53 protein-coding genes and 4 tRNA genes (2 of these 57 running past the window's edge) are annotated in these 55,999 nt (G+C 61.8%); 20 read left to right on the forward strand and 37 right to left on the reverse strand.

The features are described from left to right. Positions 1–1,636, forward strand: partial view of a M16 family metallopeptidase gene (locus MRBLMA1_RS01660; RefSeq protein ID WP_363734653.1) — the 3' portion only. 1,256 nt of this gene lie to the left of the window's left edge; the window shows 1,636 of its 2,892 coding nt (coding positions 1,257–2,892); the start codon falls outside the window, past its left edge; its stop codon occupies positions 1,634–1,636. 4 nt (positions 1,637–1,640) lie between these two features. On the opposite strand, the gene MRBLMA1_RS01665 is transcribed toward MRBLMA1_RS01660, so the two are convergent. Beyond that, positions 1,641–1,805, reverse strand: coding sequence for a hypothetical protein (locus tag MRBLMA1_RS01665; protein WP_166666307.1), 165 nt, complete (start codon positions 1,803–1,805; stop codon positions 1,641–1,643). A 230-nt stretch (positions 1,806–2,035) separates the two neighbouring features. Beyond that, positions 2,036–2,623 carry a TetR/AcrR family transcriptional regulator gene (locus tag MRBLMA1_RS01670; RefSeq protein WP_133652149.1) on the reverse strand — a complete coding sequence of 196 codons (588 nt, stop codon included), beginning with the start codon at positions 2,621–2,623 and terminating at the stop codon, positions 2,036–2,038. A gap of 118 nt (positions 2,624–2,741) precedes the next feature. On the opposite strand from MRBLMA1_RS01670, the gene MRBLMA1_RS01675 reads away from it, so the two are divergent. The 4 genes from MRBLMA1_RS01675 (at position 2,742) to MRBLMA1_RS01690 (ending at position 9,057) form a co-directional block, all read left to right on the forward strand. Further along, entirely contained in the window at positions 2,742–3,905 is a 1,164-nt protein-coding gene (locus MRBLMA1_RS01675; RefSeq protein WP_363734654.1) for an efflux RND transporter periplasmic adaptor subunit, read from the forward strand. Positions 3,906–3,908: 3 nt separating this feature from the next. Then, entirely contained in the window at positions 3,909–7,088 is a 3,180-nt protein-coding gene (locus MRBLMA1_RS01680) for an efflux RND transporter permease subunit (protein WP_363734655.1), read from the forward strand. A 2-nt stretch (positions 7,089–7,090) separates the two neighbouring features. Then, positions 7,091–8,491 (forward strand): efflux transporter outer membrane subunit, encoded by a 1,401-nt coding sequence (locus MRBLMA1_RS01685; protein ID WP_363735369.1) that lies wholly within the window; start codon positions 7,091–7,093, stop codon positions 8,489–8,491. Positions 8,492–8,571: 80 nt separating this feature from the next. Then, positions 8,572–9,057: a methylated-DNA--[protein]-cysteine S-methyltransferase gene (locus MRBLMA1_RS01690; protein ID WP_363734656.1), complete on the forward strand. Its 486-nt coding sequence runs from the start codon at positions 8,572–8,574 to the stop codon at positions 9,055–9,057. 14 nt (positions 9,058–9,071) lie between these two features. On the opposite strand, the gene MRBLMA1_RS01695 is transcribed toward MRBLMA1_RS01690, so the two are convergent. The 4 genes from MRBLMA1_RS01695 to dapB all read right to left on the reverse strand — a co-directional run bounded on the left by MRBLMA1_RS01695 (position 9,072) and on the right by dapB (position 11,123). After that, positions 9,072–9,148, reverse strand: a tRNA-Arg gene (locus tag MRBLMA1_RS01695). A 74-nt stretch (positions 9,149–9,222) separates the two neighbouring features. Then, entirely contained in the window at positions 9,223–9,606 is a 384-nt protein-coding gene (locus MRBLMA1_RS01700) for a hypothetical protein (protein WP_414714711.1), read from the reverse strand. Between the two features lie 95 nt (positions 9,607–9,701). Next, positions 9,702–10,352, reverse strand: a complete 651-nt coding sequence (gene nth / locus MRBLMA1_RS01705; protein WP_363734658.1) for an endonuclease III — start codon at positions 10,350–10,352, stop codon at positions 9,702–9,704. A gap of 6 nt (positions 10,353–10,358) precedes the next feature. Further along, the gene (gene dapB, locus MRBLMA1_RS01710) at positions 10,359–11,123 is read right to left on the reverse strand and encodes a 4-hydroxy-tetrahydrodipicolinate reductase (protein ID WP_363734659.1); all 765 of its coding nucleotides are present in this window, start codon (positions 11,121–11,123) and stop codon (positions 10,359–10,361) included. Between the two features lie 194 nt (positions 11,124–11,317). Between dapB and MRBLMA1_RS01715 the strand changes: the two genes are divergently transcribed. Continuing rightward, positions 11,318–12,016, forward strand: a complete 699-nt coding sequence (locus tag MRBLMA1_RS01715; RefSeq protein WP_363734660.1) for an NAD-dependent deacylase — start codon at positions 11,318–11,320, stop codon at positions 12,014–12,016. A 45-nt stretch (positions 12,017–12,061) separates the two neighbouring features. On the opposite strand, the gene MRBLMA1_RS01720 is transcribed toward MRBLMA1_RS01715, so the two are convergent. From MRBLMA1_RS01720 to MRBLMA1_RS01730, 3 genes are all read right to left on the reverse strand, one after another. Beyond that, positions 12,062–13,087, reverse strand: a complete 1,026-nt coding sequence (locus tag MRBLMA1_RS01720; protein WP_363734661.1) for a FecR family protein — start codon at positions 13,085–13,087, stop codon at positions 12,062–12,064. Beyond that, on the reverse strand, positions 13,005–13,610 hold the full coding sequence (locus MRBLMA1_RS01725; protein ID WP_133652140.1) for an RNA polymerase sigma factor: 606 nt from the start codon (positions 13,608–13,610) through the stop codon (positions 13,005–13,007). The genes MRBLMA1_RS01720 and MRBLMA1_RS01725 overlap by 83 nt, the downstream gene beginning before the upstream one ends. 146 nt (positions 13,611–13,756) lie before the next feature. Further along, a complete protein-coding gene (locus tag MRBLMA1_RS01730) occupies positions 13,757–13,948 on the reverse strand; it encodes a hypothetical protein (RefSeq protein ID WP_363734662.1) in 192 nt (63 codons plus the stop codon). Between the two features lie 140 nt (positions 13,949–14,088). On the opposite strand from MRBLMA1_RS01730, the gene MRBLMA1_RS01735 reads away from it, so the two are divergent. The 6 genes from MRBLMA1_RS01735 (at position 14,089) to MRBLMA1_RS01760 (ending at position 22,033) form a co-directional block, all read left to right on the forward strand. Further along, positions 14,089–14,173, forward strand: a tRNA-Leu gene (locus MRBLMA1_RS01735). 67 nt (positions 14,174–14,240) lie between these two features. Next, a complete protein-coding gene (gene tig, locus MRBLMA1_RS01740) occupies positions 14,241–15,848 on the forward strand; it encodes a trigger factor (protein ID WP_363734663.1) in 1,608 nt (535 codons plus the stop codon). A 187-nt stretch (positions 15,849–16,035) separates the two neighbouring features. After that, positions 16,036–17,013, forward strand: a complete 978-nt coding sequence (locus MRBLMA1_RS01745) for a glycosyltransferase family 2 protein (RefSeq protein ID WP_133652137.1) — start codon at positions 16,036–16,038, stop codon at positions 17,011–17,013. Positions 17,014–17,126: 113 nt separating this feature from the next. Then, positions 17,127–17,762 (forward strand): ATP-dependent Clp endopeptidase proteolytic subunit ClpP, encoded by a 636-nt coding sequence (gene clpP, locus MRBLMA1_RS01750; RefSeq protein ID WP_363734664.1) that lies wholly within the window; start codon positions 17,127–17,129, stop codon positions 17,760–17,762. A 132-nt stretch (positions 17,763–17,894) separates the two neighbouring features. After that, a complete protein-coding gene (gene clpX, locus MRBLMA1_RS01755) occupies positions 17,895–19,163 on the forward strand; it encodes an ATP-dependent Clp protease ATP-binding subunit ClpX (protein ID WP_176590957.1) in 1,269 nt (422 codons plus the stop codon). Positions 19,164–19,525: 362 nt separating this feature from the next. Beyond that, entirely contained in the window at positions 19,526–22,033 is a 2,508-nt protein-coding gene (locus MRBLMA1_RS01760; RefSeq protein ID WP_363734665.1) for a TonB-dependent receptor, read from the forward strand. A 51-nt stretch (positions 22,034–22,084) separates the two neighbouring features. Here the strand turns inward: MRBLMA1_RS01760 and mtgA are convergent, their stop codons facing one another. From mtgA to MRBLMA1_RS01775, 3 genes are all read right to left on the reverse strand, one after another. Next, positions 22,085–22,780 carry a monofunctional biosynthetic peptidoglycan transglycosylase gene (mtgA, locus tag MRBLMA1_RS01765; protein WP_363734666.1) on the reverse strand — a complete coding sequence of 232 codons (696 nt, stop codon included), beginning with the start codon at positions 22,778–22,780 and terminating at the stop codon, positions 22,085–22,087. Positions 22,781–22,971: 191 nt separating this feature from the next. Further along, positions 22,972–23,886: an RNA polymerase sigma factor RpoH gene (gene rpoH / locus MRBLMA1_RS01770; RefSeq protein ID WP_133652132.1), complete on the reverse strand. Its 915-nt coding sequence runs from the start codon at positions 23,884–23,886 to the stop codon at positions 22,972–22,974. Between the two features lie 75 nt (positions 23,887–23,961). Then, positions 23,962–24,957: an RluA family pseudouridine synthase gene (locus MRBLMA1_RS01775; protein ID WP_363734667.1), complete on the reverse strand. Its 996-nt coding sequence runs from the start codon at positions 24,955–24,957 to the stop codon at positions 23,962–23,964. Between the two features lie 17 nt (positions 24,958–24,974). On the opposite strand from MRBLMA1_RS01775, the gene MRBLMA1_RS01780 reads away from it, so the two are divergent. Both MRBLMA1_RS01780 and MRBLMA1_RS01785 read left to right on the forward strand, forming a co-directional pair. Then, the gene (locus MRBLMA1_RS01780) at positions 24,975–25,376 is read left to right on the forward strand and encodes a M67 family metallopeptidase (protein ID WP_363734668.1); all 402 of its coding nucleotides are present in this window, start codon (positions 24,975–24,977) and stop codon (positions 25,374–25,376) included. A gap of 81 nt (positions 25,377–25,457) precedes the next feature. Next, positions 25,458–26,111, forward strand: coding sequence for a histidine phosphotransferase family protein (locus MRBLMA1_RS01785; RefSeq protein ID WP_133652129.1), 654 nt, complete (start codon positions 25,458–25,460; stop codon positions 26,109–26,111). Here the strand turns inward: MRBLMA1_RS01785 and MRBLMA1_RS01790 are convergent. The 4 genes from MRBLMA1_RS01790 to map form a co-directional block, all read right to left on the reverse strand. Further along, on the reverse strand, positions 26,108–27,160 hold the full coding sequence (locus tag MRBLMA1_RS01790; protein WP_363734669.1) for an NAD(P)H-dependent flavin oxidoreductase: 1,053 nt from the start codon (positions 27,158–27,160) through the stop codon (positions 26,108–26,110). The two genes, MRBLMA1_RS01785 and MRBLMA1_RS01790, sit on opposite strands and share 4 nt — an antisense overlap. A gap of 337 nt (positions 27,161–27,497) precedes the next feature. Further along, positions 27,498–28,910, reverse strand: coding sequence for a type I glutamate--ammonia ligase (glnA, locus tag MRBLMA1_RS01795; protein WP_363734670.1), 1,413 nt, complete (start codon positions 28,908–28,910; stop codon positions 27,498–27,500). A gap of 95 nt (positions 28,911–29,005) precedes the next feature. Beyond that, complete coding sequence (locus MRBLMA1_RS01800) at positions 29,006–29,344, reverse strand: P-II family nitrogen regulator (protein ID WP_007685085.1); 339 nt, start codon at positions 29,342–29,344, stop codon at positions 29,006–29,008. Between the two features lie 240 nt (positions 29,345–29,584). Beyond that, positions 29,585–30,415, reverse strand: coding sequence for a type I methionyl aminopeptidase (gene map / locus MRBLMA1_RS01805; RefSeq protein WP_363735370.1), 831 nt, complete (start codon positions 30,413–30,415; stop codon positions 29,585–29,587). A 79-nt stretch (positions 30,416–30,494) separates the two neighbouring features. Between map and MRBLMA1_RS01810 the strand changes: the two genes are divergently transcribed. Next, positions 30,495–31,256, forward strand: coding sequence for a competence/damage-inducible protein A (locus MRBLMA1_RS01810; protein ID WP_363735371.1), 762 nt, complete (start codon positions 30,495–30,497; stop codon positions 31,254–31,256). Here MRBLMA1_RS01810 and MRBLMA1_RS01815 read toward each other — a convergent pair. Beyond that, positions 31,253–31,678: a beta-ketoacyl synthase N-terminal-like domain-containing protein gene (locus MRBLMA1_RS01815; RefSeq protein WP_363734671.1), complete on the reverse strand. Its 426-nt coding sequence runs from the start codon at positions 31,676–31,678 to the stop codon at positions 31,253–31,255. The genes MRBLMA1_RS01810 and MRBLMA1_RS01815 overlap by 4 nt on opposite strands. Before the next feature lie 341 nt (positions 31,679–32,019). Between MRBLMA1_RS01815 and MRBLMA1_RS01820 the strand changes: the two genes are divergently transcribed. From MRBLMA1_RS01820 to MRBLMA1_RS01830, 3 genes are all read left to right on the forward strand, one after another. Continuing rightward, entirely contained in the window at positions 32,020–33,363 is a 1,344-nt protein-coding gene (locus MRBLMA1_RS01820; RefSeq protein ID WP_363734672.1) for a UDP-glucose dehydrogenase family protein, read from the forward strand. A gap of 35 nt (positions 33,364–33,398) precedes the next feature. Next, on the forward strand, positions 33,399–33,812 hold the full coding sequence (locus MRBLMA1_RS01825; RefSeq protein ID WP_363734673.1) for a hypothetical protein: 414 nt from the start codon (positions 33,399–33,401) through the stop codon (positions 33,810–33,812). A gap of 61 nt (positions 33,813–33,873) precedes the next feature. Next, on the forward strand, positions 33,874–35,019 hold the full coding sequence (locus tag MRBLMA1_RS01830) for a glycoside hydrolase family 16 protein (RefSeq protein WP_363734674.1): 1,146 nt from the start codon (positions 33,874–33,876) through the stop codon (positions 35,017–35,019). Here the strand turns inward: MRBLMA1_RS01830 and MRBLMA1_RS01835 are convergent. Genes MRBLMA1_RS01835 through MRBLMA1_RS01900 form a run of 14 tightly spaced genes read right to left on the reverse strand, consistent with a single transcriptional unit; the run spans position 35,004 to position 50,154 of the window. Further along, positions 35,004–35,939: a glycosyltransferase family 2 protein gene (locus MRBLMA1_RS01835; RefSeq protein ID WP_363734675.1), complete on the reverse strand. Its 936-nt coding sequence runs from the start codon at positions 35,937–35,939 to the stop codon at positions 35,004–35,006. The genes MRBLMA1_RS01830 and MRBLMA1_RS01835 overlap by 16 nt on opposite strands. After that, complete coding sequence (locus tag MRBLMA1_RS01840; protein WP_363734676.1) at positions 35,939–37,024, reverse strand: acyltransferase family protein; 1,086 nt, start codon at positions 37,022–37,024, stop codon at positions 35,939–35,941. Before MRBLMA1_RS01840 ends, MRBLMA1_RS01835 begins: the two co-directional genes overlap by 1 nt. Next, the gene (locus MRBLMA1_RS01845) at positions 37,021–38,148 is read right to left on the reverse strand and encodes an endo-1,4-beta-xylanase (protein ID WP_133652120.1); all 1,128 of its coding nucleotides are present in this window, start codon (positions 38,146–38,148) and stop codon (positions 37,021–37,023) included. Before MRBLMA1_RS01845 ends, MRBLMA1_RS01840 begins: the two co-directional genes overlap by 4 nt. Then, positions 38,145–39,113 (reverse strand): glycosyltransferase family 2 protein, encoded by a 969-nt coding sequence (locus tag MRBLMA1_RS01850; RefSeq protein ID WP_363734677.1) that lies wholly within the window; start codon positions 39,111–39,113, stop codon positions 38,145–38,147. Before MRBLMA1_RS01850 ends, MRBLMA1_RS01845 begins: the two co-directional genes overlap by 4 nt. Further along, positions 39,113–40,069, reverse strand: coding sequence for a glycosyltransferase family 2 protein (locus MRBLMA1_RS01855; RefSeq protein ID WP_363734678.1), 957 nt, complete (start codon positions 40,067–40,069; stop codon positions 39,113–39,115). Before MRBLMA1_RS01855 ends, MRBLMA1_RS01850 begins: the two co-directional genes overlap by 1 nt. Then, positions 40,066–40,995 carry a glycosyltransferase family 2 protein gene (locus MRBLMA1_RS01860; RefSeq protein WP_363734679.1) on the reverse strand — a complete coding sequence of 310 codons (930 nt, stop codon included), beginning with the start codon at positions 40,993–40,995 and terminating at the stop codon, positions 40,066–40,068. The genes MRBLMA1_RS01855 and MRBLMA1_RS01860 overlap by 4 nt, the downstream gene beginning before the upstream one ends. Further along, positions 40,988–42,352: an O-antigen ligase family protein gene (locus MRBLMA1_RS01865; RefSeq protein WP_363734680.1), complete on the reverse strand. Its 1,365-nt coding sequence runs from the start codon at positions 42,350–42,352 to the stop codon at positions 40,988–40,990. Before MRBLMA1_RS01865 ends, MRBLMA1_RS01860 begins: the two co-directional genes overlap by 8 nt. Before the next feature lie 2 nt (positions 42,353–42,354). Then, complete coding sequence (locus MRBLMA1_RS01870; RefSeq protein ID WP_363734681.1) at positions 42,355–43,644, reverse strand: polysaccharide biosynthesis protein; 1,290 nt, start codon at positions 43,642–43,644, stop codon at positions 42,355–42,357. Then, entirely contained in the window at positions 43,637–44,461 is an 825-nt protein-coding gene (locus tag MRBLMA1_RS01875) for a WecB/TagA/CpsF family glycosyltransferase (RefSeq protein WP_363734682.1), read from the reverse strand. Before MRBLMA1_RS01875 ends, MRBLMA1_RS01870 begins: the two co-directional genes overlap by 8 nt. Continuing rightward, complete coding sequence (locus tag MRBLMA1_RS01880; protein ID WP_363734684.1) at positions 44,458–45,375, reverse strand: capsular biosynthesis protein; 918 nt, start codon at positions 45,373–45,375, stop codon at positions 44,458–44,460. The genes MRBLMA1_RS01875 and MRBLMA1_RS01880 overlap by 4 nt, the downstream gene beginning before the upstream one ends. Next, positions 45,372–46,724: a GNVR domain-containing protein gene (locus tag MRBLMA1_RS01885; RefSeq protein ID WP_363734686.1), complete on the reverse strand. Its 1,353-nt coding sequence runs from the start codon at positions 46,722–46,724 to the stop codon at positions 45,372–45,374. Before MRBLMA1_RS01885 ends, MRBLMA1_RS01880 begins: the two co-directional genes overlap by 4 nt. Before the next feature lie 2 nt (positions 46,725–46,726). After that, a complete protein-coding gene (locus MRBLMA1_RS01890; RefSeq protein ID WP_363734688.1) occupies positions 46,727–48,154 on the reverse strand; it encodes an ATP-binding protein in 1,428 nt (475 codons plus the stop codon). Continuing rightward, a complete protein-coding gene (locus MRBLMA1_RS01895) occupies positions 48,151–48,951 on the reverse strand; it encodes a polysaccharide biosynthesis/export family protein (RefSeq protein ID WP_363734690.1) in 801 nt (266 codons plus the stop codon). The genes MRBLMA1_RS01890 and MRBLMA1_RS01895 overlap by 4 nt, the downstream gene beginning before the upstream one ends. A gap of 27 nt (positions 48,952–48,978) precedes the next feature. Further along, on the reverse strand, positions 48,979–50,154 hold the full coding sequence (locus tag MRBLMA1_RS01900; protein ID WP_414714710.1) for a hypothetical protein: 1,176 nt from the start codon (positions 50,152–50,154) through the stop codon (positions 48,979–48,981). Here MRBLMA1_RS01900 and MRBLMA1_RS01905 point away from each other — a divergent pair. Continuing rightward, on the forward strand, positions 50,147–50,440 hold the full coding sequence (locus MRBLMA1_RS01905; protein ID WP_363734693.1) for a hypothetical protein: 294 nt from the start codon (positions 50,147–50,149) through the stop codon (positions 50,438–50,440). The two genes, MRBLMA1_RS01900 and MRBLMA1_RS01905, sit on opposite strands and share 8 nt — an antisense overlap. Before the next feature lie 15 nt (positions 50,441–50,455). Here the strand turns inward: MRBLMA1_RS01905 and MRBLMA1_RS01910 are convergent, their stop codons facing one another. Both MRBLMA1_RS01910 and MRBLMA1_RS01915 read right to left on the reverse strand, forming a co-directional pair. Beyond that, entirely contained in the window at positions 50,456–50,653 is a 198-nt protein-coding gene (locus MRBLMA1_RS01910; protein ID WP_363734695.1) for a hypothetical protein, read from the reverse strand. 273 nt (positions 50,654–50,926) lie between these two features. Next, positions 50,927–52,318, reverse strand: a complete 1,392-nt coding sequence (locus MRBLMA1_RS01915; RefSeq protein ID WP_363734696.1) for a sugar transferase — start codon at positions 52,316–52,318, stop codon at positions 50,927–50,929. A gap of 670 nt (positions 52,319–52,988) precedes the next feature. Here MRBLMA1_RS01915 and MRBLMA1_RS01920 point away from each other — a divergent pair. Then, positions 52,989–53,459: an Lrp/AsnC family transcriptional regulator gene (locus MRBLMA1_RS01920; protein ID WP_133652386.1), complete on the forward strand. Its 471-nt coding sequence runs from the start codon at positions 52,989–52,991 to the stop codon at positions 53,457–53,459. A 155-nt stretch (positions 53,460–53,614) separates the two neighbouring features. On the opposite strand, the gene MRBLMA1_RS01925 is transcribed toward MRBLMA1_RS01920, so the two are convergent. The 4 genes from MRBLMA1_RS01925 to mrdA all read right to left on the reverse strand — a co-directional run. Next, positions 53,615–53,690 (reverse strand) — tRNA-Lys (locus MRBLMA1_RS01925). A 38-nt stretch (positions 53,691–53,728) separates the two neighbouring features. Then, positions 53,729–53,804 (reverse strand) — tRNA-Lys (locus tag MRBLMA1_RS01930). A 125-nt stretch (positions 53,805–53,929) separates the two neighbouring features. Then, complete coding sequence (gene rodA / locus MRBLMA1_RS01935; RefSeq protein WP_363734697.1) at positions 53,930–55,042, reverse strand: rod shape-determining protein RodA; 1,113 nt, start codon at positions 55,040–55,042, stop codon at positions 53,930–53,932. Then, positions 55,039–55,999 carry the end of a penicillin-binding protein 2 gene (gene mrdA, locus MRBLMA1_RS01940; protein WP_363734698.1) on the reverse strand. It continues 1,121 nt past the right edge of the window, so only the last 961 of its 2,082 coding nucleotides appear in the window; the start codon falls outside the window, past its right edge — the gene reads right to left on this strand; its stop codon occupies positions 55,039–55,041. The genes rodA and mrdA overlap by 4 nt, the downstream gene beginning before the upstream one ends.

Raw genomic sequence — 55,999 nt, forward strand, 5'->3', positions numbered from 1 at the left:
CATTCAGGTCGAAAATGCGGATACGGAGGCCGGTGCCAAGCAGGCGAGCGACCTGGTAAGCGCGGTCGACATCCGCGAAACCACCGTCAGCCCGCAGGCGGCACTGGAAATCTTCCGTTCCGGCAAAGCGGGCATGACGCCGCAGAAGATATTGGATTCCACCCGGCGGCTGTTTTCCGCAGGCGTTTTTCGCGCGCAGTTGATCACCGGCAAGGTGCAGCCGGGGGTCGACGCCCGCCTGGCGGCCGCCGTCGCCGCGCCGGTCAAGGCTGCGACCAACGCCAGACTGGCGGACAAGGTCGTGACCATGGCGGACCTGCCCAAGCTTGGCGCGCCGGGCAGAGTCGTCTCTCGCACGCCCATCGGTCTGCCGGGAATGGAGAGCATCACCTTTTCCAACGGCGTCAAGCTGACCCTGTTCGCCAATGATGCGGAGACGGAGAAGGTGCGGATCAACGTCCGCTTCGGCCATGGCCAGCAGGCCTTTTCTCCTACCAGGCCAGTGCCGGGCTGGGCAGCCGACTATGCGCTGGTGGCGAGCGGGATCGGAAAGCTTGGTCAACGGGAACTGGACGATCTGACCAACGGGCGTCGCATGGGCATGGACTTCTCCATCGACGACGATGCCTTTGAAATGCAGGCGGTGACGCGGCCGGCGGACTATAAGGACCAGTTGCTGCTTTTCGCGACCAAATTGTTCGCGCCGGGATGGGATCCGGCGCCCATCGCGCGTGTGAAGACGGGGGCCGGGGTGGCCTATGATGCGATGGAACGGGCACCGGATTCGGTTCTGGCGCGTGACCTCAACTGGTTGCTCCACGACAAGGATGTGCGGTTTCGCACGCCATCACGCAATGAGATCGATGCACTGACGCCGCAGGCCTTTCGCGCGACCTGGGAGCCGTTGCTGGCTTCCGGGCCCATCGAGATTCAGATATTCGGACAGGTGAAGGCCGATGACGCCATTGCGGCCGTGGCCGCGACCTTTGGTGCCTTGCCGCAGCGGACCGATGTTCCTGTTCCCGCCGCGAACAAGCTCATGCGCTTTCCCGCGCATGTCGAGGCGCCGGTGGTCCTGCGCCACAAGGGTGACAAGGAGCAGGCGGCGGCCGTCATGGCCTGGCCGACCGCAGGCGGTTTCGCGCTGACCAAGGAAGCGCGGCAGCTGGAAATCCTGACCCAGATTTTCAATGACCGGCTGTTCGACAAGCTGCGCTCTACCGAAGGGGCGGCCTATTCACCCAGTGTCCAGAACAACTGGCCATTTTCCTATGAAAGCGGCGGCTATATTCTGGTGACGAGCCAGGTCCGCCCGGATCGGGTCAATTATTTCTACGGCGTGGTGAAGGATACGGCGGCGGATCTGGCCAAGAATCCTGTAAGCGATGACGAATTGCAACGGGCGGTCGCGCCGATGCGGCAACTGCTGATGCGGGCCGGGACAGGCAATGCCTTCTGGATGAACCAGATGGAGGGGGCGACCCATGATCCGCGTTATGTCCAGGCCATGCAGACCATGGCGCAGGACATGTTGACGGTCACTCCGGCCGACATACGCGCCCTTGCTGCCAAATATCTGGTACCCGCCAGAAGCTGGTCTGCGGTCGTGTTGCCCGAAGGTGTTGCCGCCAGATGATGGATCAGGCCGGCAAGCGGTCGGCCTGTTCCAGCAACTGGCTGTAGAGCCGGACATATTCCATGTGGATCGCGCGAATTTCCGGATTGCGCGAACCGGCGGCCAGCCGTCGGTTGCGATCCAGCCGCGCTTCGAAATAGCTGCGGTTGAACGCCATATCCATGTTCATCTCTTGCCTCCCGGAATGATTTCCAGGCGAAAATGTTCATAGGCTGACAAAGTTGCCGCTTCGCGTGCAGCCATCTGCTGCAATGCGGTAGAAGGAGGGGAACCGAGGGCGGGTCGATTGGTCGTCGGCGCTGGCGCGGACATCGATCTGGTTGAACCAGATGGCCTTCCCGAAATCCTGGAGCCCGCGATTTCTCGACCAGCGGTCGGTCCGGTCGTTCGGAAATCCTTCTACTTCATGGCTCGCAGGGCAGCGACGATCATGAATGCGGCGCATCGCGCCGTGCGTTCGTCGTCGATCGAGGGTCTCGACAGGCTGCGATGACCAAGGCCGAAAAGGCAGGCAAGGATCATTTCCTCGGCGCTCTTCAACGCTTCCCCTGACAGGCCGGGATTGGCCACGCAGGCAAAATCGCTGAGGGATTTGCGCAAGCCGTTGCACATGTCGGCTATCATGTCTGCGACCCGGCCGTTGCGAAAACCTTCAGCCAGAATGTCGAAGGACAGGGCTTCGTGCGGGTTGTCCATGACATCCAGCATCAGCAGTTCGAATGTCTGCTCCACGCTGATATCGCCTGCATCAAGCCGATCCTGCAGGTGTTGGATCGTCCTTTCTCGCTCTTGCGCGTCAGCTTGGACGATCGCCTCGATTATATCTTCCTTGCCTTTGAACAGGCGGTAGATCTGGCCGACCGACACTTGGGCGGCGGAGGCCAGTTCGGCCATGGCGGTCTGGTGAAAACCATTGGCGGCGAACAGGTTTCGAGCCGCGCCCAATATGCGGTTTCTCGCAGTCTGTTCATGTTGCGGCGCAACCAAAAACTTTCCCCCAGGCTTTTTTACTCTTGAACAAATTGTGGCATGTTCCTACCTGCGCCGCAACCGGAATGAACGTTCATTCCGGTAGAATGCCATTGTTGAATACGGAGCACGGCCGATGCAAAAGGGGATATTCGTCGGATTGCTGGCCTGCGCATCCGCTCTGGCTCTGGGTGGTTGCGGGGAGCAGTCACCGCCTGCGCCGCCGCCTCCCTCTGTGGGCGTTGTGGAACTCACGGTGCAGAACGCGCCCCTGATGACCGAACTTCCTGGCCGTGTCGCCGCGCTGGAGACGGCCGAAGTTCGCCCGCAAATCAATGGTATAATCCGCCGTCGGTTGTTCGCGGAGGGCGCGCAGGTACACGCCGGCCAGATGCTTTACGAAATCGAGGATGCGCCCTATCGAGCCGCTCTGGGTCAGGCTCAGGGCGCGTTGGCACGGGCGCAGGCATCCATTCGCGCAACCGCCCTTCAGGCGCAGCGCTACCGCGATCTTGTCGGCATCAATGCTGTCAGCAGGCAGGAGGCCGATAATGCCGCGGCATCGGCTCAACAGGCTCGTGCTGATGTTGCGGCGCAGCAGGCGGCTGTCCAGGCAGCGCGGGTGAACCAGGATTTCACGCGCATCAGGGCTCCGATAACGGGCCGTATCGGGCGATCCCTCTTCACGCCGGGCGCCCTGGTGCAGGCGGGGCAGGCGGACCCCCTGGCCACGATCCAGCGCACCGACATCGTCTATGTCGACGTCACGCAATCGGCCGCGCAGATCATCGACCTCAAGCAGGCGATGAAGGCCGGTGGAGTCAGCGCTGCCGCCGGCGCGCGCGTGCAATTGCTGCTGCCCAACGGCAGCACTTATCCGGTCGAGGGGCGTCTGCAATTTTCCGAGGTGACGGTCGATCCCAGTTCGGGCGCCGTGACGTTGCGCGCGACCTTCGCCAATCCGGACGGGCTGTTGTTGCCGGGCATGTATGTCCGCGCCCGGCTGGTCGAAGGAGAGCGGAGCCAGGTGGTCCTGGCGCCACAACAGGGCATTTCCCGCGACGCGCGCGGCCGGGCGACCGCCATGGTGGTGGGCGCGAACAACAAGGCTGAACTGCGTCAGGTCGAAACCGACCGGGCTGTGGGCGACAAATGGATCGTCACCAAGGGCCTGAAGGCTGGAGACAGGCTGATCGTGGAAGGTCTGGTCAACTTGCGGCCCGGAACGGTCGTGAAACCGGGCCCGGCGCAGCAGGTCACCGTAGCCCGGAAACAGGCAAATGCCGGCGGGGCCAACTGATCCATGTCCCGCTATTTCATCGACAGGCCCATTTTCGCCTGGGTCATCGCCATCGTCATCATGTTGGCCGGCATGCTGGCCATTCGTTCGCTTGCCGTGGCGCAATTTCCGCAGATCGCGCCGCCCGCGGTGACGATCGCCACCAGCTATCCGGGCGCGAATGCCGAAACGCTGGAAAGCACGACCACCCAGATCATCGAGCAGCAGCTGAAGGGCATCGATAACCTTCGCTATTTTTCGTCGAGCAGCGATTCCGCAGGCAATCTGAACATCACCCTGACCTTCGAGCAGGGGACCGATGCCGACATCGCGCAGGTCCAGGTGCAGAACAAATTGGCCCAGGCCACGCCCCTGCTGCCCCAGGAAGTGCAGCAGCAGGGATTACGCGTGACAAAGTCCGCCTCGACCTTCCTGACAATCATGGCCGTCTATTCCGATGACGGGATTCACGACCAGCAGGATGCTGGCGACTTCATCGCCTCCACGTTGCAGGACCCCATCAGCCGTGTTCCCGGCGTGGGCGACACCCAGTTGATCGGCGCCCAATATGCCATGCGTATCTGGCTGGATCCCTATAAGATGGCCAATCTGGGCGTCACCGCCGGCGACGTCAAATCCGCCATCAGGGCCCAGAACGCCCAGGTTTCGGCTGGTCAGATCGGCGGCACGCCATCGCCCAGTGGGCAGGCGCTGAACGCGACCGTCACCGCGCAGTCGCGGCTCAGAACGCCCGAAGAATTTCGGCAGATCCGGTTGCGCAGCAACAGCAACGGATCGGTCGTCTATCTGGCGGACGTCGCCAGGGTCGAACTGGGTGCGGAAAGCTACAGCTTCAGCGCGAAGTTCAACGGACATCCCGCCGCCGGCTTTGGCGTGAGATTGGCGCCGGGTGCCAATGCGCTCGATACCGTCGAAGGCGTGAAGAGCCGGGTCAAGGAATTGTCCAAGACCTTCCCAAGCTGGGTCAAATATGACTTCCCGGTCGACAATTCCACCTTCGTGAAGCTGTCGGTGGAGCAGGTCATCCATACGCTGTTTGAAGCCACGCTGCTTGTCTTCGTGGTGATGTTCCTGTTCCTGCAGAATTGGCGTGCCACGCTGATCCCCACCATCGCCGTCCCGGTCGTGTTGCTGGGATCGCTGGCGGTCCTCTATGCGGCAGGCTTCACCATCAACACCCTGACGCTGTTCGGCATGGTGCTGGCCATCGGGCTGCTGGTGGATGATGCGATCGTCGTGGTCGAGAATGTGGAGCGCATCATCCAGGAGGAGGGGCTGAGTCCAAAGGAAGCCGCCAAGAAATCCATGGATGAGATCAGCGGCGCGCTGATCGGCATTGGCCTGGTGCTGTCGGCGGTATTCCTCCCCATGGCGTTTTTTGGCGGCTCGACTGGGGTGATCTTCCGCCAGTTCTCCATCACCATCGTGTCGGCGATGATATTGTCGGTGTTGGTCGCGCTGATCCTGACGCCCGCGCTTTGCGCGACGATCCTGCGGCCCAAGGGACACAGCCATATCTGGACGGGCCCCTTGGGATCGCGGTTCGGCCGGTTTTTCGACTGGTTCAACGGTGGCTTCGACCGCAATGTCGTGCGCTATGGCGCCGCCGTGCAAAAGGTCGAACGGCGCTGGGGCCGGACGATGCTGGTCTATGCGTTGATCGTCGTGGGAATGGCGTTCATCTTCCTGCGCCTGCCCGGCGGCTTTCTGCCCGACGAGGATCAGGGGATCATCATTACTCAGGTATCGCTGCCGGCCGGGTCGACGCTGGGGGAAACCGAAAGAACCCTGGTGAAGGTGCGCGATCATTTCGTAAAGACCGAGGGGAATAATGTCGCGGCCGTATTCACCATTTCCGGCTTTGGCTTCGTGGGGCAGGGACAGAATGTCGGGCTCGCCTTCGTCCGGATGAAAGATTGGTCGAAGCGGAAGGGTGCCGATAACAAGGTGTCCGCCATCGCTCTGCGCGCCAATGCCGCCTTCCGCAAGCTGACCGCCGGCATGGTGATCGCCTTCGTACCGCCCGCCGTTCAGGAACTGGGCAACGCCACAGGCTTCGACTTCCAGCTCGTCGATCGGGCCGAGCTCGGCCACGACAAGATGCTGGAGGCGCGCAACCAGCTGTTGGGCATGGCGATGGCGGACAAGCGGCTGGCGCAGGTCCGGCCAAATGGACTGGAGGATACGCCGCAGCTCAAGCTGAATGTCGATCAGGCGGCGGCAGGCGCCTTGGGCATTGCGCAGTCCGACGTCAACGACACCATCAGCACGGCGATGGGCAGCAGCTACGTCAACGACTTCATCGACCGCAACCGGGTGAAACGCGTTTATGTGCAGGCCGACGCGCCCTTCCGCACCACGCCGGATGCGATCGGCGTGCTGCACGTGCGCGGCAGCAGCGGCGTGATGGCGCCGATTTCTGCCTTCGCGACCACCGAATGGACCCATGGTCCCGCCAAGCTGGAACGTTACAACGGCGTGCCTTCGATGCAGATCATGGGCGCGCCGGCACCCGGCGTTTCCACCGGCGAGGCGATGAGGGCCATGGAGGAGATGGCAGCAAAGCTGCCGGCCGGCGTGGGCTATGAATGGAACGGGATTTCCTATGAGGAAAAGACATCGGGCGGGCAGGCGCCGGCGCTCTATGCGCTGTCCATGCTGATCGTCTTCCTTTGCCTGGCCGCTCTCTATGAAAGCTGGTCGGTGCCGATCGCGGTGATGCTGGTGGTGCCGCTTGGTGTGTTCGGGGCGGTTGTCGCGGCGACCCTGGTGGGCCTCAACAACGACATCTATCTGCAGGTGGGTCTGATCACGACCATCGGCGTGTCGGCCAAGAATGCCATCCTGATCGTTGAGTTTGCCGAGGAAAAGATGCGTGAGGGGCTATCACCCGCTCAGGCAGCGCTGGAAGCCGGCAAGCTGCGCCTGCGACCGATCCTGATGACCAGCTTTGCCTTCGTCTTCGGCGTTCTGCCGCTGGCGGTGGCGAAGGGCGCGGGCGCCGGTGGTCAGAACGCCATCGGCTGGGCGGTGGTCGGGGGCATGCTGGCCGCCACGATATTGGCGATATTCTTCGTGCCGGTCTTCTTCACGGTCGTGAAGCGGCTGTTCCGCGAACATCATGGCAAGGACGGGGAAGGGCAAGCGGGCAACGCTCTGCCCGGCCCTCAGGAGACACCATGACGATGAACAAGATCAAGCCGTTCTCGGCGGCTGCGCTGGTGCTGACGCTGGCGGCCTGCGACATGGCGCCCAAATATGTGCGTCCCGCCTTGCCTGTGCCGCAGGAAAGCCCGCAGGGGTCGGCCTATCCGGCCGGGCCGGGGCAGGCGATCGTCCCGGCGGATACGGCCTGGAAGGATTTCTTCGTCGATCCGCGGCTGACACGGGTCATCGAGACGTCGCTGGCCAATAATCGCGACCTGCGCATTGCCCTGGCCAATGTCGAGCAGGCGCGGGCGCAATATCGGGTGCAGCGCGCAAATATACTCCCCAGGGTGACCGCCAACGGCAGCGCGACCTATCAGGACACGCCCTTCTCTCAGGTCGGGACGGGCCGAATGGACATTTATTCGGCGTCCGTCGGTGTTTCGGCATGGGAAATCGATCTGTTCGGACGACTGCGCAATCTCAGCAAGGCGGCGCAGGAGCAATATTTCGCGTCGGTGGAAAACCGCAATGCCGCGCAGACGGCGCTGATCGCGGAGGTTGCGAATGCTTGGCTTACCATGGCGGCTGATCAGGAGCGGTTGAGGATCGCGCGCGATCTGGAGAAGGCGTTCGGTCAAACGCTGGACCTGACCCGGGCGCGCTTTGCCAAGGGCATAGCGTCCGAACTGGAGGTGCGGCAGGCACAGACCAGCCATGATCAGGCGCGATCCGACATCGCCCAGGCGACCACATTGGTCGCCCAGGATCAGAACGCGCTGAACCTGCTGGCCGGTACGACGGTCGCAGAAGGGGATCTGCCGGCGGCGATGCCTGAGGGCGACGTCACTCTTTCCAACCTGCCGGCCGACCTGCCTTCCGCAGCCTTGTTGCGCCGTCCGGATATCATGGCGGCGGAGCATCAATTGTTGGCGGCGAACGCCAATATCGGCGCGGCACGCGCGGCCTTCTTCCCGAACATCTCGCTCACCGCCGCCTTCGGCACGTTGAGCCTTGGTCTGTCCAACCTGTTCAAGTCGGGCAGCGAGACCTGGTCGGTGGTCCCTTCCGCCAGCCTGCCGATCTTCGATTTCGGCCGTAACCGGGGCAATCTGCGCTATGCGCGAGCAACCTATGACGCCATGGTCGCGACCTATGAGAAGAGCGTGCAGACCGGTTTTCGGGAAGTGGCCGATGCGCTGGCGCGCCGCGGCACGATGACCGAGCAGCTGGAGGCGCAGAGTTCGTTGCGGGACGCGGCGCGGGTCGGCTATCGCCTGTCCGAAGCGCGCTTTCGGGCGGGCGTCGACCCGTTCCTGACCACATTGGACGCACAGCGCACACTCTATAATGCCGAACAGAGCCTGCTCGCGACCCGCCTGACCCGCGCTGTGAACATGATCGAACTTTATCGCGCCATGGGCGGCGGCCTGAAATAATCTTTGGCCGCAAGCAGCGGGAAGGCAGTCCGGCAGGTCATGCCCCATGCAGGTTCGGGCAAGGATTTGGAAGGGAAGGCATGACCTACGCCTGTCGCATGATGACCTCTCCGGTCGGCGAATTGACGCTGGTGGCGAACGAAGCGGGCCTGATGGCGGTGCTGTGGCAGGACGATGATCCCCGCAGGGTCCGCTTGAGCCAGCGGGTTGAGCATCGCGACCATCCGGTGTTGGACGAAGCCGCGCTCCAACTGGCGGAATATTTCGCCGGGCAGCGGGAAGCGTTCGATCTGCCGCTTCATTTCGTCGGAACGGATTTTCAGAAGAGCGTTTGGACTGCGCTGCTGACAATCCCTTTCGGGGAGACGCGAAGCTATGCCGACATTGCCCGCCAGATCGGGAAACCGTCCGCCTGCCGGGCCGTGGGTGCCGCCAATGGCCGTAACCCGCTTTCCATCATTGTCCCGTGCCATAGGGTGGTGGGTGCCAACGGCGCTTTGACAGGCTTTGCAGGTGGTTTGAAGACTAAGAGCCATCTGCTTGGCTTGGAACGGAAATTTATCTGATTTCCATTCGCAAATGGCGCACCCAAGAGGATTCGAACCTCTGGCCTTTGCCTTCGGAGGGCAACGCTCTATCCAGCTGAGCTATGGGTGCGTATTGCTGGTACGAAGGGGCGCTTAGCAAAGCCCAATCGCTCACGCCAGCATCTAAATCGCCTCAGGCCAAAGTTATTTCGTCATTTTCTCCATTGGCTGGAATTTTCCCAGGCCGCAGCTTGGTCCCCGCTGAAGGCCGCCAGTCTGATAGAGCACGGTGATGATGTCCACCGAGCAGAGCTGGGACAGGCTGGTCTTGTACATGAACCGTTTCTCGGAACCCAGGCTTGGGCAGCTCATGGGCAGGGTGTTTCGATAGACCTTGTTGCCGTTCATGATGAAGTCGATGGTCCGGTCGTCGCGAACCTCGGTGGAGCGGATCGCGGTCAGTTGGACGCAGTCGACCGCCTTTCCTGCAGGAACCAGGTTGTCGGGAGCTTTGCGGGCGAGTGCAGGGCCTGCGACGCAGACGAGCGCCGCCGCCAGGGCGAGTTTGCGGATGAGGGGGGCAGACATATCGTCTCTCCTGTTGACTGTCTGGATGACGTCGCGGAAACGCATCATCCGTCCTGTGGCTCCTTCTACCGCGCGGCGCCTGAACCGCACAATAATCAAGGATTGGCGTCGGGCGCGGGCGTCTTGGGCTTGAAACGGCAGAGATCGGCCACGATGCAGCGCCAGCATTCGGGTTTCCGAGCCTTGCAGACATAGCGGCCGTGCAGGATCAACCAGTGGTGGGCATCGCGGCGGAAGGGGCCGGGAACCCGCTTGTCGAGCTTCAGCTCGACGGCGAGCGGCGTCTTGCCCGGTGCCAGACCAGTGCGGTTGCCGACGCGGAAGATATGGGTGTCGACCGCGAATGCCTCCTGCCCGAAGGCGGTGTTGACCACGACATTGGCGGTCTTGCGCCCGACGCCGGGCAGGGTGGTCAGGACGTCGCGGTCGTGCGGCACCTCTCCCCCGAAATCGCGCACCAGGATTTCGGACAGGGCGATGACGTTCTTCGCCTTGGCGTTGAACAGGCCGATCGTCTTGATATGCTGCTTCAGGCCCTTCTCGCCCAGGTCCACCATCTCCTGCGGTGTGTGGACCTGGCGGAAGAGTGCCCGCGTCGCCTTGTTGACGCCCACGTCCGTCGCCTGCGCGGAAAGGACGACAGCGACCAGCAACTGATAGTCATTGCCATATTCCAGCTCCGTTCTGGGCGCTGGATTGGCTTCAGCGAGGCGGCTGAAAAAATCGAAGATCTGCTCCTTCTTCATCAGCGCTTACAAACCCAGCACGCCCTTCATGCCATAGCGTCCCGTGGGCCGGCCGATCAGCCATTGCGCGCCCTTCACCGCGCCCCTGGCGAAGATGGTGCGGCTTTCGGCGCGATGACCGATTTCGATCCGCTCGCCCTCTGTCGCCAGGATGACCTGATGATCACCCGCCACCGAACCGCCGCGTAACGCGGCAAAGCCGATCGCACCCTTTGCCCGTGCTCCCGTGATGCCGTCACGACCGCGCTCGCTATGATCCGCCAGAGCAATGCCGCGCCCTCGCGCCGCAGCCTCGCCCAGAAGCAGGGCAGTGCCGGACGGTGCGTCGACCTTGTGGCGGTGATGCATTTCCACAATTTCTATGTCCCAATCGTCGCCCAGGCGCGCCGCCGCCTGTTCCACCAGCGCCGCCAGCAGATTGACGCCCAGCGAGGTATTGCCGGTCTGGAGGATCGGAATCTGTGCCGATGCGTCGTCGATCAGCGCATGATGCGCAGGTTCCAGCCCGGTGGTACCGATTAGGATCGGCTTCTTCGCCGCGATGCAGGCATTCAGATGGGCCGAAAGCGCGGCGGGCACCGAAAAGTCGATCAGCACGTCGCTTTTTTCAGCCAGCGCGATCGGATCGGTGCCGATGGGGATACCGGGAGCCAGTTCACCTTCGCCGTCGCGGTCCGTGCCTCCTGCAACTTCCAGGCCGGACTCCAGCGCGATCTGCGCGATGGCGCGGCCCATGCGCCCTGCCGCTCCGTAAATGCCGATCCGTGTCATCAGTCTCATCCCCAATCTGGTCGCACGGCCGATGCCAGAACGGGGTGGCCTTGTCATCCCCGTGCCGCAAAAGCGGCTCCATGGAAATCGGCGAATGCGTTGTAGTGGCGGACAGACTGGGCTCGCGAAATATTGCCGGAACAGCGCTCCATGAGGCATAGGCCCTTCACGCCGCCATCGCACGGGACCATGACATGGACGACATTCGCAACATCGTGATCCTGACTGGAGCGGGGATTTCGGCCGAAAGCGGCCTTGCCACCTTTCGCGGACCCGACGGATTGTGGGAAGGGCATCGGGTCGAGGACGTCTGCACCCCTGAAGCCCTCGAGCGGAACGCCGCCCTGGTGCATCGCTTCTATGATGAGCGGCGAGCCAGGCTGGCCGAGGTGGAGCCCAACGCCGCGCATGAGGCGCTGGCGGCGCTTGATGCGGAATGGCCTGGCGAGTTGCTGATCGTTACCCAGAATGTCGACGATCTGCACGAGCGGGCAGGGGCGCAGCGGCTGGTCCACATGCATGGGGAGTTGCTGTCCGCCCTTTGCGCGGCTTGTGGCAAGGCCATGCGATGGACGCATTCCTTGCCGCCGGGATCGATTTGTGATGGGTGCGGTAGTCGAGCGTTGCGGCCCGATATCGTGTTCTTCGGAGAAATGCCGTACCAAATGGATCTGATCGACGACGCACTGCGACAAGCCGACCTGTTCGTTTCGGTCGGCACTTCCGGAGCGGTCTATCCGGCTGCCGGATTCGTGCAGACCGCGCGCCATGTGGGCGCCCGGACGCTCGAGTTGAACCTGGAGCCGTCGGCCGGCAGCTTTTATTTCGAGGAAAGCCGGATGGGCGCTGCGAGCGTCCTGGTGCCTGCGCTGGTGCGCGAACTGCTGGCTTGATCCGGAGCGATTGGGCCGCCGCGCATGGTCCGAAGATTCGCGCCCTTATTTGTTGGCACCATCCGCCGCAATGTCTTCCTCGTCCTGATACAGCAGCATGACGGAGCCGTCCTGACCGTCGACCACGCGGATCGGCAGGCTCGATCGGAGTGCCGAGAGGAATGCCTTGCTGTCGGTGATGCGGAAGCGTCCGCCGACGCGGAGAGAGGAAACCCGCGTGTCGCCTATCAGGATCGGCGCCACGCGGTAGCGGTTGAATTCGTTGGCCGCCTGTTCGATCGTCTCTCCGTCCAGTTCCACCATATGCTCGCGCCAGGCAGTGCGCTGATCGATCAGACGCGGATGCAGATGGGTGAGCGATACGCTGCGCGGCTGGATCACGGCACCGCTTCCGGCGCTGATCTGCTGGCCCGGCGTGTTGCCCGTATAGGCCGTGACAGTGCCTTGCGTGACTGTCAGTTCCACCACCGCCGGACGAAGCCGCACGTTGAAGGCCGTGCCCACGGCTCTGATGACGGCGGAACGGACCTCCACGTCGAAGGGACGGGAACGGTCGTGTGAGACGTCGAAAGAAGCTTCGCCTTTCAATATGCGGACCTTGCGACCACGGTCGGTGAAACGCACTTCGGCGGCGCTGTCGCTGTTGAGGTGCAGGGTAGAGCCATCGTTGAGCGCGATGTCGCTGATCTGCCCTATCCTTGTTTCATAATGGTCCACGCCGCTGAATGTGCGAATAGTGACGATGGCGGCAATGATGAACAGCATCACCGCAATGGCGGCGGCGACCATGATGTTGCGCGAGAGGCGGCGCTGCTGCTCCTCGCTGACAATGGCCTCCAGCGGGGGCAGGTTGACTTCGGCGGCGGCGCTCTTCAGTCGCTCGGCCGCCTCCCAGGCGGCTTCGGCGCGGGCGAATGCCACGGCGTGGCGGGCATCGGCTGCGATCCAGCGGCAGACTTCAATTTCGGTTTCGGTTCCGTGGGCGCTGTTAAGCCTTGCCAGCAGGCGCGCGGCTTCCGCCTCGATCTCGTCCCTGCTTTCGCAGCCCGATTCTGGTCCCGACGCCCGCACGTTCGAAATCCGTTTCCTCACGTTCCGCCCAGGCCCGCATAACTATTGTGATCGCTTTGGCCAGATGTTTTTCAACAGTAGAAACGGACAGGGACATTTCGCCCGCTATTTCCAGCATCGATTTTTCGTGGATGCGGCGGAGAATGAAGACCCGGCGGCATTGCGGGGGAAGCGCGTCGACCATCGCCTCGACCTGGCGCAGGGCTTCACGGGCGTGGAGTTGCGCTTCCACATCATTTTGGCCCTGCAGCAGCTCCAGATCGGCGATGGTTTCGAAACTCACCACCTTGTTCCGCCGGGCCGTATCGATCACCAGATTGCGGGCAATGGTGAAAAGATAGGCGCGACCCGTGGTCACATTTTCCCAGTTGTCGGTAGCGTAGGCGCGGGCAAGAACCTCCGCGACCATATCCTCCAGTTCCTGATTGGCGGGCAGGATCCTCCGGAGACGCCCCCTGAGAGCAGCTTCCTGTGGCAGGATCACTGCCTTGAACCATTCCAGCTTAGCGCGAACCCCTTGCACGATGACCCCCTTGTTGTCAGCCGCGCCTCTCCCGCATTCATCTGTTTGTCATAGTTCAATCATGGATGCAGGGGCCTGTCCAGCGCCTGCGCAACCATTATTTCCCTTGTCTGTGGAAAACCCGCCCGCTGTGGCCAAAATATCGGTCAGCCGGGAGGAAGTTCGGGGGGCGTCCGGTCAGGTTGGTCGAAATCGGGACTATCGGGCAGGATTTCGGGCGGCTGGCCGGCCGGCGTCTCTTGCGGCGCGTCGGGGGCGGGGGCTTCGGGCGGCGATTGGGGGTTGATCCGGTCGGGGGGCGGCAATATGTCCGGCGCAGTATCGGGTCTGGTGGCCATCGTTTTTCTCCTTGGCATGGCTACGCGCGGGCGTGCAAATGGGTTCCGTTTGGACTTATCCACCGGTTATCCACAGGCTGGACCGCTTGCCCTTGCTTCATGGGCAGCTTTTCTCTATGTCGCGCCGACCGGCGACCGATGCGGGCGTGGCGAAATTGGTAGACGCGCCAGATTTAGGTTCTGGTATCGCAAGATGTGGGGGTTCGAGTCCCTTCGCCCGCACCAGTGCGCCAGACTCATGGATGCGCAGGCGCCAACGAAATTCAGCTGAAGAAAGCGTTTGAGAGAAGAGATGCAGACTGTCGAGACGTTGAACGAGGGCCTGAAGCGCGCCTACACCGTGACCATCACGTCGAAGGATATCGACGCCCGCGTGGAAAAGGAAGTGGCCGCCATCGCGCCGCAGGTGCGCATGCCCGGCTTCCGCCCCGGCAAGGTGCCCGCCAATCTCGTCAAGAAGATGCACGGCGAGTCGTTGCAGCGTGACGCGCTCAACAGCTCCATCCAGGACAGCATCCAGAAGCTGATCGCTGACCAGAAGCTGCGCCCCGCGATGCAGCCTTCGGTCGAGCTGGACGAGAATTTCGAGTTCGGCAAGGACGCCGAGGTCAAGGTCGCTCTGGAAGTGCTGCCTGAAATTACCGCGCCGAGCATCGAAGGTCTGAAGCTGGAGCGTCTGACCGCCGAAGTCGCCGACGCGCAGGTCGATGAGGCCGCCGGCCGCATCGCGACCCAGCAGGGCGCTCTGGAAGAGCATTCCGCCAGCCACAAGGCCAAGGACGGCGACACGCTGACCATCGATTTCGTCGGCAAGATCGGCGACGAAGCCTTTGAAGGCGGTTCGGCCGAGGATGTGAAGCTGAAGATCGGTTCGGGCCAGTTCATCCCGGGCTTCGAGGAGCAGCTGACCGGCGTCAAGAAGGGCGACGAGAAGACCATCACCGTCACCTTCCCCGAAGATTATGGCGCTGCGCACCTTGCGGGCAAGGAAGCGACCTTCGACATCACCGTCAAGGCGATCCTGAACGCTGACAAGCCCAAGCTGGACGATGATTTCGCCAAGTCGCTGGGACTGGAAGGTCTGGACAAGCTCAAGGAGCTGCTGAAGGGCCAGATCGAGCAGGAACATAACGGCCTGACCCGTACCTATATGAAGCGCAAGTTGCTCGACCAGTTGGCCGCTTCGCATGATTTCGACGTGCCGCCCAGCATGGTCGAGGCCGAATTCAACCAGATCTGGGCCCAGCTTCAGCATGAAGCGAGCCATGAGGAAGATCCCGAAGCGGCCCTCAAGGAAATGGAAGCGGAGAAGGAAGACTATCGCGCCATCGCGGTGCGTCGCGTCCGCCTCGGCCTGCTTCTTTCGGAAATCGGCCAGGCGAACGGCGTGGTCGTCAGCGAGCAGGAAATGAATCGCCTGATCATGCAGGCCGCGCAGCAGTACGGCCCACAGGATCGCGAGCGTTTTGTCCAATATGTCCGTCAGGACCCCATGGCCGCCGCGCAGCTTCGCGCGCCGCTCTATGAGGACAAGGTCGTCGATTTCCTCTTCGAAAAGGCTGAAATCACTGATCGTGCCGTCAGCCGCGAGGAACTGGAAGCAGCGATCGAGGCGGAGGATGGCGATCTGAAGCCGCATGTCCATGGTCCGGACTGCGGCCATGATCACGATCATGACGAGAAGCCCAAGGCGAAGAAGGCTGCGCCGAAGAAGAAGGCTGCCGATGCCGAGGCCGCGGCGCCCGTAGAGGCTGCTGCCGAAGAGGCTCCCGCCAAGAAGGCGCCGGCGAAGAAGGCCGCTGCCAAGAAGGATGAGGCCGTCGCTGAAGAGGCTGCAGCCGAGGAAAAGCCCAAGGCCAAGAAGGCTCCTGCCAAGAAGGCCGCCGCCAAGGCTGAGTGAGCTCTGCCGATATGGATGGACAAGCGCCCGGCTTCGCAAGGAAGCCCGGGCGCTTTTCATTTCGGACGCGGCATGGCAGAGGAAATCCCAAGCGGTTCCGCCATCTCCGCGAAGATGGGGTAAGTCGCCTTTGCGAGAGCATGGATCGTCTCTGGGCAATGTGCGGGGCAAGAAGGTTTGTGGGGCGATGAAGGAATTTCCGGCAGCAGGAAGCGAAGCGGGCGTAGCCATGCCGCGGGTCGCGGTCATCCTGCCCTGTTATAACGAGGCCGGCGCTATTGTTCGGACGGTGGAGGATTTCCGCCAGGCGCTCCCTTCTGCCGAGGTCTATGTCTTCGACAACAACAGCACGGACAGCAGTCGCGAACTGGCGGCCGGGGCAGGGGCGATCGTCCGGCGCGTGGCGCAGCAGGGCAAGGGCCATGTGGTCCGGCGCATGTTCGCGGATGTGGACGCCGACATCTACATCATGGCTGATGGCGACGCGACCTATGAAGCGGCTGCCGCGCCGAAGATGGTGGCGGCAATGCTCGAAGACAATCTCGACATGGTCGTGGGAGCAAGGCGCAGCGAGATTGAGGAGGCCTATCGGCGCGGGCACCGCTTCGGCAACTGGGCGCTCACCAGCCTGCTCAAGCGGCTGTTCGGGCGGAGTTTTACCGACATATTGTCCGGATATCGCGTCTTTTCCCGGCGGTTCGTCAAAAGCTTTCCTGTCCTTTCCGCCGGTTTCGAGATCGAGACGGAGATCAGCGTGCACGCGCTGGAACTCGCCATGCCGGTGTCGGAGGTGGTCACGGCCTATGGCGCGCGGCCGGAAGGATCGGTGAGCAAGCTCAGTACATATCGGGACGGCTGGCGCATTTTGCGGACGATCATCACGCTCTATCGCATCGAACGGCCAATCCTCTTCTTTGGCATCATCGCCGCGCTGCTGGCATTGACAGGGCTGGTCCTCGCGGCCCCGCTGATCGTCACCTATATGAAGACGGGGCTTGTGCCGCGCTTCCCGACCGCCATATTGGTGACGGGCCTCATGATCCTCGCCACGCTTTCGGGCATGTGCGGCCTCATATTGGATACGGTGGTGCGCGGCCGTCGAGAGATTCGCCGGCTTGCCTATCTCGCCTTCAAGGCGCCTTCCGACTTCGCCCGGCGCGACTGATTGCGCCCCGTTCAGCCAAGCAATCCGACCGCGTTTCACGCGACCCCTTGAACAGTCCGTCTTTTGTGCCGATGTAGAGCACGGGCAAAAGCAACACACCCTGAAAGAGCAAAATGACCGATATCATGTCCGATCCCATGGCCGCTCTGGTCCCCATCGTCATCGAACAGTCGAACCGGGGCGAGCGCAGCTTCGACATCTATTCGCGCCTCCTCCGCGAGCGGATCATCTTCGTGACCGGGCAGGTCGAGGATCATATGGCCTCGCTGATCGTCGCTCAGTTGCTGTTCCTTGAGTCGGAAAATCCGAAGAAGGACATCTGGATGTACATCAACTCGCCCGGCGGCGTGGTGACGTCCGGCATGGCGATCCACGACACGATGAAATATATCCGTCCCCAGGTCGGTACCGTCTGCATCGGCCAGGCGGCCTCCATGGGCAGTTTCCTGCTTGCCGCTGGCGAGCCGGGCAAGCGCATCGCGCTTAGCAACGCCCGCATCATGGTGCACCAGCCATCGGGCGGCGCCCAGGGCATGGCGTCCGACATCGAGATTCAGGCAAAGGAAATCCTGCGCATCCGCAGCCGTCTCAACAACCTCTACGTCCAATATACGGGGCGTTCGCTAGAGGAAGTGGAGCGCGCCATGGACCGTGACACCTTCCTGGAGGCAGAAGAGGCCAAGGCGTTCGGGCTCGTGGACGAGGTGTTCGACCGCCGCCCGGCGTTGGCGGAAACTGCCGAGGGCTAAACCCATATTTGCCGCACGCGCCCTTTTCTCCCCTTGTGAAACGGGCGCGTCGCGGTCTAGGATGATCCTAGGACCACCATATCCCTCACCACAGGCGGCAGTTCGCCTGGCAGAGGGAAGAGAGAATGGCGAATGACTAAGCTTACGGGCTCCGATTCTAAAAGCACGCTTTACTGCTCCTTCTGCGGCAAGTCGCAGCATGAGGTGCGTAAGCTGATTGCGGGGCCGACCGTGTTCATCTGCGATGAGTGCGTGGAACTGTGCAACGACATCATCCGCGAGGAAACCAAGGGCGGTCTCGTCGGCAAGAAGGATGGCGGCGTGCCGACCCCGCAGGAAATCTGCGATGTGCTGGACGATTATGTGATCGGCCAGAACCGGGCGAAACGCGTCCTCTCCGTCGCTGTTCACAATCATTACAAGCGCCTCAACCACGGCACGAAGCCGGGTGAGGTGGAACTGGCCAAGTCGAATATCCTGCTTGTCGGCCCTACCGGCTGCGGCAAGACGCTGCTGGCCCAGACCCTGGCCAAGACATTTGACGTGCCCTTCACCATGGCTGACGCCACCACGCTGACCGAAGCCGGCTATGTGGGCGAGGATGTGGAGAACATCATCCTCAAGCTGCTCCAGGCATCCGACTATAATGTCGAGAAGGCGCAGCGGGGCATCGTCTATATCGACGAGATCGATAAGATCAGCCGGAAGGCGGAGAACCCCTCGATCACGCGCGACGTGTCGGGCGAAGGTGTGCAGCAGGCGCTGTTGAAGCTGATGGAAGGCACGACTGCCTCGGTTCCGCCGCAGGGCGGCCGCAAGCATCCGCAGCAGGAATTCCTGCAGGTCGACACGACGAACATCCTGTTCATCTGCGGCGGGGCGTTCGCAGGCCTGGAAAAGATCATCGGCGACCGTCTGGAAGCCAAGTCGATCGGCTTCGGTGCCCATGTCGCTGCTCCCGAAGAACGCAAGACCGGGGAATTGCTGCGTCAGAGCGAACCGGAGGATCTGCTGAAATTCGGCCTCATCCCGGAGTTTGTCGGCCGTCTGCCTGTGATCGCGACGCTGGAGGATCTGGATGTGGCCGCGCTGGTCAAGATCCTGGTCGAGCCGAAAAATGCTTTGGTGAAGCAATATGCCAAGCTTTTCGACATGGAGAATGTCGAGCTCAGCTTCACCGACGATGCTTTGACCGCGATCGCCAGAAAGGCGATCGAGCGGAAGACCGGTGCGCGCGGACTGCGGTCCATTCTTGAGGCGATCCTGCTCGACACGATGTTCGACCTGCCCTCGATGGAAGGCGTGGGCGAAGTGGTGGTCGACAAGGATGTGGTCGCCGGCAACAAGGAACCGATTCGCGTATTCAGCGAGAAGGACAAAAGGGCCGAAGACGCGGCCTGAATCCAACCTTCAGGAATTGAAATTTGGGGGTCGGCGATGTTTCGCCGGCCCCTTTTTCATAAACTTCGACGCGGTCGCACAAAAAATCCTGCTGCGTTGCAAAACTGCACCACTGTTAAACAGCGAAATTGGCCGCAATTATAATCATTTGAAAACAATGAGTTATGTAAAAGGCGGAAAGTCCCTTGAACCCGCTTTCTGGCGATACGCGGCTGCGGTCATCCTGATGCTATTATATTGTCGTAAAACTGTAATCAGAGCATCACAGGGCCGTTGCTATCGGCTGCCACAGGCGGCGCCAGCTCCACAGAGCAAAATAAGAGCTGGCACGATACGCCAACTTCCAAAGGGACAAAAATCATATGAAACAGCTTCTTATGTTTAGCGCAGCGCCTGTCGCTGCCGTCTTTGCCGTGGCTGCGCCTGTCGCTGCACTCGCTCAGTCGACCGGATCCATCGACTTCGAAAATGAGATCGTCGTCACGGGCGCGACCGTCGACAAGGGCGTCGCTGGCGTGCTGCTGCCCGACACCAGCAAGGCCAAGGTCGTGCTGGGCGCGGAGTTCATCCAGGCGCAGACGCCGGGCCAGAGCATCAACGAAGTCATCAACCAGCTGCCGGGCGTCAGCTTCCAGAACAACGATCCTTTCGGTTCGGCTGGCGGTACGCTCACCATTCGCGGTTTCGACGACAGCCGCATCTCGCAGACCTTCGACGGCCTGCCGCTGAACGACACCGGTGGCTATGCGCTTTATTCGAACCAGCAGCTCGACCCGGAAATCATCGATCAGGTGAACGTCAATCTGGGGACCACGGACGTCGACAGCCCGACTGCCGCAGCGACAGGTTCGACCGTCAATTATCGTTCGATTAACCCGAGCGAGGAATTCGGCGCAAAGATGGTCGCTTCGGTCGGCGATTTCAGCTTTTTCCGTCTGTTTGGCATGGTTCAGACCGGCAATTTCACCCCATGGGGCACGCGGGCCTTCTTTTCGGCCAGCCGGGCAAGCAACGACGCCATCTATGGTGGCATCGGCGAGATCAACAAGCAGCAATATAACGCCAAGATCTATCAGCCGATCGGTAGCAACGGTGACTTCATATCGCTCGCCGGTCATTTTAATAAGAACCGCAACAATTTCTTTGGCTCGGTGCCGCTGCGTGTCGATGATGGTCGCGTCGTGGGCAGCTCCAGCGCCAACCGCTTCCCGACCAGCAAGGACGAGCGCTTCTACGAAACCGCGCGTTGCACCATTCCGAACCCGGTCGCGGGCGTGGCAGATGTCGCGAGCGCCTGCGGTTCCGACTATGAATATCGCTACAATCCGTCCGACACGGGCAATATCCGTATCAACTCGCGCTTCACCTTGGCTGATGGCCTGATCCTGACGGTGGATCCGAGCTATCAATATACCAAGGCCAATGGCGGCGGTACGAGCATCGCTTCGGAAGGCCGCACTCCGGCCAGTTCGGGGCTGGCAGGGCAGGTCGGCTTCATTCAGGGCTCTTCGAGCGCCACCCAATATTATTTCGGGCGCGATCTCAACGGCGACGGCGACATGCTGGACACCATCCGCCTTGTGACGCCGAGCCAGACCCAGACGCATCGCTATGGCCTGATCGCATCGCTACGTTACGACATCAACGATCATCACACGATCCGCGTGGCCTACAGCTATGATCGCGGCCGTCATCGCCAGACCGGCGAAGCGGCTTATCTGCGCACCGATGGCTTCGGATCGGAATATTTCGCGATCGACGATCCGATCGCGGACGTGAACGGCAATCTGGTCGAGAAGCGCAATCGCCTCTCTTATGCAATCCTGCATCAGGTTTCGGGCGAATATCGCGGCGAATTCGATGCGCTGACCGTGAATCTTGGTCTGCGTGCACCTTTCTTCAAGCGCGACCTCAACAATTATTGCTTTACCGCGACGGCGGGCGGCAATCTGCGGTGCTTTGGCGACGATGCAGCGTCGGTTGCCTATGCGGCGGCCAATCCGACCATTCAGGGGCCGCAGCGGCGCGTCTTCAAATATGACAAGCTGTTGCCGAACGCAGGCATCGTGTTCGATCTGAGCGGGGCTGCCAGCCTGTTCGCCAACTATTCGAAGGGTTTGCAGGTGCCGGGTACGGACAATCTGTACAACAGCTTCTTCTATGCTCTCGATACCGAAGGGGCTAATCCCAGCCCGGAAACCACCGACAATTTCGATCTGGGTGTCCGTTACCGCACCAGCAAATTGCAGGCGCAACTGTCGGGTTGGTACACCATCTACCATAACCGTCTGGCGCAGGCCTATGATCGTGATCTCAACGTCACCATCTACCGCAATCTGGGCCGGGTCGACAAATATGGCGTTGATGGGAGCGTGACCTATCAGCCGATTCCGGAACTGATGTTCTACGCCTTCGGCTCTTACCTCAAGTCCGAGATCAAGGACGATGTCCAGCTGAATGCCACTACGGTCGGCCAGACCGCGGGCAAGCGGGAATCGGGTGCGCCGGTCTATACATTGGGCGGCCGTGTGCAGGGTGAGGTCGAGGGCTTCCGGCTGGGCGTCCAGGCGAAGCGCACCGGTCCGCGTTATGTGAACGACCAGAATCTGCCGGTATATCAGACGATCAACGGGGCCTTGACCCAGGTCTATGGCGCTAAGGCCCCGGCCTATACGGTGGTCGATCTGGACGCACGCTATTCGCTGGAAAAATTCGGGGCACCGGGTGTGGCGATCCAGCTGAACATCACCAACCTGTTCGACAAATTCTATGTCGGTGGTTTTGATGGCACCCTGTCCAACACTAGCATCACCTTCGCGCAGATCGGTGCGCCGCGCACCTTCATTGGGTCTGTGGTCGTCGGTTTTTAAACCAGCGTCACAGTAGGGATATGGGAGGGCGCGGAGTGATCCGCGCCCTCTTCATTTCAGGCAGCTATCCAGCCCGTCACGCTGCACGATGCCGATGCGGGCGGAAATGCTGTTGCCGTAGCGGCGGGTGAAGCCGTGCGGGTCGATGGCTTCGCGCTTCTTGGGAAGCGGCAGGACGGCGGCCAGGCGGGCGGCTTCGGGCCGGGTCAGATGCTGGGCGCCATGGTGGAAATAGCGGATGGCACCCGCCTGCGCGCCATATGTGCCGATGCCGGTTTCCGCGACGTTGAGATAGACTTCCATGATCCGCCGCTTGCCCCAGATTGCTTCGATGAGGAGGGTGAACCAGGCTTCCAGCCCCTTGCGGATGAAACCGCCGCCCTGGAAAAGAAACACATTCTTTGCCGTCTGTTGGCTGATGGTCGAGCCACCGCGGATGCGCCCGCCGCTGGCATTGTGGCGCATCGCCTGGGCGATGGCGACCGCGTCGAAGCCGTGATGGCTGCAAAAGCGGCTATCCTCTGCGGCGATGGCGGCGCGCGCCATGTTCGGATCCATCTTGTCCAGGCTCATCCAGTCCTTGGTGATGCCGTTGGGGTCCAGCAGCATTGTCCAGGTCACGGGCGGAGGGATGAAGCGATAGACCACCACCATCAGCAGGGAGAGTGCGACGAAACCACCGATGATCTTGAGGATGATCCGGATCCAGCGGGAGCGGCGACGAGGGGAAGCGGACTTGGAGTTCATATTGCCGTGGTAACGCCGTTGCGCGGCGGTGCAAGATGGAGCGGGATGGCTCGCAATTGCACCATGAGGAAAAATTTCGGACGTGAGCGCGCCCTCCGCCGGACTGTTTTTGCCGGGGGGACGGCGCGCAGCGAGCAGGCACGAAAAAGCCCCGGATGTTCATCCGGGGCTTTGTCCTTTACCCAATCCGGTCAGATGGTGGCGAGGCGGGAAATCTTGCCCAGCTTGTCGCCTGCAATCCGCATCATGGCCTTTTGCAGTTTCTCGAACGCGCGCACCTCAATCTGGCGAACACGCTCGCGGCTGACGCCATAGACCTGCGAAAGTTCCTCCAGCGTCTTGGGTTCCTCCGCCAGGCGGCGCTCGGCCAGAATATGCTTCTCCCGGTCGTTCAGGTCATCCATCGCTTCGACCAGCATGTCGTGGCGCAGTTCGCTTTCCTGCTGGTCGGCGACCCGTTCGTCCTGAAGCGGATCGGTGTCGGCCAGCCAATCCTGCCACTGGCCCTCGCCATCTTCGCGCATCGGGACGTTGAGCGACGTGTCGCCGCCCATCGCCATGCGACGATTCATGGAGATGACATCCTCCTCCGTCACGCCCAGATCGGTGGCGATCTTCTTGACGTCGTCGGGATGCAGGTCGCCATCCTCGAAGGCTTCGATATTGTTCTTCATCCGGCGCAGGTTGAAGAACAGCTTCTTCTGCGCAGCGGTGGTGCCCATCTTCACCAGGCTCCACGACCGCAGGATGAATTCCTGGATCGAAGCGCGAATCCACCACATGGCATAGGTCGCCAGACGGAAGCCGCGATCCGGCTCGAATTTCTTCACGCCCTGCATCAGGCCGATATTGCCCTCGCTGATCAGTTCGCTGACGGGCAGGCCATAGCCGCGATAACCCATGGCGATCTTCGCCACGAGGCGCAGATGCGAGGTCACCAGTTGCGCCGCCGCTTCCGAATCAGCATGTTCGGCATAGCGTTTTGCGAGCATATATTCCTGCTCGGGCGTCAGGATCGGAAATTTGCGGATCTCCGACAGATAGCGGTTGAGGCTGGCTTCACCGCCCAGCGCAGGAACCGCGGGGACATTGGTCTTTCCGGCCATGTCGTCACCTTTCCCTTTCATGCGCGGCGGGACCCAGAAGAGGCGTCCAAGGCGCCGTCGCAAACTTGTTCAAATCTATACGTGAAGCTCGCTTAACAGTTCCTGCATATCGACAGGGAGTTTGCTGTCGAAGCTGAGTGCCTCACCCGTTAATGGATGTATGAACCCCAGCCTTTTTGCGTGCAATGCCTGCCTTTTGAAACCCAGCGTTTCCAGTATCGATTTGAAACCTTTTCTTTCTCTACCGTAAACCGGGTCACCGATCAAGGGGTTGCCGATATGCGCCATATGAACGCGCACCTGATGCGTTCTCCCGGTCTCCAGCCTGCATTCCACCAGGGCGGCGGCGCGCAGCTTCTGCAATGTCCGATAATGGGTCACGGCATGTTTGCCGCGTCCTTCCCGATGAACCGCCATCTTCTTTCGATCGGCGTCGGAACGGCCGATCCATGTGTCGATCGTGCCCGACAATGGTTGAGGTACGCCATAGACGATCGCAGCGTATAGCCGGTCGATCGAATGTGCCTTGAACTGCTGCGCCAACCCCTCATGAGCGCGATCGGATTTGGCTACGACCAGCAGGCCCGACGTGTCCTTGTCGATGCGGTGGACGATGCCTGGGCGCGCCACCCCGCCGATCCCGGACAGCCGACCCTGACAATGATGAAGCAGCGCATTGACCAGGGTTCCGTCCAGGTTGCCCGCAGCCGGATGGACCACCAGGCCGGCAGGCTTGTCGATGACGATCAGGTCGGCATCTTCATGGATGATGTCGAGCGGTATGTCCTGTGCAGCGGCCTCAGCCGCGATCGGCGGAGGCAGGACGATGGCGAAGGCCTGTCCGGTTGTGACCTTCATTGATGGGTTTGGCATTGATGGGTTTGGCATTGATGGATTTGGGAGCCGGCCTGCGTTCGCATGCCGACCTTCCGTCACATGGCCCTCCAGGATCAGCGCCTTCAAGCGCTCGCGCGAAAGGTCGGGAACCAGTTCGGCAAGGGCCTTGTCGAGCCGCATGCCATCCTGCGCCTCGCTTATGGTCGCTTCAATGATGGAAACCCCCGAACCCATTGGGTAGGAACGTAGGAATGAAGGTTGCGATTTCAAGGGGTCTGCTGGAACAAATCATGTCCGAAGCGGCGGCGGACAGGCGGGAGGTCTGCGGCTTGCTCCTGGGGACGCGGGAACGGATCGAGGCAGTTCGGCCCGCGGCCAATGTCGCGGCCGACCCGGAACGCCATTTCGAACTCGATCCCGTGGTGCTGATCGCGGCTCATCGTGCGGCGCGTGCCGGCGGGGCGCGGATTCTGGGGCATTACCATTCGCATCCAGCCGGTCAGGCCGCGCCCTCCCGGACAGATGCAGCCTGCGCGGCGCCCGACAACAGCCTCTGGTTGATCGTGGGAGAGGGGATGGCCCGCCTGTGGATTGCCAGGGCGGGGCAAGACGGACGGGTGCAATTTGTCGAGGCTTTGCTCGACATCATGTGAGGGAGGGTTGCATCGCGCGGCGGGGCAGCGCATTAGCCGTTCATTCCTTCCTGTTCATTTTTCCGGCGGCAGCGAACCTTCATGACCAATCCGATCGACAGCATCGATTTTGCCAGCCTGCTCTGCTCGCGCCTGTGCCATGATCTGCTGAGTCCGGTCGGCGCGCTCAACAACGGGCTTGAACTGATGGCGGATGAGACGGATCCGGAAATGCGCCAGCGTTGCCTGGACCTGCTGGCTGACAGTGCCAAAACCTCTGCGAACAAGCTGAAATTCTTCCGCCTGGCATTCGGTTCTGCCGGCGGCTTTGGCGATGCCGTGCCGACGCATGAGGCGCGGGTGGCCATAGAGGGCATGTTCGCGGCTTCGGGACGGGTGAAGATCGGCTGGCTGGTCGAGGATGACATGCTGGAAAAGCTGCCCGTGAAGGTGCTGCTGAACCTGGCGCTGATCGCGGGCGATGCGCTGGTGCGCGGCGGTCAGCTCGACATCGGGGCGGAAAAGAGGCCAGGCGTGACAGAGATCGTCGTGCGGGCGGAAGGACCGAAGCTGGTGCTTGATCCCGACCTGCGCGCCGCTCTGGCGGGCACTTTGCCGCTGGAGGGGCTTGCGTCGCGCACATCTGCGGCTTGGATGGTGCGAACTTTGGTGACGAGCGTCGGTGGCGAGATCGCATTGTCGCCCGCCGGCGAGCCGATATTGCTGTTCGGCGCATCCATTCCTGAAGTCCGTTAAGCGCTTTCCCGCATTTCCCTGGCCAGAAGGTCGATAAGATCGGCGGCTGGCATGGCGCGAGCCAGTGGCGCACCCTGGCCTGCCCATTGCGCGCCGAAGCCGCCTTCGCCCCTGGCCCTCGCGGCAGCATTGAGCGCTTTGCCGGCATCATAGGCAATGGGATAGGCGGGGGGCTGCGCTGCTGCCTCGGCACCCCAGGCGGTGAAGCGATTGGCGAGACAGCGGGCCGGGCGACCCGAAATGACGCGGGTCATCACAGTATGATGGGCAGCTGCACTGGCGAGTGCGGCGCGATAGGCTTCGTCGGCGCTGCTTTCGGGGCAGGCGATGAAGGCAGTGCCAAGTTGCGCTGCGACTGCGCCAAGCGCGAGTGCGGCGCGGATGCTCTGTCCGTCCATGATGCCGCCCGCCGCGATCACGGGCAGGCTGCATCGAGTGGCGAGCAGACGGGTGAGGGCGAAGGTGCCGAGCTGGTCGTCAAGGGCTTCCGGATCAAAGGCACCCCTATGGCCGCCAGCTTCATAGCCCTGGGCGACTATGGCGTCGATGCCTGCTTGCTCTGCCGCACGCGCTTCCACCTCATTGGTCGCTGTGGCAAGCAGCAGACATCCCGCCTGTTTGAGCGCGGCGATGGCGGCCGGACTGGGCAATCCGAAATGGAAGCTGACAACCGCCGGGGCGAGGTCGATCAACATCGCAAGCATCGCATCATCTTCGACGAAGCTGCGGTAGATTTCGCGCAGCGCCGCTGGAGGGCGGGCGTCATAGGCCCGGAACATCGGCGTCAGGGCAGTGAGCCAGGCCGCTTCCCTGACGGGGTCATTGCGGGCAGGCGCATGTGCGAAGAGGTTGACGTTGAACGGGCGACCGGTCTGTGCGCGGACAGCCTCTATCATCGAACGGCCGCTTTCGGCGTCGGCCGCACCCACGGCGATGGAACCAAGCGCACCGGCGTTGGAGACAGCCGCCGCCATGGCGGGCGTCGACACACCGGCCATGGGTGCCTGGATAATCGGATGGGACAGGCCTAGCGACTCGATGAGCGACATGAGGCCGATTGTCGGATTTCTACTGGAGGCAGGCAATGGGCGGATTCGAGGGTAGATTCCGGCTGAAGCTGAACTTGCCGATAGGCTCATCAGGCGCGCTGCGCCTCTGCCAAGGCGTCTGATGAGATGGGCGGCCTATGAGAGATCCGTCCCGGCTGCGCAATAATCGCAACCTGTGTACTGGGCTCCTGCCTTCGCAGGAGCACGACTTATCCGCAGCGGATATCGGCGCAACTATCCCCGCCCAATCGGAAGGGGCCCGGCCGCTTGCGCGACCGAGCCCCTTTCCTCGACAGTTCCGAACGGATCAGGCCTGAATTGCTCAGGCCCGAACGGATCAGGCGCTGTAATACATGTCGAATTCGACCGGCGAGGGAGCCATTTCCCAGCGGTACACTTCGGGCCACTTGAGTTCGAGATAGGCCTCGATCTGGTCCTTGGTGAACACGTCGCCCTTCAGCAGGAAGTCGTGGTCGGCAGCCAGCGAGTTCAGCGCTTCACGCAGCGAACCGCAAACGGTCGGCACCTGGCTCAGTTCTTCCGGCGGCAGGTCGTACAGGTTCTTGTCCATCGCGGCGCCCGGATGGATCTTGTTCTCGATGCCGTCGAGGCCAGCCATCAGCAGCGCCGAATAGCACAGATAGGGGTTGGCCATCGCGTCGGGGAAGCGGAATTCCACGCGCTTCGCCTTGGCGCCCGCGCCGTAGGGAATGCGGCAGGAGGCCGAACGGTTACGAGCCGAATAGGCCAGCAGAACCGGCGCTTCGAAGCCCGGCACCAGACGCTTGTAGCTGTTGGTGGTCGGGTTGGTGAAGGCATTCAGCGCCTTGGCGTGCTTGATGACGCCGCCAATGAAATAGAGGCAGGTATCTGACAGGCCCGCATAGCCTTCGCCTGCGAAGAGGGGCTTGCCGCCTTCCCAGATCGACATGTGGGTGTGCATGCCCGATCCGTTGTCCTGGGCGATCGGCTTCGGCATGAAGGTCGCGGTCTTGCCATAGGCCTGGGCGACCATCTGCACGACATATTTGTAGATCTGCATGCGGTCGGCGGTCTGGACCAGCGTACCGAAGGTCAGGCCGAGTTCGTGCTGGGCAGCGGCCACCTCGTGGTGGTGCTTGTCGCAGGGCAGGCCCATTTCGAGCATGGTCGAAACCATTTCGGCGCGAATGTCGGTGCAGGGATCGACCGGCGCGACAGGGAAATAGCCGCCCTTGGCGCGCGGACGGTGGGCGAGGTTGCCGCCCTCATATTCCTTGCCAGTGTTGGTCGGCAGTTCGATATCGTCGATCTTGAAGAAGGATTCGCTATAGTCCGAGTTGAAGCGGACGTCGTCGAACATGAAGAATTCGGCTTCCGGACCGACATAGACGGTGTCGCCGAAACCGGCCGACTTGACGAAGGCTTCCGCGCGCTTCGCGGTCGAACGCGGGTCGCGGCTGTACAGTTCGCCGGTGTCGGGTTCGACGATGTCGCAGAACAGGATCAGCATCGGCGTGGCGCTGAACGGATCGACATAGACGGCGTCCAGGTCGGGCTTCAGGATCATGTCCGACTCGTTGATCGCCTTCCAGCCTTCGATCGACGAACCGTCGAACATCAGGCCCTGGGTCAGCTCATCCTCGCCCAGCACCGAAGACACCATGGTCAGGTGCTGCCACTTGCCCTTGGGATCGGTGAAGCGGACATCGACCCATTCGATTTCCTTTTCCTCGATCATCTTCAGGATGTCTTTAGGCGTATTAGCCATGTGAACCTTGCCCTTCTTTCATGATACCCCCCCGAAGGGGTAGGTTGATGTGGTCAGCCGCCAGACCCCTGTAAGCCGGCGAGAAGTCGGTAAAATCAGATGGCGTCGCTGTCGCGCTCACCGGTGCGGATGCGGACTGCGCCTTCGATGTTGGAAATGAAGATCTTGCCATCGCCGATGCGCCCGGTCTGTGCGGCAGCCGAGATCGCTTCCACCACCCGTTCGGCCAGCGAGTCGTCGACGACGACCTCCAACTTCACCTTGGGCAGGAAATCGACCACATATTCAGCGCCGCGATACAGTTCCGTATGGCCTTTCTGGCGGCCAAACCCTTTGGCTTCGGTAACGGTGATGCCCGAAACGCCCACTTCGTGAAGAGCTTCCTTCACTTCGTCGAGCTTGAACGGTTTGATGATCGCTTCGATCTTCTTCATCTCTAGGTATCCCAACTCAAACGCGCGCCAGATGACGGGTTTCATCCCGCCCTTCGTCCTGATCGAGCGACGGTCTTCATGCCCCCCTAAGGCACGCGCCGCCTCTCTTCCTAATCAACTACCGTGCCAATTAGCGAATCGCCGGAAACTGCTTTCCGCGATGCAGCAACTTTTGTCCATATTGCCCGAAATACGGGCAATATCATGACGTCATGCCCATTTTTTAGGCATATCCTGGAGTCAGAGCCGATAGGGCGGCGCGTCGAGACCCGCAGGGCTCTTGGTAAAGATCTCGCAGCCGGTTTCGGTAATGCCGATGCTATGCTCGAACTGCGCGGAAAGCGTGCGATCGCGTGTCACGGCCGTCCACCCGTCCTCCAGCATCTTCACGCCCGGCTTGCCGATGTTGATCATCGGTTCGATGGTGAAGAACATGCCAGGCTTGAGCTCCGGCCCGGTGCCCGGGCGGCCGACATGGACCACCTCCGGACTGTCATGAAACACGCGGCCCAGACCATGGCCGCAGAAATCGCGCACGACGCCATAGCGGTGCTTTTCCGCGTGGCGCTGGATGGCATGACCGATGTCGCCCAGAGTGTTGCCGGGTCGCGCCTGTTCGATCCCCAGCATCAGGCATTCATAGGTAACTTCGACCAACCGCCGCGCCTTGATGGGGGCTTCACCGCAAATGTACATGCGGCTGCTGTCGCCGTGCCAGCCGTCGACCAGCGGTGTCACGTCTATGTTCAGGATATCGCCTTCCTTGAGCTTCTGCTCGCCCGGAATGCCGTGACAGATGACATTGTTGAGCGAGATGCAGCAACTGTGGGTATATCCGCGATAGCCCAGGGTCGCGGGCACGCCGCCGCCATCCAGTGTCATGCGGCGAACAATATCGTCCAGTTCGCCGGTGGTGACGCCCGGCACGACATGGGGGACCAGCGCGTCCAATATTTCCGCCGCCAATCGCCCCGCCTTGCGCATGCCATCGAAACCGGCCGCGTCGTAGAGCTTGATCGCGGTCGAGCGGGAAATCGGCGCGTCCGCCGTCATCGTCATATATTCGGTCATGGGGTGATTATAGGCGGTGAAGCCGCATAATGCGAGGGGGCGGCTAGGCATGGCGCACGGCAGAGGCTATGGCCAGCCCATGGCCGACCCAACCCGCATATGGACCGCCGCACTGATCGTGATCGGCGACGAGATTCTCTCGGGAAGGACGCAGGACAAGAATGTGTCGCAGATTGCGACATGGCTCAATGTGCAGGGCATTCGCCTGCGCGAAGTCCGCGTCGTCGCGGACGAGAGCGACGCGATCGTCGAGGCTGTGAACACGCTTCGGGCGCGGAACGATTATCTGTTCACGACCGGCGGCATCGGGCCGACCCACGACGATATCACCGTGGATGCCATCGCCGCGGCACTCGGGGTGCCTGTGGAAATCCATCCCGAGGCGCGAGCAATGCTCTCAAACTATTATGAAACGCGCGGCGGCCTGACCGAGGCGCGTCTGCGCATGGCCCGCGCGCCGGCCGGATCGAGCCTGATCGAGAACCGGATGTCCGGCGCTCCAGGCATCCGGCATGGCAACATCTTCATCATGGCTGGCGTTCCGCATATCACGGCGGGGATGCTGGACAGCCTGACGGGAACGCTGGAAGGTGGTTTGCCTGTGCTGTCCACCACCATAGGCTGCTGGGTGGCGGAAAGCGAGATCGCAGACCTCCTCGGCGCTACAGAGCGGGCGCATGAAGGGTGCCAGATCGGCAGCTATCCCTTTTTCCGCGAAGGACGGACAGGCGCGAATTTCGTGATCCGATCTGTCAATGCGGAGGATCTGGGCCAGTGCGTGGCGGATCTGGTTGCCGGGCTGGAACGCGGCGGCTGGCCTGTAGTCGCCGGGGGTATTTAAGCGTCCCTTCGGTTGCTTTCCGAAGGGGAGCATTCCTGGTCTGGGCGGGTCAGGCGCCCGCCCCAGCGGTGATCGATCGAATAATATTCCACATTGGACATGCTTTCGACGCCGCCTGCGATCACCATGTCGGCCGCGCCGGTCCGGATACGCATGGCAGCGTCGATCACCGCCTGGAGGCCGGAACCGCAGCGGCGGTCGAGCTGAACGCCGGGGATGGATTCCGGCAGTCCCGCCGCCAGAGCTGACCAGCGGCTGATGCAGGGCGCCTCGCCATTGCCATAGTCCTGGCCGAACACGACATCGTCGATTCGTTCAGGGTCGATCTTCGTTCGTTCCACCAGCGCCTTGATGATGGCACCCAGATCGCCCGCCGTCATCGACTTGAGGGAACCGCCCATTTGCACGTTGCGGTCCGCCATATCCCGGGCAGTTTCAGATGTATGATATTTTGAGCGGCGCGTTTTCATGTTTCGCTTGCGCCTCGGCTCAGCCCGAATTCCTGAACGATCCGCTTCCAGATCCGCGTCCATATGTGTGCGAAGAGCGGCAAGTCGCGTTGCATCCATGCTGCGCAGCGTTATGCTGCGCTGCGTCAATTGCCGGCTGGATCCGGCCATTGGGCAACAGGCTAGGTCGCCTGACGCTCAGCCTATGATGAGGGATGAAGATCGCCACGTCGGGGTTTCCCGTAATGGCCTCGTGCGTCCTTTCATGATCGGTTGGCGGTTGTTCGAAAGCCGTTTGAAGAAGGAGAATAGTGATGCGGATCGTTATGACCGGCTCGGGCTATGTCGGCCTGGTATCCGGTGCCTGTCTCGCGGACTTCGGCCATGATGTCATCTGTGTGGACAAGGATGTGCGCAAGATCGAGTTATTGCAGGGTGGTGGCGTGCCGATTTATGAGCCAGGCCTTGCCGATCTGATCGCGCGCAATGTGAAGGCGGGTCGCCTGACTTTCACGACTGATCTTGCCGGATCGGTCAGCCAGGCCGACGTGGTGTTCATCGCCGTGGGCACGCCCGCCCGGCGGGGTGATGGTCATGCCGACCTCAGCTATGTTTACGCCGCTGCGCAGGAAATCGCGTCCAATCTGAGCGGCTTTACCGTAATCGTTACCAAGTCCACGGTTCCGGTTGGTACGGGCGATGAGGTTGACCGCATCGTCCGCGAAACCAATCCCGATGCGCAGTTCGCCGTCGCCTCCAATCCCGAATTCTTGCGCGAAGGCGCTGCGATCCAGGATTTCAAGCGCCCCGACCGCATTGTCGTCGGCATAGAGGACGAACGTGCCCGTCCGGTTATGGAGGAGGTCTATCGCCCCCTCTATCTCAATCAGGCGCCGATCCAGTTCACCGGCCGTCGAACGAGCGAACTCATCAAATATGCCGCCAACGCCTTCCTGGCGATGAAGATCACCTATATCAACGAAATCGCCGAACTATGCGAAAATGTCGGCGCGGACGTTCAGCAGGTGGCACGCGGCATCGGTCTGGATAACCGGATTGGTTCGAAATTCCTTCATGCAGGCCCCGGCTATGGCGGCTCCTGCTTCCCGAAGGATACGCTGGCGTTGGTCAAGACGGCGGAGGATGCCGGCGCGCCGATCCGGTTGATCGAGACGACCGTGGCAATCAACGAAAGTCGCAAGCGGGCCATGGCGCGCAAGGTCGTAGCCGTTTGCAACGGATCGGTGCGCGGCAAGACGATCGCTGTGCTGGGACTGACCTTCAAGCCCAATACGGATGACATGCGCGACGCGCCGTCGATCGCGATCATCCAGGCCCTGCAGGACGGCGGCGCGCAGGTGCGGGCCTATGATCCTGAGGGGATGGATGCAGCCCGCATGATGATAACGGATGTCGACTTCTGCGATAATCCCTATGTCGCCGCGCAAGGGGCCGCCGCTGTCGTGATCGTTACCGAGTGGGATGCGCTGCGGGCGCTGGATCTGCCGCGTCTCAAGGGCGTCATGAGCGGCGACGGTCTGGTCGACCTGCGGAATATCTATCGTCCCGCCGATGCGGAGGCGGCCGGCTTTGTCTATGTCAGCGTTGGTCGCGGTGCCACTCCCGAAATAGAGGAACTGGTGCAGGCAGCAGAATAGGCTGCGGCGCACATTCCATTCCCCTGTAGGGAAGCATGGAGAAGAAGCGCTCCCGGCTTTGCGCCGGGGGCGTTATTCGTTTTCGCGAAGTCTCCGCGAAAAAAGATATCATATCGATTCTGAAAATATCGCCGATTTGGGCGATCTTCAGGCATGTTGTTCAACAACTCGTCGCAAATTTCCAAAGGATACGACGAGTCGTCGTTGACCCGAGGTTTTTGTTAACCTTCTTGGGAGACCCTATAGGGGTAACTTTGGGGGTCGCAAACCATGCCTGTCAAAATGACTGGCTCCGTTATCGGAGCCGGAATGCTTTGTATTTTCGCAGCGGGAGCCGCTACGATCATGACAACAACGTCGACATCAACCATGACGTCGACCACAACCACCAGCTCGCAGCTTGTTGCAGCCACGAGTTCGACGACCACAACGTCGACGACGAACAGTAGTTCCACGACGACGAACACTGTTTCGGATTTTTCCACCTTTGATTTCGCCAATGGGACGAGGATGCCGGAAAAGGCGACGCTTTCCCTGGGCGATGCCAGTTTTCGTCCGGGCAGCAGCGTAGCCTATGTTCCAGTGTCGCTCGACCGGCCAACACCCAATACGGTGATTGCGCGGATCACCACCGTCAACGGATCGGGTACCTATCGCGCACTGTCGGGCTATAATTACCAGACGGTCGACACTGTGGTGATCTTCCGTCCGGGCGATCCGTTGGTGCAGACGGTCGCGGTTCCCATCATCGGCGCCACGGAAGGCCAGCAGTTCCAGGTAAAATTGCGGGAGGCGCCCTGGGGCGGGCTTCAGGGGCAATCGACCGCGACGGTCACGGCCAGCAGCACGGCGACGGTAACGGCCAAGGCGGCGGGAACCTTCCGGGCACCGCGCACCTTCGCGGCGACCGGCACGCTTCAGTTCGAATTGCTCAAGGGCACGCACAAACGATCGCCCGATGGCGGTTGGGATCGCTGGGCGACCTCCCTTGCCAATGGCCGGACCCAGGTCGCCAACGGGGAAACCGGTCTCTATCTCGATTCCAGTATTTTCCCTGGTATCGAGGGGCCAGTCTATTGGAGCGCCTATGGCCTCGTCCTCCACACGCAGAAGCTGAAGACGCCGATCAGCTATGGCGGGCAGAACTGGTATTATGGATCGTCGGTGCTCGATGGCCGCAACTTCCTGGCGACTCAGATCGGCTACGGGCAATATGAATGGGAAGCGAAGATGCCCAACCGGCGCGGATCATGGCCGGCATTCTGGCTCGTATCCACCAGCGGCTGGCCGCCCGAGATCGATATTTACGAGGGGTTCGGCTATCAGAGCTACTGGGATTTCGATCGCCATGTAGCCCACACCCTTCATGTCGGCACCAACAGTACCCGATATGACCAGCGGGGCATCACGATCCAGACGCAGCAGGCCTATGGCCTCAGCGGCTATTCGCAGGGCTTCCATCGTTTCGCCGTGGACATCCAGCGCGACTACATCACCTGGTTCGTGGATGGCGTCGAAACCTATCAGTCGGTCAATCCCTTCCAGGGTTTCCGCTTTTATCCGATCATGGATGTCGCGGTGAAGACCAGCGGCGCCTATGATGACGGATCGGGCGACATGGTCATCAAGAGCTTCAGGATCTACAGCGCGCCATAATGGCCCGCCCCGCGATGGGAGCGCCCGCGGCCCGCGAGGGCATAGAGGCGCCCCCAGCTCTTGACCCACTGCCCGGCGATGTCCACCCGACGCGCGCCGGGCAGCAGCAGGGTGGCCAGACCAGCGGTTCGCAATCCCAATATCGCGATGGATCGGACCAGCAATCTGGCGGTGCCGGTCCAGCCGGGCAGGGCCTTTTGCCGAGCCAGCGTTTCCGTGCAGCCGATGCGCCACATCCGTTTCAGCACCCAGGATAGCCGTGCCCGCTCAACCGGCACCCATTCGCTGACCCGGGCGTCGGGCGACCAGCCGAAGCGCGCTCCAGCCTCATGCAGTCGCGTCAGGAAATCCAGATCCTCTCCGCCGCTGCGGTTGAAGCGCGCATCGAAGAAGGGGCGTGCGATCATCTCGAAAGCCCGGCGGGTTACCAGCAGGTTGTTGCTTGCCCACAGCATGCCGGTCGCGCCCCATGGGCGTTGCTCGGCACGGAAAACCAGTGTTTCCCTGGCCCAGCGCGGCGCTGTCCCAACGAAGCAGCTATCCACCGGTCCGGCGACCACGTCGGCGCCCACCTGCGCCTGACAGATGAGGAGTGCATCAAGCCAGCCCGGCTGGGGCCACTCGTCATCGTCGATCATCGCCAGGAAGCGCATCGCCGGATCCTCCAGGGCGGCGTCGGCGATGGCGTTGCGGACCGCGCAAAGCCCCGGCTGCGCGACCGTCAGGAGCGTCACGGGCAGGCCATATCCATCGGCCAGCAGGGCGCGGACGACGGCGGACCCTTCCTGCCGAACCGGATCATTTTCGGCCACCAGCACCATCACGTCGTGGCGATCGGCCACGCCCGGCAGGGTCTCCAGCAGGTGGCGGAGTTGGTCCGGTCGACGGAAGGTGGGAATGGCGATCCAGATCGACGCCATCAGGCGGCTGCCTCGACCGTGGGCTTGCGGCTGCGCCCGCCACGCTGGAGCCATTTGATGAGTTGATGCCCGCGCACCTCCACAAGCGCATAGCTCGCCCAGCAGAGCAGCCAGGTCGCCACCAGCATGGCGATGATGATCAGCCCGTCGAATTCAGTGATGCCATGCCTGTGTGCGATCCCCATGCCGCGGGCGAAAACGTCACGCACCAGCGGATGCCAGAGGTAGATGGAATAGCTGATGAGGCCCAGATGGAAGCTCACCGGATTGGCCATCACCGCCCGCGCCGCCGTGCCGTTATAATAGCAACTCAGCACCAGGGCCGGCATCAGGCATACCACCAGCAGATCGACTTTCCCCGGCAGCAGCAGCGCCAGCGCGATCAGGCCGCAGATCATGGCGAAGGCGCCGGTTCGGTCGATCAACCGCCTGCACCAGCCCTTCTCCGCACAGCGATAACTCAGCACGCCCAGCGAGAAGCCGGCCAGACAGCGCAGGAGCGTCAGCACCGTGTCGCTGTCATTGACGTCCAGCGGACCGCTGGAACCTCTGCCGGACAGTGCCACCAGGCCCAATATCCCGACGCACAGCAATGCCTGGATCCACGCCGCCCGCGAAAAGGCGATGATCGCGATCAGCGGATAGATGAGGTATGCCGCGACCTCCGTGCTGACGGACCAACTGTTGCCCGCGATCGGTTCTGTTCCCCAACCCCAGCTCTGCACCATCAGCAGGTTGGAAAGAATGTTCGGTGCGTCGAGCGCGATCGCTTGGTTGCCGGAGATGTTCAGGACGATCCGCGCCATGAACACCAGCGTCACGATCAGGTGCAGCGGCCAGACCCGCGCCATGCGATTGACGAGGAAGTCGATATAGCTCGACCATCCAGGATGATTCACCACCCGGTCGTGATAGCCGAAGGAAATGACGAAGCCGCTGAGGATGAAAAAGAGATCGACCGCCAGATAGGCGCGCGAGAATAGCGGCAGGCGAAAGGCCTCGAACGCCGGATTGTGCGGAATATGGTAAAGCAAAACGGATACGGCCGCCACGCCGCGAAGGCCGGTCAGCGAGGAAATCCTCATGCTCCCGCGCTCCTCAGGACGGGGGCCGCGTCGAAAGCGGCGGCAATGGCATCCCACATCGGCTTGCGATGCATCCCTGAATCGAGGGGCAAGCCGCGCGACAATTGGCCGTCGGGCCATTTATAGTCCTTGAAATTCGACAGCCAGCTATAGCGGTCCGACAACCCCCAGCAGAGCACCGAGCGCATCGCTGGATTGTCCAATGCCACATCCAGAAAAGCTTTGGCGAACGAGGCGACTTCCTTGTCCCGCTTGTCCGGATTGGGCGGGCCGCCCTTGTCCGCCACGTCGAATTCCGTGATGGAGAGGACCAGTCCATAGCCGCGAAGCTGATCCAGAAAGCGCGCGAATACCGTCTGGCTGAAGCCTTCCTTATATGGCTTGAGATGCCCCTGAATGCCGATTGCATCCACGGGCACTTTGCGCGCCATCAGTCGGTCGAGCAGCTTCAGCATGGCGGTTCGGCGCCTCTCGCAGCGTGGAGAGTCCTGCTCTAGTCCGAAATCCGTCAGGAACCGCAGGGGCCGGGGATCGATCTCCCGCGCGCGGTGGAAGGCAATGTCGATATACTCTTCGCCCAATGCCTGCATCCACATGCTTTTTGCGCGGATGCCATCAGCGCGGCCATCATTGGGCTCAATGGCTTCATTGACGACGTCCCATTCGTCGATCTTGCCAGCGTAGCGGCGCATGGCCGTGTCGATATAGCTGGTCATCAGGGTCTGTCGCTCGGCCTGGTCGGCGGCTTGCAGAGCAGGCTCCAGCCAAGGCGGCTGCGCCGCGTACCATACCAGTGCGTGGCCCCTGGCCAGCATGCCATGCTGCTGGGCGAATGCGATGATCTGGTCAGCGCCGCTGAAATCATATTGGCCGGGCTTGGGCTCGGTCGTGCCGCGCTTCAGTTCATATTCCTCCACCACCATGTCGCATTCGCGGGCGACGGCGGCGGTGAAGTCCGGGTCTTCCCGCAACTGGCGTGACTTGATCGCGGCGCCGAAATAGCGGCCAGACCTGCGGGCATGGGCGGCAAGCCCGGCCGTGCCGCCGACTTGCGCGGCGCTCGGTGGAATCGGAGAACAGGCGGAGAGCATTGCTGCGCCAGCGAGGAATTCACGCCTTCTCATAACCTTTGTCCCTTGCCGGCCAATATGTGGGAAAGGTCGATCCAACGATCGGAAATGCGGCGATAGACCGGGTCCGGCATCACGATCTGCAACAGCACCGTCGCGGCCAGCCGAGGCCCGAATGCGCCGCGGCATACAGCACCTAGATAATAGCGCATCGCCTGCCGCCTGCTGGTCGGCCAGATGCTCTTCGCTGCATGCCAGCCCATATAGGCGGAAAAGGCGCGAGGGCTGATATGAGGGCGAAGGTCCCTCAGCCAGGTCAGGCTGCCGATACTGCCGCGGACGTGGGAAAGCCGGTCGTCCGCATGGCGATCCGCCCATATGGTGCCGGGTCGTTCCGTCATCAGAAAACGTGCCCCCGCCAGCGACAGGCGCAAGGCAAAATCTGTATCGTCGCCGAATTTCACATCTTCGCGATAGCGGACCTTCTCCGCGAGCGTTCGGCTGAGCGCCATGCTGCTGGTCTGGATGAAGCCGCGATCGCACATCAGATAGCGATCCATGGTCTCGTCATGGGCGATGGCGCGCGGCGGCTTCAGGAAATTGCGTCCCTGGCCGCGATCGGCGAGCACCTGACCATAGGCGACGACATCCCCGCTTTCCTGCAGCAGCGGCAGGAGGTCGGCCAGATGGTGGGGCAGGAAACGATCGTCGCAATCCAGAAACGCGATGTAGCGCCCGCGGGCATGGTCGATGCCCTTGTTGCGTGCCGCCGCCGCGCCGCGATTTTCCTGCACGATGACCTTGAGGCGCGGATCGTTGATCGCGCCCAGGGCAACCTCTGTCCCGTCGGTGGAACCGTCCACCACCACGATTACCTCGATGATCGCGATGGTCTGTTCCAAAGCGGACATGACGGCGGCGACAGCGGAATCGCGCCGCTGATAAGTGGGGATCACCACGGAAAACAGCGGTGCAGCGATGGCCGCCTTCAGCCTGGATGGAGGTTGCCAGGCGGTCATCACGAACTGGCTCCACTTGCGACGGTCTCAGCCTTGCCAAAGCGCAGGACGAAGCCGTTGACCAGCGAACGATAAAAGGGCTTGGGCAGATAGGATCGCAGCACCTGCCGGGCGATCACGCGGGGAGGGACGCCGCCGGCCACCATGCCGACGGCCAGATCCTTGATTGCCACCACCGGCCTGACTGGCGCCATATGATAGGCGAGCACCGTTGCGCGATAGCCGCGTCGCGCGCGGGTGGTGAGCATGTGGCCGCAGCGATCGAGCCAGTCGAGCGAGGTTTCATAGCCCTTCACATAGGATGTCCGCCCCGCCTCCGTGGCGTCGAGCCAGATCGTCAGCGGCTGGTCGATCATCCGGAAGCGCGCGCCGGCGCCCTGGAGGCGAACGCAGAAATCAAGATCCTGACCCTTTTTCAGCGCAGGGTCGAACAGGACCTGCTGCGCCATGCCGGTTGGCACGACCATGGTGCTGGTCTGCATGAACTGGTTGGCGCAGAACAGATATTCCCCGACATCCTCGCCTTCCCGAATGCCGCGATCGGGCCTGATCCAGTAGCGGTCGACCCCCCGGTCCACCTTCATCCGGGAATAGAGCACCGTTCGCCCGTCATCTCCCGCCAGCGCCTTCGCCATGATGGAAAGCTTGCCGGGAAGGAACAGGTCGTCGGAATCCAGAAACGCGATATAGCGTCCGTCCGATGCCATGATCCCCGCGTTGCGGGCCGCGCCGCCACCCGCATTGTCCTGCCGGATATAGCGGATGCGGGGATCGCCTATGGCATCGATCACGGGACGGGGATTGTCTCTTGAACCGTCGTCGATCACGACGATCTCGAAATCCTGCCAATCCTGCGTCAGCACCGACCGGATGGTGTCACCGACGATCTCCGCACGATTGTAGAGCGGGATCACGACGGAGAAAAAGGGTTGCTTGCCCAGCGCGGCCTTGGTCATGCGCCATGCACCTTTCGATATTCTTCATAATGGATTCCGGCGAGCCCAGCGATCTTGCCCGCCGCGCGATAGAGCTTGCCCAGCCGTTCGACCCGCTTGCCCCGGTCAAGCGTGGCAATGGCGCCCAGCGACCCGACAATGAAACCTGCAACAATGCGTGGCGCTTCGTTCAGCAGCGTGCGCAGCCGCCCCTTGTGGAACCGCTCCACCATCATGTCGGTCATGCCGACCCGATAGCCGCGCATCAGCAGCCATTTGGCGGTGACGCGGCTGGCGGGGATGAGTTCGGTGACGACCGCCTCCTCCGACCAGGCGAAACGGAAGCCGGCGCGCTGCATGCGGGTAAACAGCTGCTTGTCCGATCCCCCGGTGAGCGCCATGCGCTCGTCAAAGGGACGCTTCCCCATGGCGCGCAGGGCCGTGACGGCGATCAGCACATTGGCGGTGCTGTCCACCAATGCGACCGGCCCGGACTGCCCGCGCTGTTTGGGTGCAAGCAGGGGATGGTGGGCGGCCCAGGGCGCGATGGCGCTGTCCATCTCGCGCAGCACCGCGCCGCCCACTACGTCCGCCTCCCAGCGCTGCGCGGTTTCCGCCATGGCGTCGATCCAGCCAGGGGAGGCGGCCTCATCATCGTCCAGCATGGCGATATGGGTCGCGCCTGGCCGGGCCAGCGCTGCGGCGACGAGCGCGTTGCGCACGAGTGGAATGCCGCGTTCGGTAACCAGCAGGGCCTTGATCGGCCAGCGATAGCCCTTGGAGGCAAGCTTCTCGACCATGGCCAGCCCTTCCTGTCGAATGGCGTCATTATCCGCCACAAGCACTTCCAGCTTGTGCCGGGTTTGTTGGGCAGCCAGGGATTCCAGGGTTCGCTGCAATCCCTGGGGTCGGTTGCAGGTGGCGATGCACAGGATGATGTCAGCCATGAACGCGCTCCTGCGGGAGATGATACCGCCGCGTCCATTGCGGACGCGGTTTGGCCTTGAAGGTGGCGTGCGCGGCCGCGATGGCCGCAAGGAAGATCACCCAGACTTGGCGATCCTTGTCGAAAAAGCTGGTTTCCAGAAGATTCTGGTACATGACGAAAACCCAGATGGCGAAGGCTGGCACCATCAGCGCCTGATTCTCCTTGGTCGAGCCGGTGAGAAACCAGTAGACCGGCAAAGCAAGAAAGCTGACCAGCAGCATGGCGAGGCCCAACGGTCCGGTGGTCACCCAGATTTCCAGATAGCCATCATGCGAATGGGCGGTCAGCATCTGGAATTGCTGATTCAAATAATCATGCGCCGGGCTGTTGGTGCCGACCTGCCAGAAGCCGCCGAAACCAGCGCCCAGATAGGGGTGGTCGGCCAGATAATCGAAGACCACCCGCCAGATCGAAACCCGGCCGGTAAAGCTGGTGGGGTCCGCGAACAGCCGTTCGATAGTCGGCTGATAGGCGATGTAGAGGCCAAGAAACCCCACCATGCCGAAGCCCAGCATCAACAGCAATATCGCGCGCTTTTGCGTATTGTCGCTCAGCGCCCGATAGATATTGCTGATGGCCAGCATGCCGACGCACAGCGCCAGCGAGGTCTTGCTCTTGGTCCCGATCACGAAAACGAAGGCCATGACCGCGAACAGTGCATAATACCATTTGCGCCGGTCGATCCATGCATTGCCGCAGACTATGAAGGTCAGAGCCATGACGGCGCCGGCGATATTCTTGTGGAAGAAGAAACCGCGCCATGCACCGATCAGCGCCTTGTCACTTTCGGTCGGAGGATGGACGGCTGCGGGTGTCAGCGGCAGAGATATCCAGCAGATGAGAAGCGAAACGATCAGCGCGGCCCGGAGAGCGTCGAAAAGCCGCTCCGGCCCGATCAGGGACAGCGCGCAGAAGGTGATATATATCACGATGAGCTGCTGCATCGCCCGCTTGAAGGATACGAACGGGTCCACGCCCCAGGTGCAGGAAATGAAGAACCAGGCCAGCATGATCGCCAGCGGCCAGAAGGTGAACCTATATTGAAGAGGATGCTTGCGGATGATCTGCACGCCAGTCAGCAGCAAGGCGAAGCCGATGAACAACAACTGCTTGAACAGGTCCGACCCGTCATTCTCCTGCGCCATCGCCACGAGTTCGTCCTGGGTGCGGGAGGCGAAGGGCTGTTGCCCGATGAAGACCATCATGAGGAAGACGAAATAGAAGATCTGGGTGATCCAGATCATGCGTATACTCTGACCCCCGCCGGTCTGCACGGGCGGGGCGGCTATGCCGCTGCGATGCCAGCTTGTTGCCATGATCAGCCAGCTCCCTGCTGATCACGCCGCCATTTTCGGTCGAGCCGCCAGATGCCGAGCATCATCACAAGCTGCGACAGCACGACGCCGCCGATCGAGAAGACCGGTGCGGTGCCCAGCACGATCAGCGTCACGGCGATCAGCCCGACACCGCAACTGCGCATGCTTTGCGCGGCGAGCGGGCGGAACGCCTTGCGTGCCTGGGTCATCACGCTCATCGGCGTCTGCACGCATTGAACGAGGGACAGGAGCGCGCACAGGCCCACGGCGATCATCACGAGCCGGTGATCCAGCGTCGGTTTCAGGATCAGGCCGGGAAAGGCATAGAGGGCGATGGCCGCCACCGCGCAGGTCGCCAGCCACAGCAGGACCAATGCCGCCATGAAGACCCGTTCCGACCTGATCGCCGCGCCGTGATCGCCGCGCGCCACGGCGCGGGTCAGGCGGGGACGCTCCAATTGGGTGAGGGCGGTGATGCAGACGTTGACAGGCCGGAAGAACAGCATGCCCACGGCGATCGGCGCAAAGGCCGTCGGCCCGGCAAGCAGCGTCACGATATAGCTGTGCGAATTGGAGGTCGCCTCCGTCGAGAGCACCCCGACCAGCGTCCAGGCCGACTGCTCCTTCCATACCGGGCGATAGGCGCCCAGAGCGTGGCCGGGCGCCATGGCGAAATGTCGCCGCAGATAGGCAAGGCCGAAGGGGAGAAGGCCGATGAGGCTGGCCGCCACCAGCATGCCGCCAATGGCCGACATGTCCGCGCCGGTTCGCATCGCAATCAGCAGTCCGGCGAGGATCGTCCCCGCATAGGCGAGATCCGATCGCGCGGCCCGTGCGGGCGTGTGATGCGCATAGGCATTGGAACGCCCGAACCAGCGGATCAGCGAAAGCATGCCCGCAAGGCCGAACAGCAGGGCTGCCGACGGGGAGGCTGTCGCCCATGCGATCGCTGCGCAGATCAGCCCCTGGCTGGCCGCCAGCATCAGGTTGACCGGGAAGAAAAAGTCGAAGCTCCGCGCATCGACATCGTCTCCCTGGTTCACCACGATGGTGTAGGGCGTCGACACCAGTGCATTGGACAAGCCATAGCCGAACTGGATGATCACCAGCAGGAAGGCCAGCGTGCCGATGGCCGCCGTCTCAAGATGATGGATGGAAAAGAGCTGGATCAGCAGGTGACTGACCGAGACGATCGCGGACGACAGGCTGGCCAGACCGAAGCGGCCGAACAGGCTGCCCAGGCGCTGGACGCGCCCTGTCGCAATATTTTCAGCCGCCCGGGCTTCAGCCATGGCGATGTTTCCAGATCAACCAGAGAGCGTGCGGATTCGTCGTGATATAGCGCCAGGCCAGTTCCCTTGGCCGCGTTGCCATGCGGTGCAGCCATTCGAAACCGGCCTTCTGCATCCAGATCGGCGCGCGCGGATAGTCGCCGGTGATGTAGTTGAACAGGCCCCCGCAAGTGATGATCCAGCCCGCCTTGATCCGCTCGCGATTGCGCACGCAAAATGCCTGCTCGCGCGGCTTGCCGGTGCCGACCCAAAGGACGTCGGGCGCAACCGCGTTGATCGCGTCGATTACCGCATCTTCCTCTTCGGCTTTCCAGAAGCCATTGCGTCGCCCGGCGAGGCGAAGGCTCGGCGCCAGTCTGAGGATTTCCTTCGCGCAGGCTGCGTTCACCGTCTCTTCGCCGCCCAGGAGGTAATAGCTGACCTGGGCCTCCGCCGCCGGTTTCAGGCTGTCGATGAACATGTCCGTCGTGCTCGAACGATCCGCGATAGGCGGCCCGCCGAACCAGCGGGAAGCCGCAACGACGATCTGTCCGTCAGCGTGGATCAGGTCCGCCTGCGCCAAGTTCGCCCGAAAATCGGGATCGGTGGCGTTCATCGACAGGCCCTGACCATTGGCGTCGAACACCAGAAGGGGCGATTGCTCCAGACCTTTGCGCAAGGGCGCTTCCACCAGCATCTTGGCGATCAGCGCATCCAGCGACAGGGTGGACACGGGCAATCCGCCGACATGGGCGACGGGGGCCCCAGCTCCTATGCCGGGACCAATGCCGGGGGAGGGATGGGACTGGCGATGCGCCAGCGCCTGGTCGGCACTCATGCGATCACCGTTCCGGCGATCGGTACGCTATGACGGTCAAGATCGTCGATGACCCGGCGCATGTCGGCGATGGCGGTATCGCCCCGCCGCGCAACGATGACGACAGCGTCAAATCCCGCCAAGATGCTGCCATAGGGGGTCTGATCGCCCTTGCGCTCGGCAAGGTAGAACAGCATCGACGTATCGCGCAGGCCCCAGCCATTGGCCGTTTCCGCCAGGGGGCCGCGCGTCACCAGGCTCGCCGCGCTGCCCGACGCGCGGCCCGCAGTCATCAGCCAGAGGCCCTCTACCGCTGTTTTGGCCGCCGGCAGCAATGCGGCGCTGCCCATCAACTGTTCGGCCAATCCGGCCTTGTTGGCGATGCGGAACAGCCGGTCGAGCGAAGGCCGACCCATGTCGACGTCGATCAACATCGTCTGCCCGTCCATCTGGGCCAGCACGACGGCAAGGTTCGCCGCCATGATGGCCGCTTCGTCGCCGGCATCTATGGCCAGCACGGCCAGCCGGAGCGCGGCGGGATCACCTTCCTTGGCGACGGCGCGGATCTTTGCGCGGACCGTCCGTACCTTGGCGGCATAGGGATCGGCGGGATCGAAGGCCGCGACGACCAGCGGATCGACCCGCTGGTCGTTCTCCGACAGCAGGGCGAAGCCGCCCTGCAAGGCCGCGAGCATGCCGGCGTCGTCCGGATTAAGCAGCCCCAGGTCCACCGCCGCGTCATGCAACGCCAAGCCCTGCGACCGGGCATGGGCCTCAACCTGATGTACCTCGGTCTCTGCGAGGAACCCATGCTCTACCGCCAGCCGGGCGAAATTATGGCTGTCCCGGGCACGGGGACGGAGCGTGGAACCGCTGCCTGCCGGACCGCCCGACGCCAGTTGATGCGGGGCGCCCGCCGTGGAACGCAGTCTCATGCGGCCTCCTGTTGCTTGAAGAATTTGGCCTGGCGCGCAGTGACTGGCACCAATTCGGTGATGACTTCGACCTCGGTCGCGCGGGTCACGCCGCCGGCAGAGCGAACGCGGGGATGAATGATTTCCATCATGATCACGGCAGCCACGCCGCCGATGAGGCCAAGCGCGATCCCGCCGATCAGCCACAGGATGACATTAGGCTTGGCAGGCAGCAGCGGCACTGTCGCCTCGTCCAGCGGACTGGCATTGGGCTGCGAGATCTGGCTCTTGAGCACCGCTTCATTGAAGCGCTGGCGCACCGTATCATAAGTCTGCCGGGCCGCGTCGACGTCCCGCTGGAGCACCATGAGCTGGTCCTGCACGTCCGACATGCGGATCATGCGGTCCTCCTGGCCAGCCATGTTGGACTTGAGGTCGCCCTCCCGCCGACTGGCTGCCACGCTGTTGGCGTTGACCGCGCCAGCCTGGCTGGCGCGGGCTGCGGCCAGCTTTGACTGAAGCTCGGACAATTGTGCCGCCGCCGCCGCCATGGTCGGGTGGTTGGGCCCCAGCGTTTTTTGCAGCTCGGACACCTTGGCGGATTGCTCCGCGACCTGCTCCTGCAAATTCTGGACGATCAGCGATCCTTCGATGTCCGATACGCTGCCCGCGCCAGCCTTGGACCGGGCTGCGGCCGCTTCCGCCTGCGCCTGGGTAAGCTGGTAGGACATGTTCTTGAGCTTCTCGGCCTCAAGGTCCATGCGGTTGATGCCGATGATGTCGTGCGCCCGCTGGAAATCGGACAGCTTCTTTTGCGCGATTTCATAGCGACGGCGCACTTCTTCCGTTTGCTCGTCGAACCATCGGGCCGATCCGCGTGCGGGAGAGGCGCGCAGTTCCACCTGTTCGCGCATGTATATCTTGGCGATCAGGTTCGCGACCTTGGCGGCGACCTGCGGATCGGCGTCCAGATACTGGATCTGGAGCACGTTGCTCTGCCGGCCGGTGGTGATGGTCATTTTCTTCGCGACCAGGTCGGCCGCCGCCTGCACCCGTGCATCTGCGGGCATGTCAGTCGGCATCGCATCGACGAAGCCCGCTTCGCGCGCCACGGCATTCATCACCTTGCCGCTGCGGATGATGTCCGTCTGCGTACCCAGGATGGCATCCGTATCCGGCTTTGGACCCTGCACCGTATTGGTGTCGGTCGGATCGGTTTGCGAAAGGTCCAGCAACAGCGACGCTGTTCCCATATATTGGCGCGGTTGCAGAAAGGCGGCGATCGCGACGAGCAGGAACAATATGCCCCCGATCATCGCCGCCGTGCGCCAGCGCGCCTGAAGCGCCGCCAGCAAGTCCATCGGGTTCATGGTCATAGCCCATCCACTCCCTTGAGCAGTGCGCGCATTTCCTCCGCGGGCGATTGCACGGGCGGTGCGCTCTGCACCGGCTGTTTCGCCATCAGCAGCAGGAATTGCGGCGCCAGCGTGTCTTCGAACATCCAAAGCTCGCCATTGGGCGTCGCCACCAGGGCGGGTTGGAGCCGGATCATGGCATCGCGGGCCTGGCTTTCATTGACCGGCCCGCCGCCCAGCACCTCATGGCCGAGCTTCACGAGCCGCTCATAGCTGATGGCGGACATTTGCGATGCGACCACCGCCGCAAGAGCGATCATCCGGCGGGCCGAACCGGCTTCCCACAGGATGCGCCGGAATAGCGCGTGGGTCTGTCTGCTCATTTCCTCCCAATCTTCCAGGGCGGAAACCAGCCCCTGTTCGACGTCGGAAAGCAGCATCCGCTCGCGCCCCGCTGCCTCCGTCACCAGGGCTGCGGACATTCCGAAGAGCCGTGCATGATAGGGTGACCCCATCGCGGCGCTCGCCAGAGCGTCGAGTGCATCCTCGTCGATGGAAAGCCGGGCATTGCCTGCGCAGGACAGCAGCAGCCGTTCCAGCTCCGGCTTGGGGATTGGCGCAACCCGCTGCGGCACCAGGTGGCGGCGGAGCGAGGGATGGGCAGCGATCAGCCCCTCTATGTCGCTGGCGATGCCGACCAGCACGACCTGGACGGGAGAATGGATGTCGGTCAGCAGCTTCAGCAGCGTCGCGACATCCTGCTTGGCCGTTTCGGACTGCACCCGGTCATATTCGTCGATGATAAGGATGGAACGTTCGCGCACTTCCTCCACCAACAGGGCGGAAAGGCGCGACACGTCCAGCGGCTCGCCCATCATCCTGCGTGCCCGTTCCTGTCCCGCGCCGCTCATCGGCAATTCGGTCAGGAAGGGACGGAAGAGAGAGTCGAAATCCGCTTCTCCATTGGCTGAGGCGTAAAGCGCGACGCATCCGGCTTCATCCGCCAGATCGCCGAACACGCGGGCGAGCGAGGTCTTGCCCGAACCGCGCGTGCCGAAGATCACGGCATGCTTGCGTTGCACGACGATCGCCTCGACCAGCTTTTCCAGTTCGCTGTTGCGCCCCGCCAGCCCATGGCGGTCCGTCACGGGCATGGCGGTGTTGAACGCGGCATAGATGCTGTCGCGGCGCAGACTGATGGGTTTGATGGGCGCAGCCATCGCGCTCATGGAAAGAGGCCTGTGGGTCGGTTCCTCCAATTGCGCTTCCAGCGTGTCATGTCGGAAGCCTGGCAATGCCGGTACGTCCAGGTGCAGCGGCACGTCGTCGGGGATGGTGCGTTCGTTGCGCCTTTCCCCACTTCGGGCGAGCGACAGGAAACGATCGAAAATGCCGGATTTCTGGCCAGGCCGTGTTTGTGCGAAGCCTTGATCGAGGGTCGTCAAAACAGCTTCTCCCGGATGATGAGGACGTCCTCAGGCTTCACCGGATCATCCAGCTTGGCCTGTATTTCCTTCCCCTCCCGCCGGACTTTTATCCTTTTCGTGGAACCTGCCAGTGTCGGTCCGCCGGCGAGCGCCAATGCCTGCCGGAAACTTTGCCCCGGCACGTAGGAAAAGGCTCCGGGCTGCTGGACCTGGCCATAGACATAGATTTTTTCCGCAGGCGGCACGAAGAGCGTGTCGCCGGCCTTCAGCGGCCGCATCGCGCCTGCGCCCATGTCGGCCAGCGAAATGCGCACTGGCCCGCTGCCGTCGGCGGGCGTCAGGATCACGGCATTGGCGCCGTCCTTGGTCGATCCTCCCGCCTTGGCGAGCATCGATGCTACCGTGTAATCCCGGTCAAGCGGGTAATTGCCCGCCTGCGGCACATTGCCGAGCACCGTGACGAACCGGCTCACATAAGTGCTGACATCGACGCTGACGGACGGCTTGGTCAGATAGCCGCCGCTGGCATAGCCGGCCGCAATATCCTGCGCCAGTTGCGAGGTAGTCTTGCCCCTTGCCGGCACCGGGCCGATGAGCGCGAGAAGGACGGTGCCATCCTCCTTGATCCGGGTGGTCGTCGACAGATCCGGCTGGCCGAAGACGGAAATCTTCAGTTCGTCGTTCGGACCGAGTTGATAGCCCGAGCCAACCGCAGACGCCGCCGTGTTTTCGGCAGCGGTCTGGGCAATCGCCGTCATCGGACCCGCAATGATCAGCGGGATTAGTATGGATTTAACGAGAGTATCGGCTTTCACAGCTCATGCTCCCAATATATTGGTGTTCTAGAAATGCAGAGCAGCGCTCAATGTTATTTGCGTGCCGCTATAGTTCGAGACACTGGTGTCTGTTCTGCGAGTATAATGCTGGGCATCCAGCGTAAGATCGAAGCGATCGGAAAGTTTCCTCCTCAACAGGCCGCCAAAACGACGATTACGATCGGCCGTGATTGAATAGGGACGAAGTGCAGCATCCTGCCGGAACTTTCTGCGGTCCCATTCCGCGTACAGACCGCCCGACGTCAGTTCGGAGATCGAAAATTCGCCCTGGATGCGATAACTGCTGTCAATGGTGAAGCCGGCGGCGATCAGGCTGTCGTTTATGATTGCACGCTCCGTCGTCGCCGTCAGCTTCAGGCGGGGAATGGCCTGTGTAGAAAGGCTGACTTTCCACCCCAGACCGTCATAGCTGCCCACGGCCGCGCTATCGCTGCTGACGTCGAGCCAGCGGACATCCGCGTCGATCTGCGTGATCGGCGTCACCGCGCGCTGGAATCTCAAGCCATAGCTGTTGATGCGATTTTCGATGCCCAGCGCGTTGCGCTTGCTGTTCACTCGCTCATAATAGGCGGTCAGCGTACCAAAACTGGGCATGGCATAGCCGACACCGCCCCGGAACGTATCGCTGGTCTGGTCGGCATAGTCGAACTCTGCGGCGTTGCGGGTCGTGTCATGCTCATAGCTTGCCACCGGGAAAAGTCCTGGCCGCTCGCACGTGAAATCCGCACCGATCGTGGAGAATTTCTGAAGATTTTCCGTCACCGCATTGATGTCGCCATAATCGGCGCGCTGCTGGCGATAGGCGGCCCTTGGGGTGATCAGGCAGGTAGCGCCGAAGCGGATATTGGCCTTTGCCTCCGTATCCAGACGCAGCTTGCTCCGCTGCTCTTCGGAAATGAAACGGTCATATCCGATCTTGCCGCGCAGGAGGATGTCGTGTCGTCCGATCGGCATGCCATAGGCCGCCTCCAGAGAGGGCGTGACGATCAGATCGGCGGTGGGCTTTCCGATGTTATCGTTCACGCGATAGATATTGTCGTCATAAAGTAGATCCAGGCCAGCCGTAAGGTGTAGGCCGTAATCACTTATTCTTTTTTCCTCCGCTGCATTTTCAATGCGCTTTGGCTCGGTTGTGTTGTCATTTTCCTGTGCACGTGAAACTGCAGGCGAGGCCGTGAGCATTGCGGCACCACTTATGGCTGCCGCAAAACAGGTGCGCGACCATGAATTCTGTCGATCGCTGGGCGCAAAATTCCGGCCCCGCAATCGCGGATTATTATATTTGTCCAAAACCAATCGACCCTTATTGCATTGCAGCAATCAGGGCATGCTAGAAGTATTTTTGCGTAAAACCACTGCCGGAAAAACAGCTTGTCGCGTCAAAACAACGGCTCGGTTCATCGCAAAGAAAGCGCGTCGGGACCAGTCCCGGCGCGCCCTGCTGCTGTTAATCTGGGAGAAAGCTTGAGCCGGATGAATCCGGTCAGAAGATCAGCCAGGCAATTGCCGATAAAGCACCGACAAAGGTCAGTATGCCGGCCCAGCGCGATAGCAGTTGCACGCCGCTCTCGGCGCGATCGACGAAAGTCGTGCTGCCGGCATGCACCGGAATCTCGCGGCGTACCTCCGCCGTTTCGATCAAAGAGGGTGCCGCTGCAACTGCTGCAAATTCTTCCGCCACGTCGATATTCCGCCGCCCATTGGTGATGACGTTAATATCCGATTTTGCGGTTAACAAATAGTTCGGACGAGGGCGGCTTGGCCATCAGTTCGTCGCATATGGAGGCGAATCAGGTTCGAAATCCTGATCTGGGATAAGATAATTTGCGACGAACCGATTTTATGAGCAGTTCGTCGCAAATCTCGATTTTTCAGAGGAACCTTTTCCGCCGATCTGCGTGTTGGCGCTTCCTCGATTCGCCATCGATGTCAGGGTGCTGAACTGTATCACATCCTAATAGGCGTTTTTGTGAACCAGCACGTTGAGCGTACCGAACAGGATCGCAATATCGCGCATCAGGCTCCAGCCGTGCAGATATTCCAGGTCGGCCTCGACCCTGTTCAATATGTCGCGGCGCGTTTCAGTAGCGCCGCGAAAGCCGCGGATCTGCGCCAGCCCGGTAATTCCCGGCTTCAGCGCATGGCGGTGCCAATATTGCCGGTCTACCTGCCAGAACAGTTGCTCCTCTGCCGTTGATCCCAAGGCGTGGGGGCGTGGCCCCACCAGGCTCATCTCGCCCAGCAGGACGTTGATGAGCTGCGGCAGTTCATCGATGCTGGTCTTGCGGATGAATGCCCCTACACGCGTGATGCGATTATCATCCCGCTGCGTGGAGGTTGCGCCAGCGCCGTCGCACTGCTCCACCTTCATGCTCCGGAACTTGAGTATGTGGAACAGCATGTTGCCGCGCCCGATCCGTTCCTGCTTGAAGAAAATGGGGCCAGGCGAATCCAGTTTGATAAGGATCGCGACCACCGCCATCAGCGGCGCGATCAGGATGAGCACCGGGACCGTCAATGCGATGTCCAGCAGACGCTTCTTCGCGCGGTTGGCAAGGTTCAGCGGACCGCGCGACACAACGAGCGTCGGGCTGCCGCCATAGGATTGAACGGCAAGCGGAGCCATCGGGTCCAGTTCCGGCACGATGATCTCGCCCAATATGTTGCCGCCCTTCAGCATCTGCGCCCAATCCGCCTTGCGGTCGGCGGGGCAGGATATCACCGCGCGATCATAATCGCGGAGCAGGGTGCCCAGGCGGTGCAGCATATATGGATCGTCCAGATCGGCCTTCAGTCCGACGGCTGATGCATCGACGATCACCATGCCGCTGACGTCGTCCGGAATGGTGCCGTCGTCGATGATCAGAAGTTGGGCGAACAGTCCGTCCGCAAAATTGCGGCGGACCATTTGCACGATCATGAACCGTTGCAGCACCAGCAGGCTTCCGCTGCACAATATCCCTGCCGAAACGCCAAGCCGCGACAGATGGCCGGTCGCCTTGAGCGAGAACACGACGAGCAGGAAGATCAGCAAAGTGCCAGCCAAGGCCATTGTTGCGCTGCGGCATGATTGGGTCATGCGCATCAGGCAATGGGGGTTATATGCTTGGTTGTGAAAAGCCAGGACGGCATAAACGATCATGCCGCCCGCCAGCGGTTGCCACTGCCCGTTGGCCAGCCATTGCAGCCCTGCCGCGCGCAGGCCAAGGGCGAAGCCCGTTGCAAGCGCAGCCATGTCGGCAACCAGCAGCAACAAACAAAGCCAGAGCCGCGCATTCCGCTGACCTGCGGCCGTGGCGGGCTGGCGACTGGGGATACCTTTGATCGCCAGATCAATTTTCGACATCTGCAACCCTTTTTTATGTCCTGACGTCAAACCGTGCACCGCCGTGCGGCAGCGTGTTAACCATCAGACATCCGCAGTGTTTTGATTTATGTTGCGCAGCAGCAGGGCATAAATGTTTTGGGCTGACAATCGGGCTTTAGGTGCGCGGACCCGCTTTTCCGATGATCCGTTGGTCCTGAAGGATGCTCTGCCCCAGATTTGCGACGACCCGAAATGCAGGGCGATGCCGTGCCTTGCAGCCGGAGGCGCTCAGCGCATCGTCAAACCCGAATCAGCGGCAGTTTCAAGCTATTGTCCACCACCCCAGCAGAAGCAGAGTAGCAAGCAGTGCCAAAGGGCCGGCCCATCGCGAAATGCGCTGGATCCCGGCTTCCATCCGCTCGTGCGGAAAATGCCAGCGGGAGGGCCTTGCCTCGCCGTTGATGCTTTCCCCGTGCACAGGATCATGCTGAGGCGCGACGGAGGCCTTCTTTCCGTCCTGGCCCTGTTCGTGTGATTTCGATGAAAGGTCGATCATGTCGCTGTCCAACCGTGCATGATGCGGCCTGCCGACAGAATAGCCCGGTTGGCCGAAAAAGAAAGCAGATTCGCATTCTGGGCAACTCGCAAGATCATCTGCGACGCATCTACGCTCTTGGATGAAACCGCTGCGGTGATTATCCTCCCTCTCATGAAACAGGACCGACAAATCGATGCGATCGACCGCAAGATTATCGCGGCGCTGCAGGAGGACGCCACCCTTAGCCATTCCGACCTGGCGGAACGGGTTGGGGCCTCCAGCGCTTCCTGCTGGCGCCGGATCAAGGCGCTGGAGATTGCGGGTGTCTTCGCCGCTACCGTCAGGCTTGTGGATCCTGAAAAGATCGGCCGTGGCGTTAATGTCCTTTGCCACATCCGCATGCGCAGCCACGCGCAGGATGCGCGCCGCGCGTTCGAGCAGTTCGTTGAGAGCCGGCCGGAAATCGTCGAATGTTTTTCGATGTCTGGCGAATGGGATTATTTGATACGCGTCGTCGTGGCGGACGTCGCGGACTATAATCGCTTCCTGATGATGACCCTGTTGGGACATCCATCGGTCGCGGGCGCAGCTTCCCATTTCGCGCTGTCCATGACCAAGTTCACCACAGCATTGCCAGTCTGAAGCGGTTTTCAGTCAGATTGAACGGGATCGATCAATCGGTTGCTTTGCTTTATCGTGAATACTTGACTGGAGCGAGCAACCTGCGCCGCGATTTAACGCGGCGCGCCAAATCGGGCCGTGGTAGGGCGTGGAAATCAAGTTGTGGCAAGGAGGTCTGGTGGACGCACTAGGGCTCGAACCTAGGACCCGCTGATTAAGAGTCAGCTGCTCTACCAACTGAGCTATGCGTCCATGCCCGCGTTCGGCCTAAGCCTTGATCGTCGGGAATTTGGTGGACGCACTAGGGCTCGAACCTAGGACCCGCTGATTAAGAGTCAGCTGCTCTACCAACTGAGCTATGCGTCCACATCCGCTTTCAGCTAGTCCCGGACGGGCCGTCGCTTTGGCGTGGCCGGGCTGGTAGCAGCCGCATGGGACTTTGCAAACAGGAAATCGTGTCCTTCGGCATATTTTTGCGGGAGGGCTGGCTTTCAGCTCCAGCTTCCCGGACGATGAGGGCGCTTACCCGACCGGTCGATCGCCATGATGATGCCGACGCACAGCATGACTGTCAGCATCGATGACCCGCCATAGGACATGAACGGCAGGGGAATGCCCACCACCGGCGCGAGGCCCATCACCATCATCAGGTTGATCGCAACGTAGAAGAAGATCGTCGTGGTCAGCCCGGCCGCCACCAGCCGCGCATATCGGTCCTGCGCGCGCAGCGACACGCCTATGCCCCAGCGGAACAGCAGCATGAACGCGCCTATGAGCAGCACCCCGCCCAGCATTCCCCATTCCTCCGCCATGGTGGCGAAGACGAAATCGGTGTGCCCTTCGGGCAGATAGTCCAGATGGCTTTGCGTACCTTTCAGGAAGCCCTTGCCGAATATCCCGCCCGACCCGATGGCGATCTTCGACTGGCTGATATGATAGCCTGCACCCAGCGGATCGCTTTCGGGGTCAAGAAAGATGAGGACGCGGTTCTTCTGGTAATCGTGCAGGAAACTGAAGGCTATGGGCACGACGGCCGCCAGCGTCAGTCCCGATCCCACGAAAAGGCGCAGAGGTAATCCTGCAAGGAACATCACGGTGACCCCGCCCGCGGCGATCATGGTCGCGGTGCCGAGGTCGGGTTGAATCAGCACCAGCGACCAGGGCAGGCCGATCAACACCAGCGCGGGCCAGATGGCATTCCAGCGCCTTATCTCGCCCACTGGAAGCAGCGCATAGAAACGCGCGACCGCCAGCACGATGATCGGCTTCATGAATTCGGAGGGCTGGAGTTGCATGAAGCCCAGGTTGATCCATCTCTGGCTTCCCCCCGCGACTCCTCCGATCAGTTCGACGAGGAACAGGAAGACCAGAACGGTGCCATAGGCGGGAAAGGCAAGGCGGGCGAAGGTTTCCATGGATATCCGGCTCAACACCAGCGCCATGCCTGAAAAGATGACGAAACGAACACCCTGATTGATCGCCCAAGGGGTGATGCTGCCGCCGGCGGCGCTGTAGAGCACCAATGTCCCAAAGCCGGCGATCGCGAGCAATATGCCCAGCACTCGCCACGGGAATTGGGTCAGGGGCTCAGGTACGATGCTCATGGCGCGCTGTCTGCCGGAGGAGGAACGTCATCCGCGTCGGCTGCCGGCGCCGCCGTTGAAGCCGGGGGGCGGGGAGACGCAGTTGCCGCGCCGTTGCCCTCGGCTGCGTTCATTGCATTGGCTGCTTCGGCGGGGGGGGCCTGCCCCTTCTCGATCGCTTTCGCCAGCTTGTAGGCCGCCATCTGCCGGGCCATCCGTTCGGCCGGCGGACCGCCCCAATCCTTCTCTATGGTTTCCAGCTTCTCCATCGCCTTTGCGGGGTCAAAGAGGAAGGTCATGGTGTCCGCCGCGATCATGGGCGCGTCCTCGATCCGGTTGATGTGTCCGCCATGCTCGATGATGCAGGCGATGGCATAGCGTGGATTGTCGAACGGAGCGAAGCCCTGGAACAGCGCGTGGTCGCGCAGCTTGAAGGGCAGCGAGGCGTTGCTGCGCACGCCGCCGCCGCGTTCAGCCATGGTGATGCGGCGGACCTGCGCCGTTCCGGTCTTGCCTGCCATCATCACGCCGGGCAGGGGGATGCGGGCCGCGCCGCCCGTTCCGCCGCCGTTCACCACCGCGCTCATCGCGTCGCGGATGGTCACCAGATGTTCCTCATTCACGCCCACAGGGGCTGGCGCGGGTCGGTGCGCGCCGAAGATGAAGTTGGGCATCAATTGCCGGCCCGTCGCCAATCGCGCGGCCATCACCGCCATCTGCAACGGATTGATGAGCATGTAGCCCTGACCGATGGTGGCGTTGACCGTGTCGTACACCTGCCATTTCTGATTATATTTTTTGAGCTTCCACGCAGGATCGGGGACCGTGCCGAAACTCTGGCTGGGGAAGGGAAGGTCGAACTTCTGCCCCATGCCGACGCGCCGCGCCATGCTAGCGATCCGGTCCATGCCGATCCGCTGCGCCATCTGGTAGAAATAGATATCGCAGCTTTGCGCGATCGCCCCGCGCATGTTGAGC

Source organism: Sphingobium sp. LMA1-1-1.1 (assembly GCF_040676365.1).
Classification (GTDB): domain Bacteria; phylum Pseudomonadota; class Alphaproteobacteria; order Sphingomonadales; family Sphingomonadaceae; genus Sphingobium.

Bases quoted from the DNA above. Each gene is read 5' to 3' on its own strand.
- glnA (WP_363734670.1), bottom strand. From the start codon at position 28,910: ATGGCTAATACGCCTAAAGACATCCTGAAGATGATCGAGGAAAAGGAA.
- MRBLMA1_RS01780 (WP_363734668.1), top strand. From the start codon at position 24,975: ATGAAGGTTGCGATTTCAAGGGGTCTGCTGGAACAAATCATGTCCGAA.
- MRBLMA1_RS01875 (WP_363734682.1), bottom strand. From the start codon at position 44,461: ATGAGTGCCGACCAGGCGCTGGCGCATCGCCAGTCCCATCCCTCCCCC.
- MRBLMA1_RS01830 (WP_363734674.1), top strand. From the start codon at position 33,874: ATGCCGGAAAAGGCGACGCTTTCCCTGGGCGATGCCAGTTTTCGTCCG.
- MRBLMA1_RS01810 (WP_363735371.1), top strand. From the start codon at position 30,495: ATGGCCGACCCAACCCGCATATGGACCGCCGCACTGATCGTGATCGGC.
- rpoH (WP_133652132.1), bottom strand. From the start codon at position 23,886: ATGGCCGGAAAGACCAATGTCCCCGCGGTTCCTGCGCTGGGCGGTGAA.
- MRBLMA1_RS01855 (WP_363734678.1), bottom strand. From the start codon at position 40,069: ATGACCAAGGCCGCGCTGGGCAAGCAACCCTTTTTCTCCGTCGTGATC.
- MRBLMA1_RS01700 (WP_414714711.1), bottom strand. From the start codon at position 9,606: ATGTCTGCCCCCCTCATCCGCAAACTCGCCCTGGCGGCGGCGCTCGTC.
- MRBLMA1_RS01675 (WP_363734654.1), top strand. From the start codon at position 2,742: ATGCAAAAGGGGATATTCGTCGGATTGCTGGCCTGCGCATCCGCTCTG.
- MRBLMA1_RS01785 (WP_133652129.1), top strand. From the start codon at position 25,458: ATGACCAATCCGATCGACAGCATCGATTTTGCCAGCCTGCTCTGCTCG.
- MRBLMA1_RS01920 (WP_133652386.1), top strand. From the start codon at position 52,989: ATGAAACAGGACCGACAAATCGATGCGATCGACCGCAAGATTATCGCG.
- MRBLMA1_RS01790 (WP_363734669.1), bottom strand. From the start codon at position 27,160: ATGTCGCTCATCGAGTCGCTAGGCCTGTCCCATCCGATTATCCAGGCA.
- MRBLMA1_RS01815 (WP_363734671.1), bottom strand. From the start codon at position 31,678: ATGGCGGACCGCAACGTGCAAATGGGCGGTTCCCTCAAGTCGATGACG.
- MRBLMA1_RS01800 (WP_007685085.1), bottom strand. From the start codon at position 29,344: ATGAAGAAGATCGAAGCGATCATCAAACCGTTCAAGCTCGACGAAGTG.
- dapB (WP_363734659.1), bottom strand. From the start codon at position 11,123: ATGACACGGATCGGCATTTACGGAGCGGCAGGGCGCATGGGCCGCGCC.
- nth (WP_363734658.1), bottom strand. From the start codon at position 10,352: ATGAAGAAGGAGCAGATCTTCGATTTTTTCAGCCGCCTCGCTGAAGCC.
- MRBLMA1_RS01760 (WP_363734665.1), top strand. From the start codon at position 19,526: ATGAAACAGCTTCTTATGTTTAGCGCAGCGCCTGTCGCTGCCGTCTTT.
- clpX (WP_176590957.1), top strand. From the start codon at position 17,895: ATGACTAAGCTTACGGGCTCCGATTCTAAAAGCACGCTTTACTGCTCC.
- mtgA (WP_363734666.1), bottom strand. From the start codon at position 22,780: ATGAACTCCAAGTCCGCTTCCCCTCGTCGCCGCTCCCGCTGGATCCGG.
- MRBLMA1_RS01715 (WP_363734660.1), top strand. From the start codon at position 11,318: ATGGACGACATTCGCAACATCGTGATCCTGACTGGAGCGGGGATTTCG.
- clpP (WP_363734664.1), top strand. From the start codon at position 17,127: ATGACCGATATCATGTCCGATCCCATGGCCGCTCTGGTCCCCATCGTC.
- MRBLMA1_RS01870 (WP_363734681.1), bottom strand. From the start codon at position 43,644: ATGGCTGAAGCCCGGGCGGCTGAAAATATTGCGACAGGGCGCGTCCAG.
- MRBLMA1_RS01680 (WP_363734655.1), top strand. From the start codon at position 3,909: ATGTCCCGCTATTTCATCGACAGGCCCATTTTCGCCTGGGTCATCGCC.
- MRBLMA1_RS01880 (WP_363734684.1), bottom strand. From the start codon at position 45,375: ATGAGACTGCGTTCCACGGCGGGCGCCCCGCATCAACTGGCGTCGGGC.
- MRBLMA1_RS01825 (WP_363734673.1), top strand. From the start codon at position 33,399: ATGGAGAAGAAGCGCTCCCGGCTTTGCGCCGGGGGCGTTATTCGTTTT.
- MRBLMA1_RS01840 (WP_363734676.1), bottom strand. From the start codon at position 37,024: ATGAGGATTTCCTCGCTGACCGGCCTTCGCGGCGTGGCGGCCGTATCC.
- MRBLMA1_RS01845 (WP_133652120.1), bottom strand. From the start codon at position 38,148: ATGAGAAGGCGTGAATTCCTCGCTGGCGCAGCAATGCTCTCCGCCTGT.
- MRBLMA1_RS01665 (WP_166666307.1), bottom strand. From the start codon at position 1,805: ATGAACATGGATATGGCGTTCAACCGCAGCTATTTCGAAGCGCGGCTG.
- MRBLMA1_RS01860 (WP_363734679.1), bottom strand. From the start codon at position 40,995: ATGGCTGACATCATCCTGTGCATCGCCACCTGCAACCGACCCCAGGGA.
- map (WP_363735370.1), bottom strand. From the start codon at position 30,415: ATGACCGAATATATGACGATGACGGCGGACGCGCCGATTTCCCGCTCG.
- MRBLMA1_RS01865 (WP_363734680.1), bottom strand. From the start codon at position 42,352: ATGGCAACAAGCTGGCATCGCAGCGGCATAGCCGCCCCGCCCGTGCAG.
- MRBLMA1_RS01745 (WP_133652137.1), top strand. From the start codon at position 16,036: ATGAAGGAATTTCCGGCAGCAGGAAGCGAAGCGGGCGTAGCCATGCCG.
- rodA (WP_363734697.1), bottom strand. From the start codon at position 55,042: ATGAGCATCGTACCTGAGCCCCTGACCCAATTCCCGTGGCGAGTGCTG.
- MRBLMA1_RS01835 (WP_363734675.1), bottom strand. From the start codon at position 35,939: ATGGCGTCGATCTGGATCGCCATTCCCACCTTCCGTCGACCGGACCAA.
- MRBLMA1_RS01885 (WP_363734686.1), bottom strand. From the start codon at position 46,724: ATGAACCCGATGGACTTGCTGGCGGCGCTTCAGGCGCGCTGGCGCACG.
- MRBLMA1_RS01775 (WP_363734667.1), bottom strand. From the start codon at position 24,957: ATGGGTTCGGGGGTTTCCATCATTGAAGCGACCATAAGCGAGGCGCAG.
- tig (WP_363734663.1), top strand. From the start codon at position 14,241: ATGCAGACTGTCGAGACGTTGAACGAGGGCCTGAAGCGCGCCTACACC.
- MRBLMA1_RS01730 (WP_363734662.1), bottom strand. From the start codon at position 13,948: ATGGCCACCAGACCCGATACTGCGCCGGACATATTGCCGCCCCCCGAC.
- MRBLMA1_RS01900 (WP_414714710.1), bottom strand. From the start codon at position 50,154: ATGCTCACGGCCTCGCCTGCAGTTTCACGTGCACAGGAAAATGACAAC.
- MRBLMA1_RS01685 (WP_363735369.1), top strand. From the start codon at position 7,091: ATGAACAAGATCAAGCCGTTCTCGGCGGCTGCGCTGGTGCTGACGCTG.
- MRBLMA1_RS01850 (WP_363734677.1), bottom strand. From the start codon at position 39,113: ATGACCGCCTGGCAACCTCCATCCAGGCTGAAGGCGGCCATCGCTGCA.
- MRBLMA1_RS01915 (WP_363734696.1), bottom strand. From the start codon at position 52,318: ATGTCGAAAATTGATCTGGCGATCAAAGGTATCCCCAGTCGCCAGCCC.
- MRBLMA1_RS01820 (WP_363734672.1), top strand. From the start codon at position 32,020: ATGCGGATCGTTATGACCGGCTCGGGCTATGTCGGCCTGGTATCCGGT.
- MRBLMA1_RS01690 (WP_363734656.1), top strand. From the start codon at position 8,572: ATGACCTACGCCTGTCGCATGATGACCTCTCCGGTCGGCGAATTGACG.